Here is a 56,327-nt window from a genome sequence, read left to right as displayed (position 1 = left end):
ATTTTCGTTGGTACGGCTTCGTGCTGGCTGGCTACACCGCGGCGCTGATCGGCATTCCGACCGTGATGGAACCGAATGGCCTGTTTCTCGCCGCGTTGACGCGTGCCGCCGAAGTGGCCGTCGGCATCGTCTGTTCGGCTGCCGTCAGCGCGCTGATCGTGCCGCGCCGCTCCAGCCTCGCGCTGCAAAATGCACTGCAATCGAGGCATCTGAATTTTAGTGCCTTTGCCGTGAAAGTGCTGGATGGGGCCGTCGAGCGAGGCGCGTCGGAACGGTATTTCGCCGACCTCGTCGATGAAGTCGTCGGCTTCGAGGCGACGCGCGCTTTCGCAGCGTTCGAAGATCCGGGCATGCGCTCTCGCAGTCAGGTTCTTGCAAGGTTGAATCACGAATTCATGGACGTCTGCGCACGCCTGCATGCGCTGCATCAATTGAGAAAGCGTCTGCGTGGCAACGGCTCGACTCAGGTCGAACAAGCGACGGCGCCATACTTCATAGAGCTATCGCAATTGCTCATCGCGCACAACGAACGTCGCTTTGATTCGTCGGATGCCGCTCGTGTCGCAATCAGACTCAAGACCTTCCAGTCGACACTGCCCGCAAGAATGCGCGCGACGCGTCGCCCGCTGGAATCGGGCGAGCCGCAATGCCTGCCCGATTTCGATACGGCGGGCGAACTGCTGTACCGCTTTGTCGTCGAGTTCATTCGCTATATCGACACTTACGCGTCGCTGGAGACCAATCACAATCCGGCGCGCGAGCGGCCTGCCGTGCGTTACGTGAGCCGGACCAACGCCTTCGTGGTCGCGTGCACGTTCGCACGCACGGCGGCTGTGGTCGGCGCTGTGAGCGCGTTCTGGATCGCGACGAACTGGCCGAGCGGCGGCATGGCCGTGATCGGCGCGGCGCTCACCTGTGCGCTGACGTCAGCGGCGCCGAATCCCGTCAAGCTTGCGTTGCAGATGTCCGTTGGCGCGGCGTGCGCGACGGTCGCCGGTTATCTGTTCACGTGCTACGTGTATCCCGTCATCGACGGCTTTCCGTTGCTTTGCGCGATGCTCGCGCCCGCGCTCGCGGCGGGCACCTTCTTCGCGTCGCGTTCGAAGACAGCGGGCTACGGAGTAGGCTTCACCGTGTTCTTCTGTCTGCTCGCCGCACCCGACAACGTAGTGGTCTATGCGCCCGATCTGCTGATCAACAACGGCATCGCGATCGTCGTCTCGATGCTCGTGACGGCCGTGGGCGCCGCGATCGTTTTCCCCGTTCAGATGCCATGGCTGACCGCGCGGATCGAAGGCGACCTGCGCAGCCAGATCACGCTTGCCTGTACCGCGCCGTTGACGGGTCTCGCGCAGCGTTTTCAGTCGAGCACGCACGATCTCATGCACCAGTTGCGCATGCTGTTACCGAAACGCTCGCGGCGTCATCGTCGAGCGCTCAGGTGGATGCTGGTCACGCTCGAAGTGGGCCACGCCACCATCGACCTGCGCAGCGAAATCGACCGTGCAACCTACGCGCGCGACGTGCACGTCCGTTGGCAGCCGTCTCTCGATCGCGTCACGCACGATCTCGCCGAACTCTTCGAACGCCCGGACAAGGCGCATGCGGACAGAGCGCAGATCTCGGTGCGCGCGGCGATGCGGGTCGTGCAGCAAGTGCTGGATGCGGTCCACACGGATCGCGAAAGACGGCACGACCAGCAACGCATCCTCAGTTGCCTGCATTTCATCCGCACGGCGCTGCTCGACAAAGACGCCCCGTTCGACGCGCGCTAATGCCCGCACGCGCGCCTCGTCGAAGCTCAGAGCACGATTAACACAACAGTCTCTTGCGCCGAACCAGGCGCAAACAGCACACAGGCACATCAGCACCTGAAAGATCTTGCCGTATCCAGGAAGAATGCCTTCCAGCCGGCCCTCTTAATTCCCATCGATCACAGTCATATATTGAAACCACTGCTTACGCAGTCTTTGAAACCACTGGAGAGATTGAAATGAAAGCGCTGAAGTTGGTCCTGATGGCCTGTTCGTTGTCTGCTGCGGCTCTTGCGCATGCGCAGGCGGCGCCGGCGGACGAAAGCGCGCAACAGGTTGCCCAGGCGAACGCGGCTCGCGTCGTTCAACCCGAAGCGCAGCGTCCCGTCGCGAAACCGGCGAAGAAGGCCAATGAGTGTGTCGGTCCCGTGAGCTACTGCACGATGTATTTCGGTAGCTGATCAGAGCGACATTGCGCAGTCATCCTGAGCAATATCAAGGGATAAAGCGGAATCGAGCGACGGCCGCACGACGCACACCGACAATAAGAGGTGCACTGCGGCAGTCGCGAGCGTGACATCGGAGAGACTTTCATTCATGTACGAAGACCGGATTCGTTGTGCCGCATTGCGCGGCAAGATTACATCGGCGGCGCAGGCAGCGCTGCTGATCGACAATGGCATGCGCGTCGGCGCGAGCGGCTTTACGCGCGCGGGCGATGCGAAGGCGGTGCCCGTCGCGCTCGCTGAACGCGCGCGCGCGGAAGGCAAGCCGCTGCGCATCACGCTGATGACGGGCGCCTCGCTCGGCCATGGTGTGGATAGCCTGCTGACGGACGCCGGCGTGCTCGCGCGCCGTCTGCCTTTCCAGGTCGACAACACATTGCGCAAGGCGATCAATCGCGGCGACGTGATGTTCGTCGACCAGCACCTGTCCGAGACGGTCGAAATGCTGCGCGCGGGTCAGCTCGGCAAGCTCGACGTCGCGATCATCGAAGCCGTCGCGATCACGGAAACAGGCGGCATCGTGCCGACCACGTCCGTCGGCAATTCGGCGAGCTTCGCGATTCTCGCAGACAAAGTGATCGTCGAAATCAATCTGGCGCAGCCGCTCGCACTCGAAGGACTGCACGACATCTGGATTCCCGGCCGCCGTCCGCATCGCGAGCCGCTGCCCGTCGTGCGCCCGAGCGACCGCGTCGGTACGACGTCGATCGAGATTCCGCCCGAGAAGATCGCAGCCATCGTCATCACGGACAAGCCCGACAGCCCGTCGACCGCGCTGCCCGCCGACGAAGACACGGCATTGATCGCCGGTCATCTGATCGAGTTCCTGCAGCACGAGGTGTCGAACGGACGCATGCCTTCTCCGTTGCCGCCGTTGCAGGCGGGCATCGGCACCATTGCGAACGCCGTGCTGGCCGGTTTCGCCGACTCGCCGTTCGAACCGTTTTCGATCTACTCCGAAGTCCTTCAGGACTCGACCTTCGATCTGATGGACGCCGGCAAGGTCACGTTCGCGTCGGGCGCGTCGATCACGCTGACGGAGAAGCGTCAGGCGCAGGTGTTCGGCGATCTCGGGCGCTATCGCGACCGGCTCGTGCTGCGTCCGCAGGAAGTCAGCAACCATCCCGAAGTGATTCGCCGCCTCGGCCTGATCGCGCTGAACACGGCGCTCGAGTTCGATATCTACGGCAATGTGAACTCGACGCACGTCGGCGGCACGCACATGATGAACGGCATCGGCGGTTCGGGCGACTTCTCGCGCAATGCGTCGTGCGCGATCTTCGCGACGAAGTCAATCGCGAAAGACGGCGCGATTTCGAGCGTCGTGCCGATGGTGCCGCACGTCGACCATAACGAGCATGACGTCGATGTCGTCGTGACGGAAATCGGCCTCGCGGATCTGCGCGGACTGGCGCCGCGCGAGCGCGCGTCGCTGATCATCGAGCGCTGCGTGCATCCGTTGTATCGCGATCTGCTGCGCGACTACTACCGCGATGCGCTACGCTTCGGCGGCCAGACGCCGCACGTGCTGCGCGAAGCGTTCGCGTGGCATGCGCGCTTCCAGGAAACGGGCTCGATGCTGCCGGAGCACACGCTCATCGCGTAACGCAGCGAACTGACGCGTATCAGGCGCCGCTGCCGACCAGACGCAAACGCGTGATTTCCGACGGCGCGCCCAGACGCTTGGGCGGTCCCCAATACCCGGTGCCGCGGCTCGTATAGACCCACAGGTTATCGAGCCGCGCGAGTCCGGCCACAAAAGGCTGTTGCAGACGCACGGCGAAATTCCAGGGAAAGAACTGGCCGCCATGCGTGTGGCCGGACAGCTGCAATGTGAAGCCCGCATCGGCGGCGGCTTCCGCCGAGCGCGGCTGATGCGCGAGCAGCACCCTGATCAGCACGTCGCCGGGTGCGCCTTCCAGCGCCGCGGCGGGATCGCTCTCGTGCGCGGGATCGAAATGGCCGGCCGAATAATCGGTGACGCCCGCGATCACAGCCTGCGCGCCATCGTGCTCGACGACCACATGCTCGTTGAGCAGTACATGCAGACCGAGCCGCTGGAACTCGGCAATCCAGGCATCGGCGCCCGAATAATATTCGTGATTCCCCGTCACCAGATACGCGCCATGCCGTGCGCTCAGCCGCGACAGCGGACGCGTGTGATCGGCGAGATGCTCGACGCTGCCGTCGACGACATCCCCCGTCACAGCAATCAGATCGGGCTCGAGGCGATTGACGGCATCGACGATCGCATCGACGTAACCGCGCTTGATAGTCGGCCCCACGTGAATATCGCTGATCTGCACGATCGTGAAGCCGTTTAGTTCCTGCGGCAGATCGTCGATCGGCACGTCGATCGACACGACGCGCGCGCGGCGCCGCGCATTGAAGAAACCGATGGCGGTCGACAGCAGCGCGAGCAGCGGCACGGCGATTGCGCTGTCGGTTTGCCAGCGCGCCGGATCCAGCGTTTGCGGCGACAGCGCATGAACGATCAGCACGACGAGCAGGAACAGCTCGCGCGCGAAGGTCAGCACGAGCAACGACGAAAACAGACCCAGCGCGATCAACCCCGCCCATGCGAGCCGATCGCCGAGCGGCTGCCGCTGGATCGAGCGGGCGATCATGCCGACGGGAATCAGCAGCACGGACAGCGCGAGCCACACCGCGCACAACGCTTTCACGGCAGTATCGACGGGGAGTTCGGGAATGATCCGGATGCCGACATATGCATGCAACAGGATGCCGATGACGATGATCCGGATGAAGAACGATAGACGGCGCATAGATGGGAGCGGAGCGCGGATCGCGCGCGGAAGGTGAGTCGCGGAAAGCGCACGCCGGCAGAAGATGAGCGGCGGCCAGTCATTCTACAAGCAGTTCCGCGCGCTTGCCGAAGGCGGGCGCAGAGGGCGTGACGCGGTCTGTGCGCGGCACGTTGCAATGCAACAGGCGGCGTATCGTAAGTTGTTCGTCATGCCGATTAAATGTCTATTAAATGGCTATTGAATTGAGCGACTGAACGGACTATTCTCAAATTGAGCGCAGCTGCCGACGGCACGCGTCGCGTCCTGTTCCCGGCAAGCGCGGGCGCTTGATCACCATACCGGTCTGCGGTTTGGGGGGAGACGAACGATGAAAACGACAAAACTCGCGCATCGCGAGCATCACATCGGCCATGAAGGCAGCCATGTGATGCTGCCTATGGTCGTGCTGTCGCTGATGGCGCTCGGCGTCTACTACGGCGTGCGGACCATCGACTTTTCCGAGTTGGGCCGCACGGCGCTGTTCTATGTGGTGATGGTGTTCGTCGCCCTCGGCGTGGCGGGCCTGTTCGGCGTCGTCGCCGCCTGGCTGCGCTCGCGCGGCGACGAAGCGGAAGAGGGCTTTTGCTTCATCGGCGCGTTGATCGGCGCAATCGTGTTCTACGTCGCGCTGCTGACGAGCTGAGCTTACCCGCGGCGAATGAAAGCGCAAGCTGCGCGGGTGACGCGCAGCCACAGTGCGTTCGATAATATCCGCTGTTTTCCTCCGAAAGAGAGTGTCGCGAGCGCATTCCGTTCGCGACCGCAAGCCGATGTCCGCCGATCTGTTCGACGATGTGCCGACGCCCGACGTCGCGTGGTTCCCCGACTGGCTCACCGCCGATGCCGCCGCGCAACTGCTGGCGCGTGTCGTCGCGGAAGTGTCCTGGCAGCAGGATTCGATGTTCACGCCCGCGGGGAAAGTGCCGCTACCGCGGCTCACTGCGTGGCAAGGCGAGCCCGATGCCGTCTATGTGTACTCGGGCATCCGCAATGTGCCTGCGGCGTGGACGCCCGCCGTCGCGGAACTGAGGGCTGCCGTCGAAGCGACCAGCCACGCGCCGTTCAACAGCGTTCTGCTCAACCGATATCGCAGCGGCGCGGACAGCATGGGCTGGCACGCAGACCGAGAACCCGAACTCGGCAGGGAACCCGTGATAGCGTCGGTGAGCCTCGGTTCGACGCGCCGCTTCGATCTGCAGCACAACAAGACGCGCGTCGTGGAGTCGTATCAGCTGAAGGGTGGCAGCCTGCTCGTGATGCGCGGACGTACGCAGGCCGAATGGCGGCATCGCGTGCCGAAAGAGCCGAACGTGCAGGGCGAACGCGTGAACCTGACGTTCCGCTTCGTGACGCCGCGCTGAAGCGCGCATGAATTTGCTACACGCGCATTAAAAGTTTAAAAAATTTATGCGCATAAGGAATCGGTTTCAAACCGCCGATTCGATGCGTCGCTGGACGGTCGGCGCGAGCCGTTCGAACGGCATCGTGCTCGCCGCGATCGCGGCCGTGTCGGGATACTGCTCGCGAACGATATCGGTGAGCACCTGGCCGGGCGGCGCTTCGACGAACACCGTCGCGCCCATTTCGACCATCACGGTCAGCGCGTCGAACCAGCGAACCGTATAGCGCATGTTGGTGGCGAGATCGTCGCGTACGGCGTCGGCCGTATGGAGCGCGCGGCCGCCGCGATTGCCGATGTAACCGCTCGACGGCGCGCGAAACGGCACGCCGCGCGCGTAGTCGATCAGCGAGTCGGCGGCTGCGGCGAGCAGTGCGCAATGCGACGGCACGCTGACGGCGAGCCGTGTCGCCTTGCGCGCGCCGGCTGCGAGTGCGCGTGCGTTGAACGCATCGAGCGCGGCATCCGAGCCTGCAACGACGATCTGGCGTGGCGCATTCACATTGCCGATGTAGACGCGTTCGTGTGTGGCTTGGGCTTGCGCGTCGGCGAGCCGCTCGACTTCGTGTTCGGTCAGCCCGGCAATCGCGGCAAGGCCGTAGCCCTGCGGGTACGCGTTCTCCATCAGTTCGGCGCGCTTGCGCACCATGCGCAGTGCGTCGGCGAACGCGATCGCGCCACAGCTCACGGCGGCCGCGTATGCGCCGACCGACAGGCCGGCGCTCAGTTCGGGCGTCAATCCTTCTGCAGCGAGTGCGCGCTGCATCGCGACGCCTGCGATCAGCAGGCCTGTCTGCACGGCGACAGTCGACTCGAGCGCGGCGCGCGTGTCGAGCGTGAGCACGTCGACGCCGAGTACGTCGGACGCTTCGGCGAGCGTCGCCTGAATGACGGCGTGTGTGCCGAGGCGTTGCAGGAAGCCTTCGGATTGCGCGCCCTGACCGGGGAAAAGATAAGCGAGCATCACAGACACGCTTGCGCGGAAGCGCGCGCCCAGGGATCGGCGACGAGTTGCGGGCCGCTTGCCTGCCGCGCCATCACGCGGGACTTGCGGGACGCGTATTCGGCGAGCGCGACGCCGCCGGCCGGCGTTTCGAGTTGTGCGTCGATGCGCACACCGGCTTGCGCTGCGTGCGCGTCGAGCCAGGCCTGAATTCGCGAGGCGTCGTCGTGAGTCAAACGATTCGGCATCCGTATCAACAGATCGAGGTCGCTGGTTGAAGTGACGGCCGGTGTGCCTGTCGCGAGTTCGAAGCCGGTGCTTCCGGTTGGACCCCAGGTGAATGAGGCCAGGCATGATGTATCGCGACGCAGCGCATCCAGCGCGACGAAGGCGGGCAACACCGGACGATCCGAACGAAGCGACAGCAACGCTTCGGGCCTGAAAACAGCGTCGATATCCTCGATTCGCGTCCACGTCCCATAACGCTCGTTGCGCGCCGTACCGCGCACGCCGACCGCGACGAAGCCCGCAGCAGCCTGCGCCCGCCGTACGACGACGAACGGCGCGCGCGCGAACGCATCGCGGACCCACGCCGGCTCCTCGTCGAATGCTTCGAGCCGGCGCACGCGCAGAATGTCATGCGCCTGCCAGCGCGGATCGCCGGCGGCAAGCCCATCGACGGGCGCAAACGGCGCGGCGGCGCACACCCGCATCACGCAGCGTCCCACTGTTCGGCGAGCCGCCGCCGCACTTCGATCGACGCAGCACGTGTCTTTTTCGCCGTCTCCGATTCGAGCCGCCGCGACAGTCCGCGTGTCGTATCCGAGCGCGCGCCACGCACGGCTTCGGCGAGCACACCGCGCACGCGTTCGATCTGCGCGTCCGTCGGCGCATCGGCATCGACGTTTTCGATCAACGTGTCGAGCAAGCCGAGCTTCGCGAACGACGCCAGCGTGTACGACATCGGCGTGATCGTTTCGCCGAGCTTGTCGAGTTCATCGACGGTGCGGCGCGTGACGCGCGCGGCTGCTTCCTTGCCCATCGCGTGCACCATCGTGCCGGGCGCGTCGAGCGCGACGATCCGGTTCGCCTGATAGCCGTGCGCGAGAAACGCCCCCGACATCGCCGGACCGACGATCAGCGCAACGACGGGATGCCCGGCGTCGCGCGCGCTCGCATACGCGTCGACGGCGGCGGCGCACGCCAGATGAATGCCGAGCGTTTCTTCGCGATAGCCGTACGCCTGGCTCTTCACGTCGACGATCACGACGATCGGGCGTTTGCGTTCCGACGACGCATCGCGCGCCACCGCTTCACGCACGGCCTGCGCCAGCTTCCAGCCCTGTTCGAGGCCGACGACGTTGTCGCGTGCGCGTGGAAACCGGTTGTCCGCATCGGGCACCACGGAGAAAAAGCTCGCCGTTTCGCCACCGAGCGATGCTTCGCCGGACCAGACGGGCGCGCCCGTCGACGTATCGCCTGCCAGCGCGCTGAACCAGCGCATGCCGCGCGTGCCTGCCGTGCCGTTCATGATTGCTCCTTGCGCGGCGCGGCCGCTTCGTTTGCATTGAATACGCCGCGCATCGTTTCCGGCGTGACGTCGGCGGGATCGATACGCGCGAGCCGCGCCAGATACGCGTCCACCTGTTGCGTGCGGTGCGCGGCCGGCACGCCGCGCGCGAACGCATCGCGCACGGCAGTGCGCACGGCGTGCGCGTCGTCGTCGACGAGCGCGTCGGCAAGTTCTGTCGCCACGCGCTGTTCGCCGCCGATCATCTGCCACACGCGGCGGCGGTCGCTCGCATCGAGTTCTTCGATGCCCGCTTCCTGCTCGATCACTTCGGGGCCGTTCATGCCGAGCCGTCCCTGCTTCGTCGCGATCAGATACGAACACAGCCCGGCCGCGAGCGACATTCCGCCGAAGCACCCGACCATGCCCGCGATCACGCCGACCACGGGCACATGACGCCGCAACGCGACGATGGCCGCCTGCATCTCCGCGATCACGGCCAGCCCGAGATTCGCTTCCTGCAAGCGCACGCCGCCCGTTTCGAACAGCACGACGGGTCGCACGATCTTGCCGCGCTCGCAGTCGCGCAGCGCGAGTTCGAGCGCCGCCGCGATCTTGCTGCCCGACACCTCGCCGATGCTGCCGCCCTGGAACGCCGATTCGATCGCGGCGATCACGGCCGGCTGGCCGTCGATGGTGCCGCGCGCGATCACCGCGCCGTCGTCGGCCTGGCAGACGATGCCCTGCAGCGGCAGCCACGGCGATTCGATGCGGTCGAACGGACCGAGCAGCTCGCGGAACGAGCCTTCGTCGAGCAGCGCGCGGGCGCGCTCGCGTGCCGTCAGTTCGATGAAGCTGTCGCGCAGCGTCGGCGCGTGGTGGCGTGTTGCCGTGCTCATGCGCCTGCTCCCTGGTCTGCCGCTTCGACGGCTTCCGCGAGCCGCAGCGCCACGACGCCGGGCGTCGCGCCGAAGTCGTTGATTTCGATCTGCGCCGCGCCGTCGTAGCGCGTGAAGAAGCGGTCCAGCACGCTCTTCCAGATGTGCCCGTAGCCGTCGACGCTGGTGCGCACGGTCACGGTCGCCTTCATCGCGCCGGCGGGCGCCAGCAGCACTTCGAGGTCGCCGGATCCGACAACGCCCACATGCGCGCGCGTCGTGATCGCGCGTTGCGCCGGATAGTCGAATGTCATCTGTTCCATCAGTTTCAGCTCCCGCTGGCCGCGTGGTGCGCCAGCTTGTCGATGAAGAGGGTGGCGGCGAGCAGATCGGCTGCGCCGCCGGGCGAAGCGTTGAGCGAAAGTAGGGCGGTTTCGAGCGCATCGAGTGCGGCGCGTCCCGCCGCCGTCGATGCGCCGCCTGCCGCGAGCACGGCGCGCGCGCCGCGTTGGCCCGCACGCAGACCGTCGAGACCCGCGCGATGCAGCAGGCAGGTGTCGTCGAGCGAAGCCATGATCGAGAGCAGCGTGTCGACACGCGCCGCGTTTTCGCCGATCCCTTGCGCGCGCGCCGCGTGCAGCGCGGGCAGGCCGATGCCGATCACGTGCGGGAAGCCGTCCTGCGCTTCCTGCCTTGCGCCGCCGACGTTGAACCGCTGGCGCACGCGCTCGCCGTGGCTGTCGGCGGGTGCGGCGAAGCGATCGGGAAAACAGGCGATCTGCGCGCCGAGTTCGCACACGCGCGAGACGTGCGATTGCGGATGCGAAGGCAGCACGGGCGGCGTGCTCGACAGACTGTCATCGAACACGATCGATGCGCCCGCGACCAGCAGGCCGACGATCCAGATCGCGCCGCGATGCGCATTGCTGCCGTCCGTCGCGCACATCATGTCCTGCTCGCCCGTGCGGCCGATCTGCGCGAGTTCCGCACGCAGCGTCGCCGACGGCAGGCGGCCGCGCGCTGCACGCGCGAGCGCCGCAAACGTCGGTTCGAGCGCACGCGCCGAACGCAGCATCAGCGGCAGGTTCAGATCGCGATGTGCGCCGCTGCCGCGCGCGTCGACGAGTGCGGGCTTCGGTGTGAGTTGCGCTTCTTCGATCAGCGATTCGACGGCGAAGCGGGCGAGTGTTGCATGGGGCAAACGCGCGTCGTTCGCGCGATACAAGCCGCGACCTTGGGCACGCTGAAACGGGCCCGCTTCGAGCGGGATGGCATGGTGCAAGGCCATCGCATCACCAGCTGCGGAAACGTGCCGGCGGCACATAGAGACCGCCCGACCACGTGACGAGATCGTCGATGCTGCGCGCCGCGAGCAGCGAGCGCTTCGCTTCGCCGCGCCGGATGCCGAGATCTTCCGGATACGCGACGATGCCGCGCCGGCGCAATTCCGCCGTCTTCTCCGGCTTCGCGCGCAGGCCGATCGGCGTCACGCCTGCAACGGCGGCAATCGCCGCGCGGCGCTCGTCGATGCCTTCGGCCTTGTGCAGATGCGCGATGCCTTCTTCCGTCACGACATGGCTGACGTCGTCGCCGTAGATCATCACGGGCGCGATGGGCATGCCGCTCTTTGCGCCGACGGCGACGGCGTCGAGTTCATCGACGAAAGTCGGTTCGCCGCCTTTCTTGTACGTTTCGGCCATCTGCACGACGAGCTTCTTGCCGCGCGACACAGGGCCCTGATCTTTCAGCAACTTGAGCCACGCTTCGCTCGAATGACGCCGGCCGCGCGGATCGTGGCCCATGTTCGGCGCACCGCCGAAGCCCGCGAGACGTCCGCGCGTCACCGTCGACGAATTGGCGTCGCCGTCGATCTGCAGCGTCGAGCCGATGAACAGATCGACGCCGTATTGCCCGGCCAGCTGGCACAGCACGCGGTTCGAGCGCAGCGTGCCGTCGTTGCCCGTGAAGAACACGTCGGGGCGCGCCTCGATATACGCCTCCATGCCGACTTCGCTGCCGAAGCAATGCACGCTGTCGACCCAGCCGGATTCGATCGCGGGAATCAGTGTGGGATGCGGATTGAGCGTCCAGTTGCGGCAGATCTTGCCCTTGAGTCCGAGCGATTCGCCGTAAGTCGGCAGCAGCAGTTCGATCGCGGCCGTGTCGAACCCGATGCCGTGATTCAGCGACGTCACGCCATACGGCGCGTAGATGCCCTTGATGACCATCATCGCGGTGAGCACCTGCAGATCGCCGATATGGCGCGGATCGCGCGTGAACAGCGGCTCGACGGCGAACGGGCGGTCGGCCTGCACGACGACGTCGACCCACGACGCGGGAATATCGACGCGCGGCAGTTCATCGACGATCTCGTTGACCTGCACGATCACGATGCCATGCCGGAACGCGGCGGCTTCGGCGATGGTCGGCGTGTCTTCCGTATTCGGTCCGGTGTAGAGATTGCCGTGCCGGTCGGCCTTTTCCGCGCACAGCAGCGCGACGTTCGGCGTCAGGTCGACGAACATGCGCGCATACAGTTCGACGTACGTATAAATTGCGCCGATTTCGAGCCGGCCGTCTTCGAGCAGTTGCGCGACGCGCAGACTCTGCGGACCGGCGAACGAAAAATCGACCTTGTGCGCGATGTTCTTTTCGAACAGCGTCAGATGTTCGGGGCGGCTGATGCTTGAAATCAGCAGATGCACGTCGTGCACTTTCTGCGGATCGACCTTTGCGAACGAGCGCGACAGGAAGTCCGCCTGCTTCTGGTTGTCGCCTTCGAGCGCGACGCGATCGCCGGGGCAAATCAGCGTTTCGAGGGCGTCGACGATCCGGTTCGTGGGCAGGACGCCGTCTTCGAGCCAGGGTTCGATGGCGGCGAGCCTGCGCCGCTTCTCATCGCGTTTGGTGGTCCAGGAGCGCGCGGCGGGCGTGCCTGCTGACTGCGCCAATTCGAAATTGGCTGACTCGACTCGCTGATTCATCGGTGCTTCAACTCCCGATAGTGGTTGGAGTGCGCGCCGGACGTCCGCGCTTTCTGCGCGGCGCGGCCGCGGCGGCTTCCGCCTGCGCGCGTTCCGTCAAGAAACGAAAGACCAGTTCGCCCGTGCCCAGCAGGTGAGCCGAGATGAGCGACTGCGCGACGGCGATGTCCTTGCGCTCGACGGCGGCAAGGATAGCCAGGTGTTCGGCGTCGGACTCGCCCTTGTAGGCGGGCAAGCCGAATTTCAGTCTCAGGTAGCGCTCGCCGCGCCGGTGCAGCGCCGCGATCATCTCCGCGAGCTGCGGGCGGTTGGCGGGCGCGTACAGGCAGGTGTGGAACGCCTCGTTGCGCGCCACGTAGAGGGCAGGGTCCGGCTCGCTTTCGGCGGCTTCGCACAGTGCGGCCGCCTCGCGCAGCGAGTCGGGCGTGTGATTCGGAATGGCCAGCGCAATCGCGAGGCTTTCGAGCGCCGAGCGGATCTCGTAGATTTCGCGCGCTTCGGCCGGCGTGAGCCGCGCGACGGTCGCGCCCTTGTTCAGCTCGACCTTCACCCAGCCTTCGCTTTCCAGCTGCCGCAGCGCTTCGCGCACGGGAATCGCGCTGACCGAGAAGTGGCGCGCGATCGCGTCCTGGCGCAGGGGCGCGCCGGGCTCGAGCGCGCCCTCGACGATCGCCGCGCGCAGCGCCTCCGCGATGACACGCGAAGTGCTGGGCCGCGGCTCGTGCGCCGTGGGCAGCAAGGGCGCGCCAGGGGCGCCGGCCAGGGGAAAACCATCGGTTGCGTTGTCCATAAGATCAAATATTATATATAAAAATGAACAATTTCTAGCGGGACAAACCCGGGGATTTCGTAAAGGCACGGCGCCGACGCGCCACCTCCTCTCGCCATGCGGCTGGCCGCATGCAAGGGGCGCGGCCGTGTCTGACGTTCACCCCTACAACCGTAGCACCTGGAGGAGTAGAGGAATGTTGAATTCATCGATATCGGACAGTGCGGGCATCGCGCGGCGCAAGACGCCGCTGAACCGGTCGCAGATTGCCGGCTTCTGGGGCGCATGGGCGGGCTGGACGCTGGACGGCATGGACTCGTTCATTTACGCGCTGGTGCTGACGCCGGCGCTCACCGAGTTGCTGCCGCGCTCGGGTTACGCGGCGACGCCTGCGAACGTCGGGCTGGCCGGTTCGATCTTGTTCGCGCTGTTCCTCGTGGGTTGGGGGTTGTCGTTCATCTGGGGGCCGCTTGCGGACCGCTTCGGCCGCACGCGCGTGCTGGCGGGCACGATCTTCACGTTCGCGATTTTCACGGGCCTGTCGGCGACGGCGCATAACGTGTGGGAACTGGGTATTTATCGTTTCATTGCCGGCGTCGGTATCGGCGGAGAGTGGGCGTTGGCGGGCACTTATGTCGCGGAAGCGTGGCCCGAGGATCGCCGCAAGATGGGCGCGGGTTATCTGCAGACGGGGTACTACGCGGGTTTCTTCCTGGCGGCCGCGCTGAACTATACGGTCGGCGTGCATTTCGGTTGGCGCGCGATGTTCCTGACGGGCGCGGTGCCGGTGTTCGTCGCGATCATGATCCTGACGCGCGTGAAGGAATCGGAGAAATGGCAGCGGGCGGAGGCGCGCGACGTGGTGCACGTGAAGCCGATGCGCGAGATTTTCGGGCCGACGTATCGCCGTCGCACGTGGGTGATGTGCGTGCTGCTGACGATTGCGATCATTGGTTTGTGGGCGGGCGCCGTGTACGAGCCGTCGGCGGTGATCCAGCTGGCGACGCGGGCGGGGATGGCGAAGCCTGAAGCGATGAAGATGGCGTCGGTGGCGACGGGGCTGTTGTCGATCGGGACGATACTTGGTTGTCTCGCGTTGCCGCCGCTCGCTGAGCGGATTGGGCGCAAGAAGACGCTTGCGGTTTATTACGCCGGGATGGCGGTGGCGATTGTTGGTGCGTTCGGTTGGGCGTTTTATTTGCCGAATGGGCTTGCGCCTTTTATTGCCTGGTTGTTTGTGCTTGGGTTCTTTGGTGGCAACTTTGCTCTCTTTAGCCTTTGGTTGCCGGAGCTGTTCGAGACGCGCGTGCGGGCGACTGCTTTTGCGTTTTGTACCTCGTTTGGGCGGTTTGTCGGGGCCGGGGTTAACTTTTTGCTCGGCGCGGCTGTGTTGAGTATGCATACACTCGGGGTGCCTGTTGCGCTGACCGCGCTGGCTTTTGTTGTTGGGTTGCTTGTTATTCCTTTTGCAAAGGAAACCAAAGGAGAGGTCTTGCCGCAATGATCTTCGAGGTGCGGGCTTTGCCGGTTTTGTTTATGTCTGGCTCCGCTTCGCACTTTCGCTGGCATCCGCGGTCTCGGCTTTGCGCTGGCATCCGCGTGATGTTGTCTTGCTTCGTGCGTTGCCCCTGTGCGGGGCGGCACCTACTTTTCTTTGCCGCGGCAAAGAAAAGTAGGCAAAAGAAAGCCGCTCACACCGCCAGCCCGTGTTCTTGCCTGCGGGTCCCCAACAGTTCCTATGCTTCACGCGGCAACGCGCTATTTCATGCGCGTTGCCAGCGTGCTAACTGCACGCATCACCCACGTCAAACTCCCGCGTCACGAACTGCGTTACCAGACGTCCACGGCCGCCCAGGTGGCAAACTGTGTGCAGGCCATCGCGACGGAAGTGCACCACTCCGGACGGAAAATCGGGATCGGTGTCGTAGGGTCGCTAACGCATACGGTGCGACAACCTACACACAGTTTGCCACCTGGGCGGCGAAAACGAGTCGCTGCCGCTGGCCGTGCTATGGGTGACTGGAGCGGGTGATGCGCCTGTTCGAGGCGCTGGCAACGGGCGGGAAACGATGTGTTGCCGTGTGAAGTGCGGGACCCGTTGGGGGCCCGCAGGCAAGAACACGGGCTGGCGGTGTGAGCCCGCTTTCTTTGCTTACTTTCTTTGCGGCGGCAAAGAAAGTAAGTGCCGCCCCGCACAGGGGCAACGCCAGCAAACCAGAAACATAGCGCGGATGCCAGCGCTGGAAATCGCGGATGCCAGCGAAAACAAGGCGCTCGCCAGCAAATAAACCAGAACGGCGACTGCGTCGCAGACAGAAAAAAACCTCACCGCCTGGCAGGCCGAACCCGCAGCACAGACACCAAAGGCCACCCAAGATTAACCCCAAGACTAGCAACAACAATAAGCACCATTCCAAACATCTGCGCGCCGCCAAGAGCGCGCCCATACACGATGGCATCGACGGCAATCGCAGTCAGCGGATAGACAAAAAGCAGCACGGCAATCACAGGCGTCGTGAGCTTCGGCAGTGCGCCGTAGATCAGTACATAGGAAAGCCCCGTGTGCAGCACGCCCATACCAACAAGCCAGAACCACTGGCTAGCCGCGATATGCTCCGCGCCAAGCGGCGCAATAAAAGGCAAGCACACGACCCCAACGGCACACTGCGCAAGCGTCAGCAGATGAGGCCGCAAATCCCCAAGACTCTTCGCAATCAACGTAACGCTCGCATACAGCACGGACCCCACAAGTGCTTCGCCAATCCCGATCAGATAGCTCGCATGCCCCTGCAGCGAACCCGCCGCCGCGACCCCCGACGCGAGCACTAACCCCACGAACGCCGTCGCGATCCAGCCGAGCCGGTCGGCGCCGAGCCGCTCGTTGAACAGCGCCGCGCCAATCAGCACCACCCAGAACGGCTGCACATGAAACACGACGGTCGCCACCGCGATACTCGTGCGATGAATCGCATCGAAGAAACCGACCCACTGCGTGACCATCAGCACGCCCGAAATCGCAGCCAGCAACACCGTGCGACGCGTGAAATGACGGCGCGCGAAATAACCCTTCCACGCGCAATACGCAGCCAGCGAAAGAAACCCGAACAGGCAGCGGAAAAACACCAGCGTCAACGCGCCAAGCCGCGCTTCCTCGACGAACACGCCAATCGTGCCCATCAGCAAGCCGCCGCTCGCGAGCGTGAGCGCGCCTTGCTGGTTTCGGCTGAGCGATAGAGACGACAAAGACATGGCAGAACTTCCTCAAACGACATTACGTGCATCCAAGTATCGAGGCGTTGCCTTTGCATCGCAAACGAATAAAATTGAGAAATTCCATAAGCGCGATTGATGAATCATGCACCCCGAGTTCGATGTCGATTTGCTGCGCACCTTCGTCGCCGTCGTCGAGGCGGGCAGCTTCACGAAGGCGGCCATCACCGTGCATCGTTCGCAGGCCGCCGTCAGCATGCAGATCAAGCGGCTCGAACGGATGCTCGGCACGACGCTTTTTGCCCGCGATACGCGCAATCTCTCGCTGACGCGACCGGGCAACACGCTGCTCGAATATGCGCGGCGCGTGATCGATCTGCACGAGGAAGCGTGGTCCGCGATCGTGCGGCCCGAGGTCACGGGACGTGTCGTGCTGGGCGCGCCGGACGACTACGTGTCGTCGCTGCTGTCGCCGGTGTTGCGGCGCTTTTCGAACCTGTATCCGCATGTGGAGATCGAGATCGTGTGCGCGCAGAGCACCGCACTCGCGCCGATGCTCGCGGACAACAAGATCGACCTCGCATTCGTTACGCGCGACCGCAAGCTGCGCGGCGAATTCGTGCGCAGCGAACCGATGGTGTGGGCGGGCGCATCGACGGACACGCCCGTGCTGAATGTATCGCCGTTGCCCGTCGGGCTGTACGAGCCGGGCTGCGTTGCGCGCACCAACACGCTCGCCGCGCTCGACCGCGCGCGCATCCGCTATCGCGCCGCATACAGCAGCGCGAGTTTGAGCGGGCTGGTCGCGACCGTCGACGCTGGGCTCTCCGTGATCGCGCTGACGCGCTGCAGCGTTCCATCGCGTCTCGCGATTCTCGGCGCGGAGCAGGGGCTGCCCGTGATCGAGCCGCTCGATATCGTCGTCGCGCGCAGTGCGAAATCGGACCGTCCCACCTGCGACTATCTCGCCGCGCAGATGGTGCAGGATCTGTCGGTGCGTGCGTCTGCACGCGAGCCGCGCGTCAGGGCGTGAGCGATTGCATGCGGCGCTTACGCCATACCTCCACCAGGGCGATCGACATGCGCAACGGGTGAGGCTTTCAAGGAGCAGGCCCGCGTTTTGCCGGGCGAGAACGCGTCTGACGAAAGCGCGAACGTGATCCGCAAGCGCGTGTCGAAGCGACACGAGCCGGACTCGTCCCTGCGGGGCGCGTTCCGGACACGTCGAGACGAGCGTCGAGACACAAGCAGACGCAAACGCTCAAGGCACATGACAGGAGGGCCAGCCATGAAGACACGCATTCTTTCCGCCGCGCTACTCGCCAGCGGCTTCATCGTGAGCAGCGCGAGCGTCGCGCAACTGAACCTGCAACAGTTCGGCATCGGCGGCGGCAATTCGTCGGGCAACGCGGGCGCCGCGGCTTCCTCGGGCGGGATCGGGCAACTGCTGCAAAGCTACGTCGGCGCGAACCAGCAGGTGTTGAGCGGGCAGTCGAGCCTCGCATCGGCGATGGGGCTTTCCGGTGCGGCGAGTCAGGCGCAGCAGGCGTCGGGACTGTTGAGCGGCGGCACGCCTTCCGTGAACCAGTTGTCGCAGGTGGGCAGCACGCAGCAGTCGTTGTCGCAGACCTTGACGCAGGCTTTCGCGAGCCATGCGTCCGATTCGTCGACGCCCGTCGACAAGCAGGCGTTCACCAGCGGCCTCACGTCGCTGGGCCAGGGCGTGAGCCAGTATTCGAGCCTGCAATCGAGCCTCGGCAGCGTCGGGCAGATGAGTCCGTCGTCGCTGCTGCAATCGGGCATGAATCCGCAGTCTGCGCAGGCCGCGTCGTATATCGCGCAGTCCGCGCCGGGCCAGTTGCAGTCGCTGGCATCGACGTTGAGCGCGGCCGTGCAGTTCGCGACGAGCCACGGCATCAGTGTGCCGTCCATCGCGACTTCGGCGCTCAAAGGCCTCTGACACATATCGGTCATACCGCACGTGCGGCTCGCTCCATTGCCGCGCCTTGCAGGCATTCCTGCGACGCATCGCGCGATGCGATGATCGCGCGCCCATCTCGACACGGACGAATGGGCTTGCGCGCACGGGGGCATCGCGCACGGCGCCCGTCAATGACGGTACGCTGTCGCTGCGAGGCCTGCATTGCGCATACAACCACATGACCGACGGGCAACACGACCCGCGATAACAGGAGCACCGGATGTCCAGCACTCTCGATCTCGACCGCTATTTCAAGCGTATCGGCTATACGGGCCCGCAGAGCGCGACGCTCGACGTGCTGCGCGACCTGCAACGCCTGCATCCGCTCTCCATTCCGTTCGAAAACCTGGATCCGCTGACGGGCCGCCGCGTTCATCTCGAACTGCCCGCGATCGTCGACAAGCTGATCGAGCGGCGGCGCGGCGGCTATTGCTTCGAGCACAACGGACTGTTCGCGCATGTGCTGATGCAGCTCGGTTTCGACGTGACGCCGATGATCGCGCGCGTGCTGTGGGGCCGCGAGCCCGACGCGATCACGCCGCGCACGCATATGCTGCTGCGCGTGACCGTCGACGATCAGCCGTGGATCGCCGACGTCGGCTTCGGCGCCGTCACGCTGACGTCGCCGCTGCGTCTGCAGGCGGGCGTCGTGCAGCCGACCACGCACGAGCCGTTCCGTCTGGTCGATGCACCGAACGGCGCATTCGATCTCGAAGTGCAATCCGGCGAGACGTGGCTCAAGACTTATCGCTTCGATCTGCAGCGCGCGGAATGGGTCGATTACGAACTGTCGAACTGGTTCACGTCGATGCATCCGACGTCGTTCTTCACGACGAGCCTCGTTGCGTGCCGCGTGACGCCCGAAGGGCGGCTCACGATGTTCAACGACATGCTCACTGCGCGCTCGAAAGACGGCGAAGCGATCGAGCGGCGGATCGAGAGCGCGCACGAACTCGAAACCTGTTTGCGCGACACATTCCTGATCAATCTCGGCGACATCGACGTCGCGGATATTTACCGGCGCGTGTCGACGGAAGGCGTGCCGTCATAGGTTCATCGTCATGATTGTGCGGCTGATCGTCCAGACGGTGCTGTGGCTTGCGGGCATGGGCGCCGTGCTGTTCGGCGCGGCGGGCACGCTCGCCTGGCCTGGCGCGTGGTGCTACCTGTTCGAAATGGGCGCGTTGGGGCTGTGGGTTGGCGTGTGGCTCGCCGGCTACGATCCAGCGTTGCTGGCGGAGCGGCTCGGTTCTTTTGTGCAGCGTGGACAGAGCACGTGGGACAAGTTCTTCATGGCGTGTGTCGCCGTCGCGTGGTGTGCGTGGCTCGTTCTGATGGGGCTGGACGCGCGACGGTTCCACTGGTCGTCGATGCACCCATCACTGCAAGTTGGCGGCGTGCTTGCTATTCTCGTCAGCATGGTCGCCATGCGGGCGGTGTTTCGTGCGAATAGCTATGCGGCGCCTGTTGTGAAGATTCAGTCTGAGCGCGGTCATAAGGTGAGTGACAGCGGTCCGTATGCTTATGTGCGGCATCCCATGTATGCCTGGGCGATTCTCTTTCTTGTGGGTACGCCGTTGGTGCTGGGTTCGTGGTTTGGTTTTTTTTGCGTGCCGCTGCTGGTTGTTGGGTTGGCTTATCGCGCTGTGCTCGAGGAGAGGATGCTCTGCGAGCAGCTCTCTGGGTACGCTGAGTACGCTGCGCGTGTGCGGTATCGGTTTGTGCCTTATTTGTGGTGATTTTTTTGTCTGCGACGTAGTCGCCATTCTGGTTTTTTTGCTGGCGAGCGCTGTATTTTTGCTGGCATCCGCGATTTCACGTCGGTGTTCGTGCGTTGCCCCTGTGCGGGGCGGCACCTACTTTTCTTTGCAGCGGCAAAGAAAAGTAGGCAAAAGAAAGCCGCTCACACCGCCAATGCTAGTTATTGCCCAGGGGCTCTCAACGGCCCCGTCCTTCACGCGGCAACCCGCTATTTTCCGCCCGTTGCCAACTTGCTAACTGTACGCATCACCCGCTTCACATACCCGCGTCAAGGGCTGCGTTACCTGAAGTCCACCGCCGCCCAGGTGGCAAACTCTGTGTAGGCCGTCGCGATGGAAATGCACCACTCCGGACTGAAAAGCACGATCGGTGTCGTAAAAGCGCGAATGCGTACGGTGCGACAACCTACACACAGTTTGCCACCTGGGCGGCACGGACGAGTCGCTGCCGCTGGCTGCGCTACGGGTGACTGGAGTGGGTGATGCGACTGTTAAGGCGTTGGCAACGGGCGCAAAACAAAGTGTTGCCGCGTGGAGTGCGGGACCCGTTGGGGGCCCGCAGGCAAAAACAATGGCTGGCGGTGTGAGCCCGCTTTCTTTGCTTACTTTCTTTGCGGCGGCAAAGAAAGTAAGTGCCGCCCCGCACAGGGGCAACGCCTGACGCACGAAGGCAAAACGCGGATGCCAGCGAAAGCACAGAGCCGAAACCCCAAAGGCGAAGCCCGCGCCGAGAAGACCAGAACGGCGACTGCGTCGCAGACAAAAAAACCCCTTATTTCGAGGACCCTCATGGCAAAGCCCACCATTGCAGACTACCTTGCGAAAACCCTGGCCGCCGCAGGCGTAAAAAGAATCTGGGGCGTCACCGGCGACAGCCTCAACGGCCTGGCGTTCAGCCTCGATCAGGTCGGCTCGATCCGCTGGATGCACACCCGCCACGAAGAGGCGGCTGCCTTCGCGGCAGGCGCAGACGCCGCTTCGAGCGGCCAGCTCGCCATCTGCGCGGGCAGCTGCGGCCCAGGCAACCTGCACCTCATCAACGGCCTCTACGACTGTCATCGTAACCAGCAACCCGTGCTGGCCATCGCGGCCCATATTCCGTCGACGGAAATCGGTCTCGGCTACTTCCAGGAAACGCATCCCACCGAAGTCTTCAAGGAATGCAGCCACTTCGCCGAACTGGTCGTCAACGCATCGCAGTTTCCGCGCGTGCTCGAACGCGCGATGCGCACCGCAATCGAGCAGCGCGGCGTCGCTGTGATCGTGCTGCCCGGCGATATCGCGCTCGGCGAAGGGCCGTCGCACGCGCCCGTATGGAATCCCACCATGCCGTCCGCGATCCTGCCGCCCGACAGCGAACTCGCGAAACTTGCGACCATGCTCAACGACTGCGAAGCCGTCACGATCATGTGCGGCAGCGGCGTCGCGGGCGCGCACGACGAAGTGGTCAAGCTCGCCGACACGCTCGGCGCGCCCGTCGTGCATGCGCTGCGCGGCAAGCAGTTCATCGAGTACGACAATCCGTTCGACGTCGGCATGACAGGGCTGATCGGCTTCAGCTCCGGCTATCACGCGATGATGTCGTGCGACGTGCTGCTGCTGCTCGGTTGCGACTTTCCCTACCGGCCGTTCTATCCGCCCGAAGCGAAAGTCGTGCAGATCGACTGGAAGGGCTCGCAACTGGGGCGCCGTGCGCCGCTCGCGATGGGCCTCGTCGGCACGGTAAAGGAAACCGTCGCGGCGCTGCTGCCGAAGCTCAAGCGCAAGGACGATCGCACGTTCGTCGATATGGCCACGGCGCACTACGAAGAAGCGCGCCGCGATCTCGACGAACTGGCGACGCCATCGGACCCCGGCGCGCCGATTCATCCGCAGTACCTGACGCGGATGATCGACGAATCCGCCACCGACGATGCGGTCTTCACGGCCGACGTCGGCACGCCGACGCTATGGGCCGCACGCTATCTGACGATGAATGGCAAGCGTCAGCTGCACGGCTCGTTCAATCACGGCTCGATGGCCAACGCGATGCCGCAGGCGCTCGGCGCGCAGGCGGCGCATCCGAAGCGGCAGGTCGTGTCGCTGTCGGGCGACGGCGGGCTGTCGATGCTGCTCGGCGATCTGCTCACCGCGCGTCAGCTCAATCTGCCCATCAAGGTCGTCGTGTTCAACAACAGCCTGCTCGGTTTCGTATCGATGGAGCTGAAAGCGGGCGGTTATCTCGACACCAACGTCGACTTGAGCAAGACCGATTTTGCGCAGATCGCGAAAGGTGCCGGCATTTTCTCGATTCGCGTCGAGCAATCGGAAGAACTGGAAGGCGCGCTGAAACAGGCGTTCGCGCATCAGGGGCCCGCGCTCGTCGACGTCGTCACGGCGAAGCACGAACTCGCCATGCCGCCGACCATCGAGATGTCGCAGGCCAAGGGTTTCAGCCTCTACATGCTGCGCGCGATTCTCAACGGACGCGGCGACGAAATCGTCGAACTGGTGAAAACCAATTTGCGCTGAGCGGCGCAACACCGGCCGAACGACGACGTGGCGCGCCTCCACAGCCGATGCGCGCCGCATTGCAATGCGGCAACGGGTCATTGCAGTCTCGTCGCAAAGGTCTATAACAGAAGCAGCAGTGCGGACCTTCTTTGCGCAGCCGATAGTCGAACCATCATAAACGGCGTTGTTCGCGCCGTGCTGCGCCGCCCGACAGACTCGGGCGCGGTGAGAGCCAATCAATCGCATGCACAATAAGGGCACGCTGCAGCGCGGGTGGCTGCTGCGCGCGATGTCGCGCTTGCGGATATCGGTCGAAACGATGCAGATGACGCAGGCGCTGATGGGCGTCCGGCGAATCGCCATGCCAGGCGTAGCGATTCGTCTGCATGGAAGGAGTTCGACATGAAGTTCCTGACGGCGTTACCCGTGGTGGGCGCATTGCTGATGGCCATGCCTGCCGCGACGTGGGCGGACGATGTGGCGCAAAGCAGCGAACCATCGAAGGCCACGATGCAGAACAACGCAAACGCATCGGCGCAAGCGACGACGGATATGTCGTACGGCGGCGCGATGGATACGCGCACCTCATCAGGCCTGCCGATGCAGCACTCGCGCAAATGCGCGACGGGGCCGGAGTGCAACATCTACTTCGGTAACTGATCTGATCATTTGCAACAAGCACACGGCGCGCCTTTTGGGCGCGCCGTGTCGCATCTGCTGCCGGTACGCGTGTGACCCGTTATTGCTGCGCGTGCTTCGCGGCGTCCTCGATCACAGCCGCCACCTGCTGCGGACGCGACTCGTAGACCGAATGGCTCGCGCCTGGAATGACCGTCGTGTGGCTATGCGCGCGTTCGTAATACCAGCGTTCCAGGTCGGGATTGATGATCTCGTCCGAACCCGCGACGATGCCCCAGCTCGGCTTGCTCGTCCAGGCCGCAGCCGTCAGCGGTTGCGAGAACACCTTCGCGGCCGTCGGCATCTGCGCATGCGCTTCGAATTGCGCCTCCTTCAGCGGCAGATCAGCAGCGAAGTCTTTCGGGAACGCGGACGGATTCAGAAACGTGTAGCCGTCGTCCGTCTTTTCGATCGCGCCCGGCTGCTTCGACGTGAAACTGGGTTTGCCCTTGCCGAGCGTGGCTTCGTCTTCGCCGACATCGGGCGCATGCGCCGCGACGTACACGAGCCCCACCACATGTGAATCGACGCCTGCCTCCGTGATCACGGAGCCGCCATAGCTGTGTCCCACCAGGATGGCCGGGCCGTCTTGCCGGTCGAGCACGCGTCGGGTTGCGGCGACGTCGTCGTCGAGCGAGGTCAGCGGTTCCTGCACGACGCTGACGTGATAACCGTCTTTGGCGAGGATGTCGTAGACGGGCTTCCAGCCCGAACCGTCGACCCATGCGCCATGAACGAGAACGATATTCCTGACGGGCGCGTGCGTGGTCCCGGTGTCCTGCGCCATCGCGCCCGAAGAGGCGAGAAGGCCGGTCGACAATGCAAGCGCTGCGGCGATGTACAACGAACTCTTCACAAGAAACTCCGTCAATCAGATACAGGAAACAAGACCCGATGCGAGATGGGCGCGACCTTGCGCTTGACAGCGGCGGCGCAAGGTCGGGCGCGCGCCATTTAGCTGCCGAAGAAGATGTTGCAATAGCTGACGGGGCCGACGCACGCGTTGCCGTTCATCGCGGTGCGGGCCGGCTTGCCCGATGACGTACGCGTGAGCGCGACGCCGCCGACCGCGTCGTTCGTCAGCGTGTGGTTGTCCTGCGCGGCGATCTTCGCTTCCGCTGCCTGGATATCGGCGGGGTAGTTGAGATCTTCGCCGACGCCCGGCCGATAGCCGGCCTGTTCGACGCGAACCAGATCGGCGCGAACTTCGGCGCGCGTAACGGGGCCGTTCGATTGCGCGAAGCTCAGCGCGGGCGCGGCGAATGCACCGGCGGCGACTGCGAGGCAAACAAAGATCTTCTTCATGATGTCACTCCTGATCAGTGTGTTCAGACTTCCGGTCCGTTCGAGAAAGGAGCCGATGTATAAGGTTCGGTATCCTTATCGAATTGAGTTCAATTCGAACGAGCGGCTTGGTTAAGAAACGTCGTTAAATCTGCTGCATCAACTGCTGTCGTGCTGCTGTCTGGTCTTGCCCTGCTTGTGAATCCTGTTTCGATTTCGCCTGCTTCATTGAGGCAAACACGGCGACTTCGAATTTCATTCCCGGCTAGCCAAACTTTTTTCTGCTTGCGTCGATGGGCCTTGTCGAATCGGCCCACACCGGGCCAGAGCCCTTTGTGCCTGCCATCAGATCCATCACATCGCTGGCAGTGCATTCAATGTAGTGCGGCGACGGTCGGCCCTCCAGCCGTACATCCGCACGAGCGATGACCTACTATCGTTGCATCGCCTGAACCTTCGGATGACGCCGCCGCGGCGCCGTCATGCCGCTGTCTGATGCCACGCCTCCGTGTGGATGAGGCACTCACGCCAAAGGGTCGCGCACGCCATACCAACGTATGACCCGACGGTCAGGCAACAGATGGCTTTCATCGTTGCAAGGATGACCCGCCGTGGACGGGTTCGCGCCGGCGCGGTGCATGAATTGGTACGCAAATCGCCAACATGTCTAGTCAGCTGCACCAGCGTGGCGCAGTGCCGCCGTCTTCCAAAGACGCACGAAACGCCGTTGAAAAGCCCTTGGCATAAGGGCATACCCGAACAATTCAATTATTTTCGGGAAATTCAGTTGCGATCATTTTTGACCTCATGCAGACTTGTCTATACATGTCCGGCGCAACGAGCGAAGGGACCCGTTCAGACGAAAAGGAGATTCGACGTGAAGGTGAAGAAGGCAGACCGCACTATGTTGTCGAAGGTAATGATGGGCGTGGTCCTGACGGCCACGGCACTCGCCGGCGCGCCCGCTCAGGCGAAGGAATGGAAGTCCGTGACGATCGCGCTGGAAGGCGGCTACGCACCGTGGAATCTCACGTTGCCGGGCGGCAAGCTGGGCGGCTTCGAACCGGAACTGGTGGCGAACCTGTGTCAGCGCATCAAGCTGCAGTGCAACCTGGTTGCACAAGACTGGGACGGCATGATCCCCGGTCTGCAGGCAGGCAAGTTCGACGTGCTGATGGACGCGATCTCCATCACGCCGGAGCGCGAAAAGATCATTGCGTTCTCGCGGCCTTACGCGGCGACGCCCGCGACGTTCGCCGTCTCCGATACGAAGATTCTGCCGAAGGCGACGCCCAGCACACCCGTCGTCAAGCTGACGGGCGACATGAAGGCCGATCAGCCGACAGTGGACGCATTGCGCAAGCAGTTGAAGGGCAAGACGATCGGCATCCAGTCGGGCACGGTCTACACGAAGTTCATCAACGACGGCTTCAAGGACATCGCGACGATCCGCGTGTACAAGACCTCGCCGGAACGTGACCTCGATCTGGCGAACGGCCGCATCGACGCATCGTTCGACGACGTGACCTACTACGCCGCCAACGCGGACAAGAAGGAAGCGGCGCAGATCTCGATGGCGGGACCGAAGATCGGCGGCCCGATCTGGGGGCCGGGCGAAGGCCTGGCGTTCCGCAAGCAGGACGCCGATCTGAAGGCCAAATTCGACACGGCCATCGCCGACGCGCTCAAGGACGGCACCGTGAAGAAGCTCTCCGACAAGTGGTTCAAGACCGACGTCACGCCTTGATCAATTGCCGTATGCGCGCGCTGCTATTGCGCGCGCCTGTTCGAACGACCTGTTGCGATGCTGCATCGGAACAGGTCATCAGCGAAAGCAGGGATGAGGAGTAGGTCATGGCACTGATCGAGACGCTCGGCTTCGGGCAAGAAGGCTGGGGCGGCGTATTGCTGCTCGCGGCATTGATGACCGTCGCGTTGACGCTCGCGGCGCTGGCAGTGGGTGCCGTGTTCGGCGCGATCGTCGCGGCGGCGAAGCTGTCGCGCTTTCGCACCGCGCGCGTGCTCGGCGATCTGTACACGACGGTGTTTCGCGGCGTGCCCGAACTGCTCGTCATCTATCTGTTTTATTTCGGCGGCTCGACGCTCGTGACGACGGTGGGCCAATGGTTCGGCGCCGAAGGGTTCGTCGGCGTGCCGCCCTTCGTGATCGGCGCGCTCGCGGTCGGCATGATTTCGGGCGCGTATCAGGCCGAGGTGTATCGATCGGCGGTGCTGGCGGTGTCGAAAGGCGAACTCGAAGCAGCGCGTTCCATCGGCATGCCGACCATGACGATGGCCCGCCGCATTCTGATTCCGCAAGTGCTGCGTTTCGCGCTGCCCGGCATCGGCAACGTGTGGCAGCTGAGCCTGAAAGATTCGGCGCTGATCTCGGTGACGGGCCTCGCGGAACTGCTGCGCGCCAGTCAGATCGCAGCCGGTTCGACGCATCAGTACTTCCTCTTCTTTGTCGTCGGCGGTGCGCTGTATCTGGTGATGACGGGCATTTCGAACCGCGTCTTCAACCACGCAGAAGCACGCGTGGGCCGATCCTTCCGGCGCAACTTCGCGCGCAACTGACGACGGGGCGCCATCATGTCTTTCGATTTCGACTTTCTCTTCGACACGCTGCGCCAGTTGCTCGGCGCCGTGCCGACCACGTTGGGCCTGTTCTTTTCATCGCTGGTGCTGGGCGGCCTGCTGTCGCTCGTGATCGTCACGATGCGCGTGTCGCCGAACTGGCTGCCCAATCGCTTTGCACGTGCGTACATTCTCGTGTTTCGCGGCTCGCCGCTGCTGATCCAGATGTTTCTCGTCTACTACGGGCTCGGCCAGTTCGGCGTGATCCGCGAGAGCTTTCTCTGGCCGGTGCTGCGCGAGCCTTATGTGTGCGCGGTGCTCTCGCTTGCACTGTGCACGGCAGGCTATACGGCGGAAATCATTCGCGGCGGTCTGATGGCCGTGCCGGTCGGGCAAATCGAAGCCGGTTATTCGATCGGCCTGTCGGGTTTCTCGCTCCTGCGCCGCATCATCGGTCCGATTGCGTTGCGCCAGTGTCTGCCCGCGTATTCGACGGAGGCCGTGCTGCTCGTCAAGTCGACAGCGCTCGCGAGCCTCGTCACCGTGTGGGAAGTGACAGGCGTCGCGCAGCAGATCATCCAGCAGACGTATCGCACGACAGAGGTGTTCATCTGCGCCGCGCTGATCTATCTGTTCCTGAACTTTGTCGTCGTGCGTCTGCTCGGCCTGCTCGAACGGCGTCTGTCGCGGCATCTGCGCGCGATGCCCGTGAACGCCGCGCCCCGCGCGATTCCGCCCGCCACCGAAGCACGTCGTGCCGCACCCTGACGGCCCATTCCGGAGAATCCCATGAACGCTACGGCACCCGTTGCATTGTCGGTCAAGAACATCCACAAGTCGTTCGGCGACCATCACGTCCTGAAGGGCATTTCGCTCGACGCGCATGAAGGCGATGTCATTTCGATTCTCGGCGCGAGCGGCTCGGGCAAGAGCACGTTCCTGCGCTGCCTGAACCTGCTCGAAACGCCGGACGACGGCAGCGTCGCACTCGCAGGCGAGACGCTGAAGATGAAGCGCCGCAAGGACGGCAAGTTTCAGCCGGACGATCGCAAACAGGTCGATCGCATCCGCTCGCAGCTCGGCATGGTGTTTCAGAACTTCAATCTGTGGTCGCATATGACCGTGCTCGAGAACCTGATCGAAGGGCCGATGCGCGTGCAAAAGCGCAGCCGCGCGGAAGCCGTCGAAGAGGCGGAAGCGCTGCTCGCGAAGGTCGGCCTTGCTGAAAAACGCGGGCACTATCCCGCGCATCTGTCGGGCGGCCAGCAGCAGCGTGTTGCGATTGCCCGCGCGCTGGCGATGCATCCGAAAGTGATGCTGTTCGACGAACCGACTTCCGCACTCGATCCCGAACTCGTCGGCGAAGTGCTGCGCGTGATGCGCTCGCTTGCCGAAGAAGGCCGAACGATGCTCGTCGTCACGCACGAAATGGGCTTTGCGCGGCACGTGTCGAATCGCGTGATGTTCCTGCATCAAGGGCAGACGGAATGCGACGGTACGCCGGACGAAGTATTCGGCGAACTCAAATCCGAGCGCTTCAAGCAGTTCGTATCGAGCCATCATTCGCGCACGACGAACTGAAGCAACCGACCAAAGCAGTACATGTGACGATAAAGGCAACATCATGGCTGTCATCCGAACCGAGCGTCCTTTGAACTGGCGCGAACTGGCCGCGGTTGCGGCTGGCGAGCCGCTCGTATTGTCCGAAGCAGCGCGTGCGCGTATCGCGGCGGCGCGCGTGCTCGTCGAGCAGATCGTCGAGCGGGGCATTCGCGCCTATGGCGTGAACACGGGTGTGGGTGCGCTGTGCGATGTGATCGTGTCGCCGTCGGAGCAGCGCGCGCTGTCGCGCAACATTCTGATGAGCCATGCAGTGGGCGTCGGTGCGCCGCTCGGCGTCGCGGAGACGCGCGCGATCATGGCGGCCGCGATCAACAACTTCGCGCATGGTCACTCGGGCGTGCGGCTCGACATCACGGATCAGCTCGTCGCGTTGCTCGATGCGGGCTATATCCCTGAAGTGCCCGCGTTCGGCTCGGTCGGTTATCTGAGCCATATGGCGCATATCGCGCTGGTGTGCATCGGCGAAGGCCATGTGCGTCACGGCAGCGAAAGGGTCAGCGGACGCGACGCGCTCAGGCGGCTCGGGCGCGAGCCGCTCGTGCTCGAAGCGAAAGAAGGCCTGAGCCTCATCAACGGCACGCCCTGCGTGACGGGCCTCGCGGCGCTCGCGTTGGCGCGTGCCGAACGCGTGCTCGACTGGACCGATGTGATCGCCGCGATGAGCTTCGAAAATCTGCGCGGGCAACTCGCGGCATTCGATGCCGATTCGCTCGCGCTGCGCGTGTCGCCCGGTTTGAATCTGGTTGGCGAGCGCATGCGCAATGCGCTTGCCGAGAGCGGCATTCTTGCATCCGTTGTGGGGCAGCGCACGCAGGATCCGTTGTCGATGCGCACGATCCCGCACGTGCATGGCGCCGCGCGCGACGTGCTCGATGCAACGGCCGAAGTCGTGAATCGCGAACTGGCGTCGATCACCGACAACCCGATCGTCGCGGGCACGCCGGATGCGCCGCGTGTGTATTCGCAGGCGCATGCGGTGGGCGCATCGATCGCGCTTGCAATGGACAGTCTCGCGACGGCCATCGCGCAGGTGGCGGCAATGGCCGAGCGGCGTCTCGACCGGCTCGTGAATCCGCTCGTGAGCGGCTTGCCCGCGTTTCTCGCGGAGCCGGGCGGGACGTGTTCGGGCTTCATGATCGCGCAGTACACGGCGGCTTCGCTCGTCGCGCAGAACCGGCGGCTGGCCGCGCCCGCGAGTCTCGATGGCGGCATCACGTCGGGCTTGCAGGAGGATCATCTGTGTCACGCGACGCCTGCCGCGCTGAAGGCATTGGAGATCGTCGACAACACCGGCCGCATCGTTGCAATCGAATTGCTGGCCGCTGCGCAGGCCTACGATCTGCAACCCGTCGACGCGCCCCGCGCGCCGCACACGGATGCGTTGTGGCGCCGCGTGCGCGCGATCGTGCCGACCTATCGCGACGATCGTCCGCTGGCGGACGACATGGCCGTCGCCTTCCGGATGATCGGCGAAGCGGCGCCGCCGTTGCCGCCGGCTTCGGGCGATGTGCCTTCGACGACGGCACGCGCCGATCATGCGGGCTTCGCCGCGCATGCCGCAAACGATCCAACGGGCGCCGCGCAGCAGGCGCCGCAATCGGCTGCATAAGGGATAGGCTCAATCCACGAGGTCGACGACAACATGACGATAAACGGGCACCAGGAGACAGCCGAACATCAATCCGCCGTCGCACGCGCGACGCCCGGCAAGGCGATGCCGGCCTATGAGCAGATCAAGCGCTATGTGATCGCGCGCATCGAAGAGGGCGTATGGAAGCCGGGCGGGCTGATTCCATCGGAAGCGGAGCTGGTGAAGGAATTCGGCGTGGCGCGCATGACGGTGTCGCGCGCACTGCGCGAACTGACGACGGAACGCGTGCTCACACGCGTACAAGGTTCGGGCACCTATGTCGCGCCGCGACGCTATGAATCGACGGTCCTCGAAATCCGCAATATCGCCGATGAAATCGCCGCGCGCGGTCATCGGCATTCGGCGCGCGTGTTGACGCTCGAATCGAGCGACGATCCGCTCGCGCTCGATGCGCTGGCGCTCGTCAAAGGGCCCGTGTTCCATTCGCGCATCGTGCACAACGAAGAGAACGAGCCGATCCAGTACGAAGACCGCTATGTGAATCCGCGCGTGTTTCCCGACTATCTGAATCAGGATTTCACGGTCGAAACGCCGAATCATTACATGGTGCGCCTCGCGCCCATCCAGCGCGCGGAGTTTCGCATCTACGCGCAAAAGCCGAACGCGCATGTGCGCCGTCATCTGATGATGGAGATCGGCGAACCGTGCCTGATGCTGCAACGCCGGACATGGGTCGGCGAGCATGTCGCGACGTCGGTGCAGTTGTGGCACCCGGCCTCGCGCTTTCATCTGGCGGGGAACGTCTAGCGTATGCTTCGCTAGCCTTGGCGTTGCGATGTATCCGGCGCGAATCGGCAGCCGAGCCGATAGCGCGTGCCAGGATGCACGAAGCGCGCGAACGTCACTGCGACGCCGCTCGTCCACGTGCGGCGCATCAGCGTGAGACATGGCTCCTCTGGTGCGATCTGCAGGAGTTCGGCTTCGGCGCGGCCCGGCAGGCCGGCGTCGACCACATGCTCGACATCGTGTGCGGGCACGACGCTGAACAGATATTCCGAAGGACGTATCGTCGAAAAGTCCTGGTCGATGAAATCCGGCGCGATGGCCGGATTCACGTAACGGTCTTCGAGCTGCACGGGCAAGCCGTTCTCGCGATGCACGCAGATCACATGAAACACCGACGCGCCCGGTGGCAGTCCTAATGCATTCGACACATTGACGGGCGCGACCTCGCGCTGCAACAGCACCGCCTGATAGCTGTATTCATGGCCGCGCGAGCGAATCTCGTCGCCGATATGCGCGATCATCAGCAACGTGGACTGCGGCTTGGTTTCGGCGACGAACGTGCCGACACCCGATACGCGCGTCAACAGCCCTTCGTTCGTGAGTTCGCGCAATGCGCGGTTCACTGTCATCCGCGATACGCCGAGCGATTCGACCAGATCGAGTTCCGAGGGAATGCGATCGCCTGCGCGTCGTTCGCCCGATTCGATCGTGTTGCGGATGTATTGTTTGACTTGCTCGTAGCGTGCGGCGGGTGGTTGCGGATCGGACGCGTCAGTGGTCGTCTGGCGCACATTCGGCCCGCGCGGCTTGCGCGTTTTCGCAAGCGCTCGCGTGCGTGGCTTGTCGCGGATGACGGGGGCGGGCATCGGCGCGCGGCGTCAGTCGAGGCGGGCGCTCATACTGGGTCCGCGCTGTCCGCGCCGCGCGACCAGAACGCGTTGCGGTCGAAGTAGTTTTGCAGGAACTGGCGCAGACGCGGCTGGTTGGCGTCGTGAAAGACGTCGTGCGGCTTGCCTTGCACAGCGATGCGTCCCTGATCGATGAACACCACTTTGTCCGCGACCTGCGCAGCGAAACCCATTTCATGCGTGACCACGGCCATCGTCATGCCGTCGCGCGCAAGCTGCTTCATCACTTGCAGCACTTCGCCGACGAGTTCGGGGTCGAGCGCGGAGGTCGGCTCGTCGAACAGCATGATGTGCGGCTCCATCGCGAGCGCGCGTGCAATCGCGACGCGCTGCTGCTGACCGCCCGAGAGTTTGGCCGGATACGCATCGCCCTTGTGCGCGAGACCGACCGTTTCGAGCATCGCGTTGGCGCGCTGCTTCGCTTCGTCGCGCGACAGATTCCGCACGCGCAGCAGCGCTTCCATCACGTTGCCGAGCGCCGTCATATGCGGCCAAAGGTTGAACTGCTGAAACACCATGCCGACGTTGCGGCGCACGCGGTTGATCTCGCCCTGCGACGCGCGCACGCGTGTGCCGTTGCGCTCCGTATAGCCGAGCAGTTCGCCTTCGATGCGCACGTCGCCCTGATCGTAGGTCTCCAGCGCGGCGAGGCAGCGCAGCAGTGTGCTCTTGCCCGAGCCCGACGGTCCGATGATGCAGACCACTTCCGAGCGGTCGATGTCGAGATCGACGCCGCGCAGCACGTCGACGTCGCCGAAGCGCTTGCGCAGATCGCGCACTTCGATCAGCGGTGTGCGGCCGGATTGCATCGAGCCGAGAGTAGAAGAGGCGGGCATGTCGACGGGTGCATTCATGATGATTTCCGGTCACGCTTGCGGTTGACGTTCGACCCTCAGGCCATGAAGCGGGCGATGCGCGCTTCCGCCCACATGCCGGCGCGCGACGTGAGTTCGACGAGCGCGAGATAGCACACGCACAGCACCAGCAGCGTTTCGACGAACGCGAAGGTGGCCGAGCCGATGCCCGTCAGGACGAAGGTCAGTTCGGGCACGGTGACGATCGACAGCACCGCGGTTTCCTTGCTGAGCACGATGATCAGGTTCGTGAGGGCAGGCACGATCAGCACCAGCATCTGCGGCACCTGGATGCGCAGCACCGCTTGCCAGCGCGTGAGGCCAAGGCACGATGCCGCTTCGAGATGGCCGCGCGGGATCGATTGAAAGCCGGAGCGGAATGCTTCCGCGAAGTAGGCGCTGCCGTACAGACCGAGGCCGAGCACGCCTGCCGTCAGCGGTTCGAGGGTGAGGCCGATGGACGGGCCGCCGTAGTAGAGCAAGAAGAGCTGCACGAGAAATGGCGTGCCGCGAAACAGTTCGATATACACGCGCAGGATGCCGCGCACCCAGCGCCCGCAAAAGAGTTGCAGCACGGCGATCAGGAAGCCGATCAGAAGGCCGATTGCGACGCCGGCGACCCACGTGCCGAGCGTGGTCGCGAGACCGGCTGCGATCGGTTGCAGGTTGTGCGTGATGACGGTGGGATCGAGTTGTTGCATCGTGCCGTCCTCAGGTATGCATCAACCGATGCTCGGCGGCATGCGCAACGAGTGCGAGCGTGCCGCAGATCACGAAGTAGATCAGACCCGCCGCGAGATACGCTTCGAGCGGCCGATAGGTGCTGGCCGCGATGTTCTGTGCCGTGCGCGTGATCTCGGCCACGCCGACTACCGAAATCAGCGACGACGCCTTGATCAGCAACACCATTTCGTTGACGAGCGACGGCAGCGTCATCCGGAACGCTTGCGGCACCTGGATGCGCCGCAGCATGTCGAGGGGAGACAGGCCGAGCATGCGGGCCGCCTCCATCTGTCCCGGCGGGATGTTCATAAAGCCGCCGCGCAGAATCTCCGCGATATACGACGCGGAGCACAGCGATACCGCGCTGATCGCGGCGACGATGGGCGACACGTTGATGCCGACGAACGGCAGCAGGTAATAGACCAGCAGCAGTTGCACGAGCATCGGCACGCCGCGAAAGAAGAACACATAGGCGCCGCCGAAGCGTTGCGCAATCGCATTCGACGACAGCCGCGCCGAGCACACGCCGATGCCGACGAAGAAGCCGATCACGAGCCCCGTCAGCGAAATGCCGATGGTCGCGAGCGCGGCTTGCAGCAGCAGCGGAAAACCTTGAGCGAAAACGTGGGCGCTGAACATGGCCTGTTGCCTGCAAAAGAGGACATGTAGACGGCGCGCTACGCAAACGAAATTTGCGCAGCCGCCGCACGATTCAGGGCATCAGTAGTTGGGTGTCGGCATCGTGGTGGGCGCGTCCATCGCCACGCCGAACCATTTCTTCTGCAAGGCCGCGAGACGGCCGTCGCTGTGCATTTTCACGAGAGCGGCATTGAATGCGTCGGCGAGCGGCTTGCTGTCGGCGTCCTTGCGCAGGCAGTACGCGAAGTACACCTTCGCGCCGAACGGCGGCGTGACGACGGCGAACGTTTCGGGACGCTGCTTCGCGACATACGCGATGTTCGTCATCGAGTTGGCGACGGCAGCGATGCGGCCCGCCGCGAGGTCCGCATACGCCTGGTTGTTGTCGACGTATTCGCGCACTTCGGGCTGCTTCGGCAGCGTCGCGATGTAGGCTTTCAGCTGGTCGAGCTGTGCGGAGCCCTTGCCCGCGCCCACCGTCTTGCCGACGATATCCGACGACTGCTTGATGGAGGTATCGTTCGCGCGCTTGAGCAGCGCGTCGGTGGCATCGGCGACGGGCAGTGTGTACGTATAGCGCTCCATGCGCGCCTTCGTCACCGTGAGCGGACCGCCCACCATGTCGAACTTGCCCGCTTCGAGGCCGGGCAGTACGCTTGGCCAGGGCAAATCGATGAAGCGCACCTTCACGCCGAGTTCTTTGCCGACTTCGGCAAACAGGTCTTTATTGAAGCCTGCCTGCTGGCCGTTCTCGAGAAAGTCGAACGGCGCAAACTGCATCTCCGTGCCGACGACGAGTTCGCCCGCTTTCTTGACCTTCGCGAGTTGGTCTTCCGCGTGTGCGCTGACGCTGGCAACCGAAGCGGCGGCACAGAACGCCACCATCGCGAGACGACACTTCCAGCCTGCAAAGATACCCATTGAGATTCTCCCGTTGGCAAAGCGGTGTCGCGCTCGACATGGCGGGGGCGCGAGTCATGCGAGGCAGTATATACCGCTGCTTTTGCGCGAAAAAAATAATCGCATGCTGTCAAACCCTAATGTTGCGGGCGTTCCTTCCGCAGAAGAATGATCTCGAGTGCGCGCAACTTGCGATTGCGCTTTTGGCGGTATATACAACGTGAAACTCTCGTTTGTTCGCGTGCGCCGCAGTGCGCGTGCATGGAATCATCAGGTCAATCGTTCGCCATGAAGGAGTCTCGCGATGTCGGCACTGAGTGCAGCAACCACGCGCATACCTGTCATTGATCTTGCGGGCGTACGCAGCGGCGACCGCGATGCGCTCGCGCGGGCGGGCCGCGAGATACGCGACGCCTGCACGACCATCGGCTTCTTCTACATCGTCAATCATGGCGTGCCGCAAGCGGCGATCGATCGTGCGGAACAGGCGGCGCGGAAGTTCTTTGCTTTTCCCGTCGAGACGAAACGGCGTGCGGCTGTGAATCAGCGGCATCGCGGCTTCAATGCACTGGGCGACGCGACGATGTATCAGGCAAAGCGTCCCGACTACAAGGAGTTCTACAGCATCGGCCTCGAATTGCCCGAGAACGATCCCGATGTGCTGGCAGGGCAGGCGCTGCGCGGGCCGAACAACTGGCCCGATTTCATGCCCGAATTGCAGCCCGCGCTGTACGGCTATTACGAGGAAGTGGGCGCGTGCGGCGCGGATCTGTTGCGCGCAGTGGCGACGGGCCTCGGCGTGAGCGAGGATTTTTTCGCGTCGCGCTACACGAAGCGCATGCAGCGCACGCAGATGGTCTACTATCCGCCGCAGCCGCCGCAATCCGATGAAGAGCAGTTTGGCGTTGCCCCGCATACCGACTACGGCTGCATCACGCTGTTGTGGCAGGATCGCGTGGGCGGCCTGCAGGTGCGCGAGATCGCGAACGATACATGGATCGAGGCGCCGCCCATCGAAGGCAGCTTCGTCGTGAATGTCGGCGACCTGCTGGCGCGCTGGACCAATGATCGCTTCCGTTCGACGCTGCATCGCGTGATCAACGCATCGGGCCGCGAGCGCTATTCGATCGCGACGTTCTACGATCCGACGTACACATCCGCCGTCGATCCGCGCGATCTGGGCACGGCGGATGCCGACTGCAAGTACGAACCCGTCGCGGCGGGCGACTATATCCTGGGCCGCATCAACAGTTCGATGGGTTACCGGAAGAAGCTCGCGGCGGCGCAAGGCACGACATAAGGAACCGCATGACAGTGAACCAAGGGGCAACGCTTGCGTCGACATTGGCCGCGTTGCGCGAAGCATTGGGCGACGACGCCGTGCGTGTCGGCGATGAAATCGGCGAACGCTCGATGACGGACTGGACACGCCACGAGCCGACGCGTCCCGCCGCATTGCTGCTGCCGCGCACGACCGAGCAGGTCGCACGCGCCCTGATGATCTGCAACGACGCTCGCCAGAGCGTGGTGCCGCAAGGCGGCATGACGGGGCTCGCGGGCGGTTCGATCCCGCGCGCGACGGATATCGCGTTGTCGCTGGACCGTCTTGCAGGCGTCGAGGAAATCGACAGCGCTGCGGCGACCATCACGGTGCGCGCCGGCACGACGTTGCAGGCCGCGCAGGAAGCGGCGGCGCAAGCGGGCTTCGAACTCGCGCTCGATCTCGGCGCGCGCGGCTCATGCCAGATCGGCGGCAATCTCGCGACGAATGCTGGCGGCAATCGCGTGATTCAATCGGGCACGGCGCGCGATCAGGTGCTCGGTCTCGAAGTCGTGCTGGCGAATGGCGCCGTGCTGAGTTCGCTGAACAAGATGGTGAAGAACAACACCGGCTACGACCTCAAGCACTGGTTCATCGGTTCGGAGGGGACGCTCGGCGTGATCACGCGCGCCGTGCTGAAGTTGCAGCCGCAGCGTGCATCGCGGCATACGGCGCTGGTGGCGCTGGGCGATTACGAGCAGGCCGTGAATCTGCTGCGCAGGCTGTCGACGCGCTTCGGCAACGACATCGGCGCGTTCGAAATCATGTGGCCTGACTTCTTCGATTTCGGCGTGATGCTGACGGGCGCGCGTTCGCCGTTCGGCGAAGCGCATCCGTTGTACGCGTTGATCGAACATGCGAGCTTCGATGCCGATGACAACGGCTCGCGCTTTTCTGGCGTGCTCACCGAAGCACTCGACGAGACCGCGATCCGCGATGCCGTGATCGCGCAGTCGGTTGCCGATACGCGCGCACTGTGGGCGATCCGCGAATGTACGGCGGAGTTCCCCGTCAAGCTCGATCCGATCAATTTCGACGTCAGCTTGCCGATCGGCGAGATCGGTGCGTTCGTGGATCGTTGCCGCGCGGCGCTCGATCGCAGATGGCCGGGTAACGAGTCGTACTTCTTCGGCCATATCGGCGATTCGAATCTGCACGTGACCACTGACGGGCATTCCGTCCCCGGCGTCGATCATCACGACGTGTATGCGCTCGTCTACGAATTGCTCGCGCCGTTGCGCGGTTCGGTCTCGGCGGAACATGGCATCGGCTCGCTCAAGCGCGAGTTCCTGCCCGTGTCGCGCTCGCCGGAAGAACTGGCGGTCATGAAGGCGATCAAGCATGCGCTCGATCCGAACGGCATCCTGAATCCGGGCAAATTGTTCTAGTTGTCGTGTACCTGAGTTCGTCATGAATGCCGCAGCATTCATGACGAACTGTCACTGCATTCAGTGCGCGTCCAGATGCCTGACGATGGTCGGAAATACATCGAGTGCCGCGCGCTTGCCGAACACGCAATCGATGTGTCCGTAGCCTTTGATCAGATGCCGCTCGTAGTTGTCGGCCCCAAAGCGTTCGACGAGCAGGTCGTAAGTCATTTCCGTGCTGGTCGGCAGATAGCAGAGATTTTCCGTCCCGTGAATGAATGCAATGGGCAGCTTCATGCCGTCGAGGTTCGGCAAATAGACATCGTCGCCATTCGCATCCACCACATGCCCCGCGCGCACCATCGCCGCGAGCTGATTGAACAGCTCGACATCGTGAATGCCGAATAGCTCCTGCAAATTCGCGTGCAGTTGTTCGTCGAGCTGCGCGTGCTCATACAGCAGCCCATACAGGAACGTCGCGCGATGACACACCGGGCTGCTGCACGATTCGTCGTGCCCGACGGGGAAGTACTTCAGCGCTTCGTCGAGCAGATTGTGCGGCCACTTTTCGTGCTGCGTATAAGCGGTCATGTCCTTGATGCCGAGATGCTGGAGTATCTGCGGCGTGTGCAATCCCGCCTTGATCCGCTGCAACAGTCCCGGCACGGGATGCGCGGAGACTTGCGACAGCACGGCGGAGCGCACGCCCTTGAGCCCCGACATCAGCGACATGCTGAACGCCAGCGCGCCCAGGCAATGGCCGAATACCTGGATCTGATCGGCGCCCGTCAGTTCGCGCACTTTCGCGACGGCGGCGGGAATGTCGTAGCGCGCGATGTCGTCGGCCGTGGTGCGCTCGGTGGCGCTCGGCAGTTCGATGCTTACGCGTAGATCGACGAGCCACACGTCGTAGTGCGCGGCGCACAGGAACTCGACGAGATTCGTGCCGATGAGGTCCGTCGAAAAGATGCGGCTCGACACGCCCGAGCCGTGAATCAGCAACAACGGCCCTTTGTCGCCGCCGTGATAGCGCGCCAGCCGCAGCGTCTTGCCGTCCTCGGTTTCGAAGTAGGTGATCTGCGGCACGGGCGCGCGCAGCGTGCGGCGCACGCGCGGCGGCGCATCGGGGTCGAAGTATTGCAATGGTGCCGCGACACCGCCGTATTCCGTGTAGAGCACGCCCGCAAAGAAGCGGCCGAACTTCAGCGTGTACGCAAGGCGCGTTTCGAGGTCGGGCGCGTTCGTGACTTCGAGCGTGCGTTGCTGCTTGAGGAAGTTCTCCGGCGTGATGATCAGCGTCGCGTGGCCGATCACGGGCGCGTCATCGGCGGCGGACTCGCGCACCTTTGCGTAAAGCGTATTGGTCTGCGTCCATAACTCCGTCAGCGACGTGTGCGTGATGATCTTCTGACCCGTCAGATAGAAGTGCTTGCCGTCGACGGTATCGAGTGTCATCCGGTAGTTCATGTTGCGCCGGTCGACATTCGTTTCGTCGACGACGAACAGGTTGAAGATGCCGTCGTTCACGGTCATCGGCTGGGGCGACAGCGCGGTGCACGTCAGCGTGCCGATCATATGCGCCTGATGCTCGCGGTTCGCGAGCATGTCGTCGAGATCGTCGGACACGACGGTCACGGTGAAGCTGATGGGCGTGCCTTCCGCGCGGTCGTCCTGCTGGCCTTCGGGCTTGACGTCGCCCGCGTAGTACGTGCCGATCATCGTCTCGGTGAAGCGCAGACCGATCTTCGGCGCGGGCGGCGGTGCCGTGTTGCCCAACGAGTCATAGTCGATCTGCCAGCCGCGCAACTGCGCAAGCTGCGCGCAGTTGCGCTCGGCGAGCGCCGAGATCGTCAGCAGCGGATTCACGCCGAGCGAGAGCGGCACCACGGCGCCGTCCATCACGTACAGCCCCTCGTGCACCGCATTGCCGTCCACACCGGAAAACACACGGCCCGCCTGATCGACGACGCCGTGTGCCGCATCGTCCGACATCCCGCAGCCGCCCAGCGGATGCACGGTGACGGTGCGGTTCTGGAACATGTCGCTGGAAATGGGATTGCGCACGTACGAGCCGCCCAGCGCACTGGTGGCTTCGATCAAGGTCTTTTCGACGGTTTCGTAGATCGGCTGCTTGCCCGCATTCGGCCAGCTTACGCGCGGCCGGCCGCTTTCGACCGTGATCTGGCCGCTTTCGTCGTCGTGCGCCATCACGAGCCATGTCTGCGTGTTGCGCATCGCGCCGTGATACGGTCCGCGCAGGATGCTTTCGGCGATGCGCGCTTCGTCCGCGAGCGGCGGATCGCCGTCGGGGTCCGGCATCTCGACGCCTTCGGCGGGCGCCGCGACGCCGAGCACGCCCATCAGGCCGAGGCCGATCGGCGAGGCGATCGAGCCTTCTTCGATCACGAAGCCGTCTTTCACATTCGGCGTGTCGCGATGGTCGATGATGCCCGCGATGCACGGTCCGACGGGCGGAATGTCGCCCGGCGGATGCGTGCCCCAGCCGACGCCGTTGATCACCTTGTCGGTGTTGAACGCGAAGGCGAGCACGTCGCCGTTGCCCGTGAAGTGCTGGCCGAGTTGCTTTGACACGGGCAAGCCGGCTTCCGCGGAGCGCAGCAGGATCGCCGTCGAGCCGAGCGTGCCCGCCGAGAGAATCACGATATCGGCCGTCACGAACATTTCCGGTGCGTCGTAGAGTTCGCGCTTCAGGTCGGCGGGCTGATAGCGCACGCACCAGACGCCTTGCTTCTCGTCGCGCACCACCGAATGCACGGCCGCACCCGTGAAGATCTGCGCGCCATGCGCGGCGGCATCGGGCAGATAGTTCATGTGCGTCGAGTTTTTCGCGCCGTGATTGCAGCCCGAGTTGCAGTCGCCGCAGCCGGTGCAGCGGTTCTGGTCGACGCCCGCCGCATTCTTGCCGTCCTTGAACGTCACGGTGATGGGCGGACGGTAGAAGCGGTTGCTCATGTCGAGCCGTTTCGCGGACAGCGCGAGCGCGTCGAGTTTCGGCAGATCCGGATAGTCGTCGGGGACGGGCGTCGCGCCGAGCATCTTCGTGGCGCGTGCATAGCACACGTCGAGAGTCGCCTGGTCCGCGCGTACGGCGGCGGGCCAGCGCGGGTCGTCCCACAGGCGTGGGTCGGGCTTGAGCGCGACGTTCGCATTGATCAGCGAGGTGCCGCCGAGTCCGCAGCCGACCACGACGTTCACGTCCGGGTTCACATGCACTTCGAGCAGCGCGAGCGGCGAGCCGATCTGCGCGACGCCCGTGTTGTACTGCACCTGCGCGACGCCTTCGAGTTGCGTGGCGGGGAAGTCGCCCGCCATGAATTCGCGGCCGCGTTCCAGCAGGCACACGCTGCGTTTCGCACGCGCCATGCGGCTCGCGGCAATCGCGCCGCCATAGCCGGAACCCACCACCACCACCTCGTAATGGTCCTTCATCGCCGCAAGGGCGCTGGACAAGCGGTTCATTCGACCACCTCTCTTATAGGGGATGTGCGCCAGGCGGGGGGCATCCCGGCGACGAAGACGGCTCACTGCGCGCAGCCTATTTATCCTGGACGCCGCGCAGCGAAATGCAAAGGGAAAACGCGCGTTTAGCCGCGTGATTCAAAAAGTGCCGCGAAGGCCGGCGCGAAAGCGCCCGTGCGGACGGGCGATTGTCGCGCGGAACGATGAAATGCAGAGGGCTTGCAGGCAGACTCGTTCAAGACGCCGAACGAGTCTGCCGGATTGTCAAATGTCAAATGTCAAACAGCGGAGATCAAGGATGAACTCAGGCGGCTGCTTCGATCAGCTCTTCGTTATCGGGCGAGGTGGCCGCTTCTGTCGCTTCTGCTGCGAGCAGGTTGAAGATCACGAGAATCGCGTCGCGATTTTCGGCGTCGATTTCAATGCCCAGGTCGTCGCGCAGCCATTGACCGATCTTCGTGTTGGAAAACTGCGCGGCGTCGTCCGTCTTCTTCATGGTGACACCGAGTTTGACGGCGCGATAGTGATAGGAGGGCACCCGATGCTGCGCGGCCACCGCCGACAGACCGCCTTTCGCTTCCGAGCACCAGCCGAGGCTGCCCGCCAGCACGATACGCTCGGGCGAATCGAGCGAAGCAATGAAGTCGCGCGCGGCCTGGCGCACACGGCGCTCGCTCAGGCCGTATTGCAGCAGCACGCTTTCGACGGGATCTTCGAGCGCCTGCGCCCGCAGATCGATTTCCTGCATCATGCCTTCGTGTTCCATCGACACGTTGCGCTGATGGCTCGCGCTGCGCAGGCAGTCGATCAGATAACGGCGGAAGTAGGCACAGATCGCGTAGCTGTTGGACGGCGCGCTTTCCGGCGTCGCCTTCGATTCGACGTGTCCGGGCGCAAGGCGCAGCACCTTCGTATAGATGAACTGATGCACGAGCTCTTCCTTGTCTTCGCCGAGCGCGTGCAATTCGAGCGGGTGGTAGGTGCGCAACGCGCGCTTCACGAGGTCGTACATCGACATCATTTCGTCGTCCGTGAGCTGCGTGCGGCGGCGCCACAACTCGGGAAGAACGGCGTCATCGAGAGTGCGTGCGAAATCCTGGCTCGGAACTGCGCCCATGAAGGCCTCCATCGGTAAGGGGCAAGGCGCGCGGTAGGGGCGGGGGAATCCGCCAATGGAGCCTCGACAAACAGGCGTAAATGAAGTCTTGAAACTGAACCTTCAGAGGCTGTCGGCCGCGCTTGATCGTTGAATCGTCGAATCGTTGAAACCAGTATGCTTTTTGCACGCGGCGCCGCCTATATGGATTAAGTCATAGCTGAAGGGTAAACCGTCGGCAGGACGGGTAAACTATCTTTAGACTGTACCGGTGCCGGTGTATGACGGACGGCGAACGGGTTTTATTCCCCAAGCCGGTGCTATCCGTGGCGGTTTAACAAAAAACGAAGCGAATCTCGCTACAGTGCCAACTCAGGCCGACACAAGGAGACCGCACGATGCGGGCCGATCCCATCCAGCGCGCCATCGACGAAGACCTCGTGCGCGTGCTGTACGCGCAGGACCCGATTGCCTTCTTTACGCACTGGTTCTCGATTGCCGTGCTGGTGGCGATCTACTGGAATAACATCCCGCATCCGCATCTTTTCGCGGCCTGCTTCATCTTCTATGGCTTCGCCAATTGCGCGAGCCTCGCGCTGTGGATGTGCAACCGGCGCTGGCCCGAAGCCGTGTCGCCGCGCACCTGGATCAACCTGCACGCGGCGCGCGGCGCGCTGCTCTACAGCGCGCCGGGGCTCGCCATCTGGTTCGCGTTCCAGAGCCCGCACACCGATCTCCCCATCCTGCACACGGTGATGCTCGTCACGCTGGCGGCGGGCGTGTTCATGTCGAACGGCTTCGACGTCGCCAACTTCGTGACGGCGATCCCGTTCCTGCTGCTGCCCGCGATCGTGCTGCACTTCGGCACGCATACGTTCGACCGCACGATTCTCGCGATCGTCCTCGCGTTCTTCTTCTGCGCGATCAACGTGTACGCGCTCAGCTACCGCAAGCTGTTCCAGCGCGTCGTGCAGGCGCGCGTCGATCAGCAGGCGCTGGCCGAGTCGCTGGCGGCGCAGAAGCTGGTCGCCGAAGAGGCGAGCCTCGCGAAGACGCGCTTCTTCGCCGCCGCCAGCCACGATCTGCGCCAGCCGCTGCACGCGATCGGGCTGCTCGCGGCATCGCTGAATGATTCGTCGGCGACGCCCGTGCAGCACGCGAAGACGGCCAGCAACATCGCGAACAACGTCGAGGCGCTGAACCAGCTGTTCAACCAGGTGCTCGATCTGGCGCGGCTGGAAAGCGGCGTCACCCAGGTCATCAGGCTGCATTTCCGACTCTCGGAACTGTTCGACCGCGTCGGCAACCAGTACTGGCCGCAGGCGGCCGCGAAAGGGCTCGCGCTGCGCATCGCGCCGACGGACGCCGTGATCCACGACGATCCCGTGCTGCTGGAGCGGATCCTGAGCAACCTGCTGTCGAACGCGGTGCGCTACACGGAAGGCGGCGCGATCTGGATGGGCTACCGGCGCGCGGGGCAGCGCGAGGGCGGCTATATCGAGGTGCGCGATTCGGGCATCGGCATTCCCAAGGCCGAGCAGGAGCGCATCTTCGAGGAGTTCTATCAGGTCGCCAACCGGCAGCGCGACGCGCGCCAGGGGCATGGCCTCGGACTGCCGACCGTCAAGCGGCTGGTCGAGATGCTCGGCGGCCAGTTGCAATTGCGCTCGACGCCGGGGCGCGGCTCCGTGTTCCGCTTTCCGGTGCGAGCAGGCGATCCGCTGAGGATCGTCGCCGGGCTCAACGACTCGGCCGTGAGCGGCGCGGCAGCGCTCGGGCGCCACGTGCTCTGCATCGACGACGAGCCGGCCATCCTGGAAGGCATCCAGAGCCTGCTCGGGCGCTGGGGCTGCGTGGTGCGCGGCGTGCCCGACGAGCGTCACGCGCTGCAGGCCATCGACGAAGGCTTCATGCCCGACGCCGTGCTGTGCGACTACCAGCTCGCCAACCACCGGACGGGCGCGCAGGCGCTCGGCGCGGTGCGCGACGCGCTGCGGGGGCGCGGTCGCGAGCGCGTCGTGACGCTGCTGATTACGGGCGATATGGCGTCGGTGGAACTGGAAGCGCTGGCGTTGCAGGGCATTCCCGTGCTGCACAAGCCGGTAACGCCCGCGCGGCTGCGCCGCACGCTCGAGATGCTGTGGCAGCAGCCGGGTGCCGTCGCGGATGCGCCCGGCGACCGCGCGCAACGCGTAGCGGTGGAGCAGCCTGCGACGACGCGCGGCTGACTTCGCACGGCGCTGAAAAGCGTACGGGGCGTTGCAATCATATGTTGACTTCCTGCGCTGCACGCAACGCAGCGCTGATCGTTGCGCCGTCGTCGGCGCATCTCTATCGACGCACCTCATCTTCTTCCCAGCCCATTCGCACGCTTTTTTGAGAAGTGTCTGATCGACGGGCGCCATGCCTGGCTGCTGAAATAAGCCCATTCGCGATAACGGCGGTGCCGCATGACCGCCGCGAATGCTTCCGGCAACCATCGCGTCCGGCACGTCGGCCGACGCGGCAATCGAATCAATGAGGTGTAGAAGTGGACGGACATCCTTCCGACAGGCTCGTCGCTGGCGTGCTGGCGGGCGCACTGCTGACGACCGTGTTCGTGGTCGGCATGTTGTACATCGGCATTCCAGCCGAGCATCACGCGAACATGGCGTTGCGCCTGGCACTGCCCGTGGCGCTGTCGTGTGCGTTGCTGTTTCCGATGCCGCTGCTGCATCGCACGGTGCTGCGCGAGCGCCGCAGCGAATTCCTCCTCGACGAGGATCTGAACGCGATGCTGCTGGGCCGCGCAATCGGCGTGATCGGCGGCGTGGCGCTGGGCGTCACGCTCGCGACGGAAATGCTCTGACGCGCGCGCTTCAGGCGCGACATCGAGCGCGGCTGCTCAGGCCGCGTTTTGCCGAAGGCGACGTTCTGCCGCCTTCTTTCTCTCTCTAAAGCGTCTTGCCGGCTTCGAGCCAGCCGTTGATCACGGCAATGGCCGTCGCGCGGTTGTGCACGCCGAGCGCACGGAAAATCACGGACAGATGGACCTTGATCGTGCCTTCGGCGACGCCGAGATCGCGCGCGATCATCTTGTTGGTCCAGCCGCGATGCACGAGCCGCATGATTTCCTGCTGACGCGGCGACAGATTTTCCAGCAGATGCTGTTGATGCGGCTGCAACGCCTCGACCCGGACGATGGGCGCCGCATCCGGCGGCGCGGCCGTCGTCGCTTGCGCGGCGAGGGCGGTGGCGCCCGCCGTCGAAGCGGCTTCCGCCGCGGTTGCCGTGGCCGTAGCCGCGTCGCGCGAGCCGAGCAGGCTGAGCGCTTCCATCGGCACATACGCGCCGCCCGAGAGCACCAGCTCGATCGCCTTGAGCATCACGCTCGCCGGCTGGCGCTTCGGCACGAAGCCCAGCGCGCCTGCCGCGAGCACGGCGCGCATCTCGTCCGGCGATTCTTCGGCCGACAGCACCACGACGGGCAGCGCCGGATTTTCTTTCAGCAGCACTTGCAGCGAGGAGGCGCCCGTCATGCCCGGCATGTGCAGATCGACGATCGCGAGATCGTGGTCCGCGTCGGGCCTTGCGGCGGCCGCCAGCGTTTCCCAACTGTCGGCTTCGTCGAATGTGGCGTCGGGATCGAGTCCGCGTAGCAGACCCTTGACGCCCTGGCGGATCAGTTCATGATCGTCGGCTACAAGAAACTTCATGATGTCTCCGCTTTTGCCCTGCCGGTGTTGTGCCCATGTTGTCGGTCGGGACGGGAGCGGACGGCGCGCTCCCCGTTGCGCGCGCCGTCCGTCCGCAAGGCTGCGCCGCGCCGGGCTCACGCCCGCTGCGCATCGCAACCCGCTGCACTCCCTGCGGCCCGACCAGCGGTGGGCCGTCCATGCAGCAACAGCTTGTTGTGTTTCCCAAGCCGCGATCATATGCCTGATCGTCAGACGGGGGATACCTGTCGCGGCTGCGCTGCGCCCGCCTTGCGGCAGGTGCGTGCGTCCGCTGTCCTTTGTGATTCGCGCTTCATTGTTCGCGCCGGCCGCCCGGAATGCAACGGCATCGGCGTGACTTTATCAGTGTGGTCTGGTCTCGCTCGCGCTGCCGTGACGGCATGGCCGTCCCGGTTGCGCGTGTGGTTTTCCCTGGTTTGTGCGGCACTGCATCGGAAGCCGCAGGCTTGTTGCTTGCATTGCTCTCGCGGCCTGCTACGTAGACGAGTTTCGCGGAAGGATTTTGAAGGCGGACGGGTGGCCTCGACGGGCCGCCCGGCGGTTTATGCGCAGTGGATATGAGCGGGTCGCGCCTGGCTCAGCGGATTGCCCGGCGCGTTGCCCGGATCGCGCTCCAGGTAAGCTCAAAGCAGCTCAGGTGATCGCGAACAGCGTCACGTTCATCAGCGCCTTGAACGCATAGCCGACGATCATCGCGCCGCCCACGCCGCCGCACCACAGCGCGATGAACCAGACCCAGCCGGGCAGCCGGGAGCGAGCGGGTTTAGTGATAGTGGACATCGCCATGACGCACCTTGCCGCGGAACACCCAGTAGCCCATCGTCGTATAGCCGATGATGATGGGGATGATGACGGCCGCGCCGACCAGCGTGAACATCTGACTCGAACGCGGGGCGGCCGCTTCCCAGAGCGTGAGGCTCGACGGAATCGCGTACGGCCACAGGCTCACGAGCAGGCCGACGTAGCCGAGCAGCACGAGCCCGAGCGCCATCATGAACGGCGTGTTGTGATGCCGGTCGCGCACCGCGCGGCGCATGAAGAACGTGCAGATCGCGACGAGGAACGGCACGGGCAGCAGGCGCCAGAAGATGCCGGCATCGAACCAGCGCTGCGCGATTTGGGGTTCCTGCAGCGGCGTCCACAGACTCACGACGACGATGAAGCCGAGCAGCACGATCGTCAGCGGCCACACGACGCGATGCAGCCGCCGCTGCAGATCGCCTTCCGTCTTCGCGACGAGCCAGCCGCAGCCGAGCAGCGCGTAGGTGACGACGAGTCCGAGGCCCGTCAGCAGCGAGAACGGCGTGAGCCAGCCGAACGCGTCGCCGGCGAAGCGGCCGTCGGCGACGGGAATGCCTTGCAGGAACGCGCCGAGCGCGATGCCCTGGAAGAATGCCGCGCCCGTCGAGCCGCCGATGAACGCGAGATCCCACAGATGTTTCGTGCGATTCGCCTTCGCGCGGATCTCGAACGACACGCCGCGGAAAATCAGGCAAGCGAGCATGAACACGAGGGGCAGATAGAGCGCCGACAGCACCGTCGAGTAGACGACCGGGAATGCGGCGAACAGACCCGCACCGCCGAGCACGAGCCAGGTCTCGTTGCCGTCCCAGACGGGCGCGACGGTGTTCATCATCAGATCGCGTTCCTTCTCGTCGGGGAAGAACGGAAATACGATGCCGATGCCGAGATCGAATCCGTCCAGCACGACGTATATGAACAGGCCCAGTGCGATGATCGCGGCCCAGACTACGGTCACATCCATTTTTCTCTCACGGGTATGGAAGGGTTGGGATCAGGCGTCGATCATGTGATCGAGCGGATGGCGTGCAGTGCGCTCGGGACCGGCGGGCACGCCGTCCGGCGTGTTACCCGGCAGCCCGGGGCCCGAGCGCATCAGCTTGAACATGTAGTAGATGCCCGTGCCGAACACGAGGAAGTAGATGACGACGAACGCCATCAGCGAAATGCCGACCTGTTGTGCGGAAAGGGGCGATACGGCTTCGACGGTGCGCTTCACGCCGTACACGACCCATGGCTGACGGCCGACTTCCGTCGTGATCCAGCCCGCGAGCAGCGACAGGAAGCCCGTCGGTCCCATTGCGAGCGCGATGCGCTGGAACCACTTCGCGTCGTACAGCTTGCCGCGCCGGCGCAGCGCCCACGCGGCAAGCGCGAAGGCGATCATCGCGACGCCGAGGCCCGCCATTACGCGGAAGCTCCAGAACACGACCGTGGAATTCGGCCGGTCTTCTTTCGGGAAGCTTTTCAGCCCGCGGATTTCGCCGTCCCAGCTATGCGTGAGGATCAGGCTGCCGAGGTGCGGAATCGACACCGCGTACTTCGTGGTTTCGGCTTGCATGTCGGGGATGCCGAACAGGTTCAGGGCGGTGCCGCCTGTTTCGGTGTCCCACAGACCTTCGATCGCCGCGATCTTCGCGGGCTGGTATTCGCGCGTGTTCAGACCATGCGCATCGCCGACGAAGGCCTGCACGGGCGCGAGCACCAGCAGCATCCACAGCGCCATCGAGAACATCTTTTTCACGGCGTTGTCGCGCCGGCCCTTCAGCAGATGCCACGCGCCGACGGCGGAGACGACGAGCGCCGTGACGATGAACGCGGCGATCGCCATGTGCGCGAGACGGTACGGGAAGGACGGGTTGAAGATGATCTTGAACCAGTCGACGGGGACGACGTGGTTGTCGACGATATCGAAGCCTTGCGGCGTTTGCATCCAGCTGTTGGACGCGAGGATCCAGAAGGTGGAGATCAGCGTGCCGATCGCGACCATCAGTGTCGCGCCGAAATGCGCGCGCGGGCTGACGCGTTGCCAGCCGAACAGCATGATGCCGAGGAAGCCGGCTTCGAGGAAGAACGCCGTCATCACTTCGTACATCAGCAGCGGGCCGGTGACGGGACCGGCGAACGAGGAGAAGCCCGACCAGTTGGTGCCGAACTCGTAGCTCATGACGACGCCCGACACGACGCCCATGCCGAAGGCCACGGCGAAGATCTTCGACCAGAACAGGCAAAGATCTTTGTAGTAGGCCTTACCGGTTTTCAGCCAGCGCCATTCGAGGACGGCGATGAAACTGGCGAGGCCGATGCTGAGGGCCGGGAAGATGATGTGAAACGAGACCGTGAACGCGAACTGCATGCGGGCGAGGTCGAAGGCGGAGATTGCGGTGTTCATGTGTCCGAATCCGGTAGCAGGCATGACCGCAAGCGTAGGGGATCGGAGTTGGTTTTGCTGCGGCGCGCGGTGTGGCGATATGGCGCATACGCGCGGTGATTTTTGGATTGTCTATATTTGTAAATCGTTGATCTGGATCAGGTTTTTGTGTTTGCCTTCGGCGCGGCTCTCTGGCTTGTTTTCTTCTTGCGTGCGGCAATCGACCGCGTCGCAGCATGGCCCCGCGTTGGGCGCGGGATACGGAGGGGTGTGGTGGGGTGTCGCGGTTGGGGTTGGGGTTTGGGTTTGCGGTTTTGCTGGCATCCGCGTTTTGCCTTCGTGCTTCATGCGTTGCCCCTGTGCGGGGCGGCACCTACTTTTCTTTGCAGCGGCAAAGAAAAGTAGGCAAAAGAAAGCCGCTCACACCGCTAGCTTTTGTACTTGCCTGCGGGCCCCCAACGGGTCCCGCACTCCACACGGCAACACTTTGTGTTGCGCCCGTTGCCAGTGCCTTGAACAGGTGCATCAACCACTTCAATCACCCGTAAAGTTGCTGGCGACAGCGAATCGTCTGCGCCGCCCAGGTGGCAAACTGTGTGTAGCTTGTCGCGCCATGCGCGTTGCCGATCCTACGACACCGATCCGCTTTTCAGTCCGGAGTGGTGCACTTCGATCGCGATGGCCTACACACCGTTTGCCACCTGGGCGGCCGTCGAATTCTGGTAACGCGGGCTATGACGTGGGAGTGTGAAGCGGGTGAGGCGTGCAGTTAGCACGTTGGCAACGGGCGCAAACAAGCGCGTTGCCGCGTGGAGTGCAAGAACTGGCGGGAGCCCGCAGGCAACAAGTAGCACTGGCGGTGTGAGCCCGCTTTCTTTGCTTACTTTCTTTGCGGCGGCAAAGAAAGTAAGTGCCGCCCCGCACAGGGGCAACGCCAGCAAACCAGAAGCAAAACGCGGATGCCAGCGAAAGAAGAACCCCAAAACCAAACCGGCAAAAGCCGCGCCGCAGGTGCTAAGCCTCAGACCAAAGCTTTCCCCCCGTCGCCCAGTTTTCCTTCTTCACATCGACAAGAATAATATCCACCGAACCAGGTTCGACATTCAGCGACTCACACGTCGCCTTCGTGATGGCTTCAACAAACTCGCGCTTCTGTTCAACGGTACGGCCTTCAAAAAGTTCGATACGAAAAGTCGGCATGATCCACGTCCCTTAAGCAAACCAAAGTTTGAAAAGCAAAAAAACTAGTCGCGATACGACGCATCTACTCTATCGAGTTTCCTCAACAACGCAGGCCACTCGATACCACCTTCAACGGCGCCGCCGTCATCAAGCTGTTCCGCGGTGCGCTCAGCTACCGCCTCGGGCGGCAACACGAGCTCGCCGCCGCCCGCCTGCGCGAGCAGCTGAATCTCACATGCCTTGATGAGCGTCGCCATCAGCACATACGCCTCCGCAACCGTGCGGCCCGTCGTCAGCGTGCCGTGATTGCGCAGCAGCATCGCAGGCTTGTCGGCGAGATCGGCTACGAGGCGCTCGCCTTCGGCCGGTGTGAAGGCAAGACCCTCGTAGTCGTGGTACGCAAGATAGCCATGAAAACGCAGCGCGTGCTGCGAGCCCGGCAACAGGCCGTTCTTTTGCAGCGATACGGCAACGCCCGCCGTGTTGTGCAGATGCATCACGCAGAATGCGTCGGCCCGGGCGGCATGCACGGCAGCATGCAACGCAAAACCCGTCGCATTCACCGGATGCTCGCTCGCGCCGACGATGTTGCCCTCGATGTCGATCTTCACCAGATTCGACGCGCACACTTCGTCGAATGACAGGCCAAACGGATTGATCAGGAAATGACCGGGCTCGTCGGGCACGCTCGCGGAAATATGCGTGTAGACGAGATCGTCCCAACCGTTCAAGGCCGCAAGCCGGTATGCAGCCGCGAGGTCGACGCGCGTGCGCCGTTCCCCCTCCGACATGGGCTTCGACTGCGCAACGCGGCCCGCAGGCGTATGAGCGAACGACGACATGATGTCTCCAGTGAGTTTGCTTCAGCGCTCCGGTAGAACTGCGCGGCTTGCCTGTTTCCGATGCGCGACGGCAACGCCGCTGTCCGGCGAAGGTTCCGCGCTGTTCATGCTGGTGCGGCGAGTATCGCGCATGATGCGCCGCATCGTCCAGGTCGCGACGACGAACGGCGCCGTCAATGCCGGCACGCCATAGAACACAGCCGTCTGTTGCAGCACGACCGATACGCCCACGCCAGCCAGCGCGGCCAGCACGCCGCAATCGGCGACAGCGAGCGCCGTGAGCGCACCGTTGAATCCTAACAGGCCCGCATCGAACGAAGCGCTGTCGGCACCGAACAGCCAGTGCACGGCGGTGGCCAGCGCCGCGCCTGCGAGCGCGAACGACGCCGCGCGCATCGACGCAAGCGCAATGCCGGCGAGTATCAGCGCTCCTGCAACCGCGCTGCACGCAAAAGAGGTCTGAGCAAGGCCCGCCAGCAAGCCGTGCAGCGGATCGACCCGCAAAGCCATTTCACTTGCGGCAGGATGCGCGGGCATCGGACGCGCGAACGGCAGCCACGCCCACGTCACGAGCAGACACGGGCTCGAATAGAAACCCAGTCGGCACGAACGCAACAGCCGTTCCAACGGACCGAGCAACCACGCGGCCGCTGTCGCCGCGAGTATCGCGACGGCCATCGCCGTAGCGTCGTCGGAAATGAAGGTGAACGCAGCGAGCCCCGCCAGCGCGCCGTTGAAGCCGTGCAGGCCGTCGCGCGTGTCGGTGCAATCGTAGCCGCGCAGCACCGCGCCCACGTTCGCCGCAATCGCGCCCGTCAACGCCGCGCATGCCAGCCGCGCATCGCTGACGAGCCATGCCGCGAGTACGCACGCACCCGTCGCCGCATCCCGTTGCAGGACGATCTGGCCGAAGCTGCGCAGCAGCGTGCGCAAGGCATCGAGCGGTTCTTCATGAGGCGCGGCGGACATGACGGTTCAACTGATGTGACGAGGACGTGACAAAGCCGCGTGAGGCGGAACTCGCGCGGCCGTTGTGATTCGAAGCAGACGAACCGCGAGCATAGGGCACACGGCGAGCAAACGGCATGCGCGCGCGTTGATAGCGGTTATTTGGGCGCGCCTGATATCGGGGCGATCGAAGGCCTGTCACGCACGCGCCGACGATCGCGCTACGATGTCATCAAGGGCGGCTCCCAACTTTCACCTACAGGAGACGGATTCATGCGTGAAGTGCGATGGACCCCGCAAGAGGGCGAAGGCGTCGAGCATCTCGCGTTCGACGCGCGCGCCGATGGTTTTTACGTCGAGAGCGTGCTGGTCGGCGAGCGCGATGGCCGCGCATACGGCCTCGTGTACCGCGTGAAATGCGACCTGCAATGGCGCACGCTGCATGCTTCGCTGAAGCTGGTCGGCGGCGCGGAACTCGAGTTGCATGGCGACGGCGAAGGCAACTGGCACGACGGGCATGGGCTCGTGCTCGCCTCGCTGGCAGGCTGCATCGATATCGACATTTCGGCCACGCCGTTCACGAACACGCTGCCCATCCGCCGCCTGCAACTCGCGAAGGGTGCGCGCGAGCCGATCGCCGTCGCGTTCATTTCGGTCCCGGATTTGCAGGTTTCTCGCGTCGAGCAGGCTTATACGTGCATCGAGCCGGGCAGCGAATATCGTTACGAAGGCATCGACACCGGCTTTGCGGCAGAGCTGAAAGTGGACGAGGACGGACTCGTCATCGACTATCCGACGATGTTCACGCGCACCTTGCCGCTTGTCTGAAGCGACGCTTCGCGCGCGGCGACGAACCCGTCGATGCTGCCCGCGACGCGCGCCGGATCGCGCAGCACGAGCCAATGGCCCGCATCGATTTCATCGCGTGAATACGAGGGGCGGCGTGGTAGCCGCCGGTGCTGATTTGGGCGATCGGGGCATGCGGTGATTCTGGCGCGACGAACTGCTGCGAACGTTTCGTCGCATGCCGTTGCCGAGCTAGTCGCTTTCCGTGTGCGCGCCAGCGGGCAACGCCTCGCTGCCGTGTCCGAGCGCGCGCTGCATCAGCGTCGAGTCGAGCCAGCGGCCCTGTTTGAAGCCGACCGCCTTCAACGTGCCGACCAGTTCGAACCCCGCGCTACGGTGCAGCGACAGCGAGCCGCCGCGTCCGCCGTCCGCGATGACGGCGACCATCTGGCGCCACGGCCCCTGTTCGCAACGCTCGATCAGCGCTGCGAGCAAAGCGCGCCCGACGCCGCGGCCACGAAAGGCGTCGTCCATATAGATCGAATCCTCGATCGTGTAGCGATATGCGACACGCGGACGGTAGAGCGTCGCGTAAGCGTAGCCCGCAACCTTGCCGTCGACGACGGCCACGATATACGGCAGACCATGTGCGAGTACGGCGGCACGGCGTTGCTGCAAATCCTCGGCGGTTGGGGGCGTCTCTTCGAACGAAGCTACGCCTGTCAGCACGTGATGCGCGTAGATGGCCTGGATGGCGTGGAAGTCGGCTTCGGTGGCGTCGCGGATCACGGGCGCGGCGGCCGGGGAGGTCTCGCTCATTGTGTCGGGTTGCGTGTCGAGGCTGGAAACCTCTCACTATGCCTGCGGCTCGCAAGGAAATGAAGCGCTTCAAAAATGGCGCGGCGTGCGGTCGCGGTGAGCCGATCCAGGAGGGTGAGGAAATCCAGGAGGTGAGGAAATCCAGGAGAGGAAGCCGGCTCGCTCGCCGTCGGGTTTTTCATCGAGGGATCGGTACAATTCGATCCACGCACGCCCCAGGCAGCGCCCGCTGCCATGCAGGAGCCATCATGTCGTCCGCTTCGTATGCTCACAAGCCGCTCACGCCGTTTCGCCGCGCGCTCGCGCGCTTCTCGCTTTCGGAAAACGCCAAGTACGTCAAGCTCGCGCTCGGGCTGTGGATCGGCTTTTCGATTCCCTACAACCTCGGTTACCCCGAAGCGGCCGTTGCGCTCGCAAGTTCGACGATGCTGACGCTCGCGCTCGGCAGTTCGATCTCCGCCGCGCGCGGCTACTTCTATCGACGCGTGATGTCGAACGTCGTCGCAATGCCGATCGCCACGCTGGTGATCTGGCTGACGGCGCCGCATCTGTGGCTCGGTGCGTTGCTCCTGCCGCCCGTGATCTTCGCAATCGTGCGTCTGAAGCCGTCGTTGTTCCAGATGACGAGCATCACGATCCCGATGACGCTCGTGCTCTATACGGGCGAGCATATTCCGCTGCTGGAGCAGCGTCTGATCGGCGTGGTGCTCGGCATGCTGCTCGGCTTCATCCTCCAGCAGGTCGCGTTTCCGCCCGATCACGGCTACTGGGCGAACCGGCTCGTGAACGACGGCAACGAACAGGCGTCGGAAGCGCTCGCGCAGTTGGCGGCGGGCCAGTTCGACCGGGCGCAGCTGAAAGCGACGGCCGACAGGCTGAGAAAGTCGAGCACCGATCTGAAGGAAGCACACGGCCTGCTCAAGCTCGATCTGCAACAGGCATGGGTGTCGGCGCATCTCCAACGCAATCGCGTACGGCTGCCGCTTTTCTGGTGTTATCACGAACTGTTCGACTCGCTCGTCAACTTTCTGGAAACGGTCGATACGTTCCATGAGCAGTTCGTCGCGCTCGACCCGCGCTGGCGCGAAGCGTTTCTGGCCGGCCTCGCGAAACTGGTCGATGCGCACGCGAAGCTCGCGCTGGTTGCGGATCTGCGCGTCGAGCGCGCGCCGCTCGACGAGAAGCCGCTGCAACTGGACGCGTTGCGCGAGATCGTCGATACGCTGCCCGCACCCGGCGTGTTCACGAGCGTCTATCTCGGCCACCTGTCGGGCTACGGCATTTTGCTGTGCAGACTGAGCGACATGCACACGGAACACCTCGCGGGACAGGCTACGGCGGCGGCATGAAGCGCCCGATACGAAGAGATGCTCTATACCAATGGCCGTTGCCGTATCGCACGGTCGATTAACATGCGGGCTCCTGTGCCGGCCTCACTGTCGCCGGCGTCGCCACGAAGAGCCCTGTCATGAACCTGTTGTTGCGCCTGTTCCTTACGCTCATGCTGAGTCCGCGTCGCGGGCGGCTGCATGTGCTCGACAAATGCGTCACGCCGTTTCGCGTGTGGCTGAACGATCTCGACGTGCTGCGTCATATGACGAACGGCCGCTACTTCACGATCCTCGATCTGGCGCGCATCGATCTGATGGTGCGTTCGCGCATGTGGCCGCAGATCAAGAAGCGTGGCTGGTATCCCGTCGTTACGCTGGAGACGATGCGCTTTCACCGCTCGCTGGAGCTATTCGACCGCTACGAAGTGGCGACGCGCGTGATCGGCTGGGACGACAAGCATGTATTTCTCGAACAGGGCTTTGTCCGCGACGGCGTTCAGGTCGCGCTGGGCGTCGTGCGGGCGCGCTTCCTGAAGCGCAGCGGCGGCACGGTGCCGACGAGCGAACTGCTCGCGCTGGCGGGCGTGATGCACGCTTCGCCTGCGATGCCCGACTGGGTCATGCAGTGGAGCGCGGCGGAAGGCGGCATGGCGCCGCACGCCGCGCCGCGCGAGATGGCTGCGCAAAGTTGACCGCCACGCGCCGCCCGA

52 protein-coding genes and 1 pseudogene (1 of these 53 running past the window's edge) are annotated in these 56,327 nt (G+C 64.0%); 25 read left to right on the top strand and 28 right to left on the bottom strand.

The window, feature by feature from the left end; translation table 11 throughout:
• The 3 genes and pseudogenes from G3N95_RS37005 to G3N95_RS36995 all read left to right on the top strand — a co-directional run.
• Positions 1–1,875, top strand: a pseudogene (locus G3N95_RS37005) (FUSC family protein); it begins 403 nt to the left of the window's first position.
• Between the two features lie 118 nt (positions 1,876–1,993).
• The gene (locus tag G3N95_RS37000) at positions 1,994–2,215 is read left to right on the top strand and encodes a hypothetical protein (protein ID WP_205975029.1); all 222 of its coding nucleotides are present in this window, start codon (positions 1,994–1,996) and stop codon (positions 2,213–2,215) included.
• Between the two features lie 136 nt (positions 2,216–2,351).
• Complete coding sequence (locus tag G3N95_RS36995) at positions 2,352–3,866, top strand: acetyl-CoA hydrolase/transferase family protein (protein ID WP_205975028.1); 1,515 nt, start codon at positions 2,352–2,354, stop codon at positions 3,864–3,866.
• Between the two features lie 19 nt (positions 3,867–3,885).
• Here G3N95_RS36995 and G3N95_RS36990 read toward each other — a convergent pair whose 3' ends face one another.
• A complete protein-coding gene (locus tag G3N95_RS36990; protein ID WP_205975027.1) occupies positions 3,886–5,046 on the bottom strand; it encodes a metallophosphoesterase in 1,161 nt (386 codons plus the stop codon).
• A 349-nt stretch (positions 5,047–5,395) separates the two neighbouring features.
• Between G3N95_RS36990 and G3N95_RS36985 the strand changes: the two genes are divergently transcribed.
• Both G3N95_RS36985 and G3N95_RS36980 read left to right on the top strand, forming a co-directional pair.
• Entirely contained in the window at positions 5,396–5,710 is a 315-nt protein-coding gene (locus G3N95_RS36985) for a hypothetical protein (protein WP_205975026.1), read from the top strand.
• Between the two features lie 127 nt (positions 5,711–5,837).
• Positions 5,838–6,428, top strand: a complete 591-nt coding sequence (locus tag G3N95_RS36980; protein ID WP_205975025.1) for an alpha-ketoglutarate-dependent dioxygenase AlkB — start codon at positions 5,838–5,840, stop codon at positions 6,426–6,428.
• A gap of 66 nt (positions 6,429–6,494) precedes the next feature.
• On the opposite strand, the gene mdcH is transcribed toward G3N95_RS36980, so the two are convergent.
• The 8 genes from mdcH to G3N95_RS36940 are packed head-to-tail and all read right to left on the bottom strand — an operon-like array spanning position 6,495 to position 13,571.
• On the bottom strand, positions 6,495–7,430 hold the full coding sequence (gene mdcH / locus G3N95_RS36975) for a malonate decarboxylase subunit epsilon (RefSeq protein WP_205975024.1): 936 nt from the start codon (positions 7,428–7,430) through the stop codon (positions 6,495–6,497).
• Positions 7,430–8,122 carry a malonate decarboxylase holo-ACP synthase gene (locus G3N95_RS36970; protein ID WP_205975023.1) on the bottom strand — a complete coding sequence of 231 codons (693 nt, stop codon included), beginning with the start codon at positions 8,120–8,122 and terminating at the stop codon, positions 7,430–7,432. Before G3N95_RS36970 ends, mdcH begins: the two co-directional genes overlap by 1 nt.
• Entirely contained in the window at positions 8,122–8,940 is an 819-nt protein-coding gene (gene mdcE / locus G3N95_RS36965; protein ID WP_205975022.1) for a biotin-independent malonate decarboxylase subunit gamma, read from the bottom strand. Before mdcE ends, G3N95_RS36970 begins: the two co-directional genes overlap by 1 nt.
• Positions 8,937–9,818 (bottom strand): biotin-independent malonate decarboxylase subunit beta, encoded by an 882-nt coding sequence (locus tag G3N95_RS36960; RefSeq protein ID WP_205975021.1) that lies wholly within the window; start codon positions 9,816–9,818, stop codon positions 8,937–8,939. The genes mdcE and G3N95_RS36960 overlap by 4 nt, the downstream gene beginning before the upstream one ends.
• Positions 9,815–10,120 (bottom strand): malonate decarboxylase subunit delta, encoded by a 306-nt coding sequence (locus tag G3N95_RS36955; protein WP_205975020.1) that lies wholly within the window; start codon positions 10,118–10,120, stop codon positions 9,815–9,817. The genes G3N95_RS36960 and G3N95_RS36955 overlap by 4 nt, the downstream gene beginning before the upstream one ends.
• 5 nt (positions 10,121–10,125) lie before the next feature.
• On the bottom strand, positions 10,126–11,085 hold the full coding sequence (locus tag G3N95_RS36950) for a triphosphoribosyl-dephospho-CoA synthase (protein ID WP_205975019.1): 960 nt from the start codon (positions 11,083–11,085) through the stop codon (positions 10,126–10,128).
• Positions 11,086–11,089: 4 nt separating this feature from the next.
• Positions 11,090–12,781, bottom strand: a complete 1,692-nt coding sequence (gene mdcA / locus G3N95_RS36945) for a malonate decarboxylase subunit alpha (protein ID WP_205975018.1) — start codon at positions 12,779–12,781, stop codon at positions 11,090–11,092.
• A 7-nt stretch (positions 12,782–12,788) separates the two neighbouring features.
• Entirely contained in the window at positions 12,789–13,571 is a 783-nt protein-coding gene (locus G3N95_RS36940; RefSeq protein WP_205975017.1) for a GntR family transcriptional regulator, read from the bottom strand.
• Between the two features lie 175 nt (positions 13,572–13,746).
• Here G3N95_RS36940 and G3N95_RS36935 point away from each other — a divergent pair, with 175 nt between their 5' ends.
• Positions 13,747–15,054, top strand: coding sequence for an MFS transporter (locus G3N95_RS36935; protein WP_205975035.1), 1,308 nt, complete (start codon positions 13,747–13,749; stop codon positions 15,052–15,054).
• A gap of 821 nt (positions 15,055–15,875) precedes the next feature.
• On the opposite strand, the gene G3N95_RS36930 is transcribed toward G3N95_RS36935, so the two are convergent.
• Positions 15,876–16,799, bottom strand: coding sequence for a DMT family transporter (locus G3N95_RS36930; protein WP_205975016.1), 924 nt, complete (start codon positions 16,797–16,799; stop codon positions 15,876–15,878).
• A 106-nt stretch (positions 16,800–16,905) separates the two neighbouring features.
• On the opposite strand from G3N95_RS36930, the gene G3N95_RS36925 reads away from it, so the two are divergent.
• The 6 genes from G3N95_RS36925 (at position 16,906) to G3N95_RS36900 (ending at position 23,654) form a co-directional block, all read left to right on the top strand.
• A complete protein-coding gene (locus tag G3N95_RS36925) occupies positions 16,906–17,793 on the top strand; it encodes a LysR family transcriptional regulator (protein WP_205975015.1) in 888 nt (295 codons plus the stop codon).
• 255 nt (positions 17,794–18,048) lie between these two features.
• The gene (locus G3N95_RS36920; RefSeq protein ID WP_205975014.1) at positions 18,049–18,720 is read left to right on the top strand and encodes a hypothetical protein; all 672 of its coding nucleotides are present in this window, start codon (positions 18,049–18,051) and stop codon (positions 18,718–18,720) included.
• Positions 18,721–18,961: 241 nt separating this feature from the next.
• Positions 18,962–19,792 carry an arylamine N-acetyltransferase gene (locus G3N95_RS36915; protein ID WP_205975013.1) on the top strand — a complete coding sequence of 277 codons (831 nt, stop codon included), beginning with the start codon at positions 18,962–18,964 and terminating at the stop codon, positions 19,790–19,792.
• A gap of 10 nt (positions 19,793–19,802) precedes the next feature.
• Complete coding sequence (locus G3N95_RS36910; protein ID WP_205975012.1) at positions 19,803–20,480, top strand: isoprenylcysteine carboxylmethyltransferase family protein; 678 nt, start codon at positions 19,803–19,805, stop codon at positions 20,478–20,480.
• 810 nt (positions 20,481–21,290) lie between these two features.
• Positions 21,291–23,012 (top strand): ubiquinone-dependent pyruvate dehydrogenase, encoded by a 1,722-nt coding sequence (poxB, locus tag G3N95_RS36905; protein WP_205975011.1) that lies wholly within the window; start codon positions 21,291–21,293, stop codon positions 23,010–23,012.
• 384 nt (positions 23,013–23,396) lie between these two features.
• Complete coding sequence (locus G3N95_RS36900; protein ID WP_205975010.1) at positions 23,397–23,654, top strand: hypothetical protein; 258 nt, start codon at positions 23,397–23,399, stop codon at positions 23,652–23,654.
• Between the two features lie 79 nt (positions 23,655–23,733).
• Here the strand turns inward: G3N95_RS36900 and G3N95_RS36895 are convergent, their stop codons facing one another.
• Entirely contained in the window at positions 23,734–24,528 is a 795-nt protein-coding gene (locus tag G3N95_RS36895; RefSeq protein WP_205975009.1) for an alpha/beta hydrolase, read from the bottom strand.
• A 98-nt stretch (positions 24,529–24,626) separates the two neighbouring features.
• Complete coding sequence (locus G3N95_RS36890; protein WP_205975008.1) at positions 24,627–24,977, bottom strand: DUF4148 domain-containing protein; 351 nt, start codon at positions 24,975–24,977, stop codon at positions 24,627–24,629.
• 883 nt (positions 24,978–25,860) lie between these two features.
• Between G3N95_RS36890 and G3N95_RS36885 the strand changes: the two genes are divergently transcribed.
• From G3N95_RS36885 to hutC (G3N95_RS36860), 6 genes are all read left to right on the top strand, one after another.
• On the top strand, positions 25,861–26,703 hold the full coding sequence (locus G3N95_RS36885; RefSeq protein WP_205975034.1) for a transporter substrate-binding domain-containing protein: 843 nt from the start codon (positions 25,861–25,863) through the stop codon (positions 26,701–26,703).
• 107 nt (positions 26,704–26,810) lie between these two features.
• Positions 26,811–27,533, top strand: a complete 723-nt coding sequence (locus G3N95_RS36880) for an ABC transporter permease subunit (RefSeq protein WP_205975007.1) — start codon at positions 26,811–26,813, stop codon at positions 27,531–27,533.
• Positions 27,534–27,548: 15 nt separating this feature from the next.
• Positions 27,549–28,301 carry an ABC transporter permease subunit gene (locus G3N95_RS36875; RefSeq protein ID WP_205975006.1) on the top strand — a complete coding sequence of 251 codons (753 nt, stop codon included), beginning with the start codon at positions 27,549–27,551 and terminating at the stop codon, positions 28,299–28,301.
• A gap of 21 nt (positions 28,302–28,322) precedes the next feature.
• Positions 28,323–29,114, top strand: a complete 792-nt coding sequence (locus G3N95_RS36870) for an ATP-binding cassette domain-containing protein (RefSeq protein ID WP_012404354.1) — start codon at positions 28,323–28,325, stop codon at positions 29,112–29,114.
• 43 nt (positions 29,115–29,157) lie between these two features.
• Positions 29,158–30,765 carry a histidine ammonia-lyase gene (gene hutH, locus G3N95_RS36865; protein WP_205975005.1) on the top strand — a complete coding sequence of 536 codons (1,608 nt, stop codon included), beginning with the start codon at positions 29,158–29,160 and terminating at the stop codon, positions 30,763–30,765.
• 33 nt (positions 30,766–30,798) lie between these two features.
• Positions 30,799–31,554 (top strand): histidine utilization repressor, encoded by a 756-nt coding sequence (hutC, locus tag G3N95_RS36860; protein ID WP_205975004.1) that lies wholly within the window; start codon positions 30,799–30,801, stop codon positions 31,552–31,554.
• Positions 31,555–31,565: 11 nt separating this feature from the next.
• On the opposite strand, the gene hutC (G3N95_RS36855) is transcribed toward hutC (G3N95_RS36860), so the two are convergent.
• The 5 genes from hutC (G3N95_RS36855) to G3N95_RS36835 form a co-directional block, all read right to left on the bottom strand.
• On the bottom strand, positions 31,566–32,399 hold the full coding sequence (gene hutC / locus G3N95_RS36855; protein WP_241019161.1) for a histidine utilization repressor: 834 nt from the start codon (positions 32,397–32,399) through the stop codon (positions 31,566–31,568).
• A 29-nt stretch (positions 32,400–32,428) separates the two neighbouring features.
• Positions 32,429–33,295, bottom strand: a complete 867-nt coding sequence (locus tag G3N95_RS36850) for an amino acid ABC transporter ATP-binding protein (RefSeq protein ID WP_277398063.1) — start codon at positions 33,293–33,295, stop codon at positions 32,429–32,431.
• Between the two features lie 38 nt (positions 33,296–33,333).
• Entirely contained in the window at positions 33,334–33,996 is a 663-nt protein-coding gene (locus G3N95_RS36845) for an amino acid ABC transporter permease (RefSeq protein WP_205975003.1), read from the bottom strand.
• A 10-nt stretch (positions 33,997–34,006) separates the two neighbouring features.
• A complete protein-coding gene (locus G3N95_RS36840) occupies positions 34,007–34,657 on the bottom strand; it encodes an amino acid ABC transporter permease (protein ID WP_205975002.1) in 651 nt (216 codons plus the stop codon).
• Positions 34,658–34,738: 81 nt separating this feature from the next.
• Complete coding sequence (locus G3N95_RS36835; protein WP_205975001.1) at positions 34,739–35,578, bottom strand: transporter substrate-binding domain-containing protein; 840 nt, start codon at positions 35,576–35,578, stop codon at positions 34,739–34,741.
• 283 nt (positions 35,579–35,861) lie between these two features.
• Between G3N95_RS36835 and G3N95_RS36830 the strand changes: the two genes are divergently transcribed.
• Positions 35,862–36,857, top strand: coding sequence for an isopenicillin N synthase family oxygenase (locus tag G3N95_RS36830; RefSeq protein WP_205975000.1), 996 nt, complete (start codon positions 35,862–35,864; stop codon positions 36,855–36,857).
• An 8-nt stretch (positions 36,858–36,865) separates the two neighbouring features.
• Positions 36,866–38,266, top strand: a complete 1,401-nt coding sequence (locus tag G3N95_RS36825; RefSeq protein WP_205974999.1) for an FAD-binding oxidoreductase — start codon at positions 36,866–36,868, stop codon at positions 38,264–38,266.
• A 60-nt stretch (positions 38,267–38,326) separates the two neighbouring features.
• Here G3N95_RS36825 and G3N95_RS36820 read toward each other — a convergent pair whose 3' ends face one another.
• Together G3N95_RS36820 and G3N95_RS36815 are read right to left on the bottom strand one after the other, a co-directional pair.
• Positions 38,327–41,725 (bottom strand): alpha/beta fold hydrolase, encoded by a 3,399-nt coding sequence (locus G3N95_RS36820; protein ID WP_205974998.1) that lies wholly within the window; start codon positions 41,723–41,725, stop codon positions 38,327–38,329.
• A gap of 304 nt (positions 41,726–42,029) precedes the next feature.
• Positions 42,030–42,842 carry a hypothetical protein gene (locus tag G3N95_RS36815; protein ID WP_205974997.1) on the bottom strand — a complete coding sequence of 271 codons (813 nt, stop codon included), beginning with the start codon at positions 42,840–42,842 and terminating at the stop codon, positions 42,030–42,032.
• 377 nt (positions 42,843–43,219) lie between these two features.
• Here G3N95_RS36815 and G3N95_RS36810 point away from each other — a divergent pair, with 377 nt between their 5' ends.
• Positions 43,220–45,049, top strand: coding sequence for a hybrid sensor histidine kinase/response regulator (locus G3N95_RS36810; protein ID WP_205974996.1), 1,830 nt, complete (start codon positions 43,220–43,222; stop codon positions 45,047–45,049).
• 302 nt (positions 45,050–45,351) lie between these two features.
• Positions 45,352–45,669 carry a hypothetical protein gene (locus G3N95_RS36805; protein ID WP_205974995.1) on the top strand — a complete coding sequence of 106 codons (318 nt, stop codon included), beginning with the start codon at positions 45,352–45,354 and terminating at the stop codon, positions 45,667–45,669.
• Positions 45,670–45,754: 85 nt separating this feature from the next.
• Here G3N95_RS36805 and G3N95_RS36800 read toward each other — a convergent pair whose 3' ends face one another.
• The 8 genes from G3N95_RS36800 to G3N95_RS36765 form a co-directional block, all read right to left on the bottom strand.
• On the bottom strand, positions 45,755–46,516 hold the full coding sequence (locus G3N95_RS36800) for a response regulator transcription factor (RefSeq protein ID WP_205974994.1): 762 nt from the start codon (positions 46,514–46,516) through the stop codon (positions 45,755–45,757).
• Between the two features lie 654 nt (positions 46,517–47,170).
• Positions 47,171–47,317 (bottom strand): hypothetical protein, encoded by a 147-nt coding sequence (locus G3N95_RS36795; RefSeq protein ID WP_205975036.1) that lies wholly within the window; start codon positions 47,315–47,317, stop codon positions 47,171–47,173.
• Positions 47,301–48,302, bottom strand: a complete 1,002-nt coding sequence (cydB, locus tag G3N95_RS36790) for a cytochrome d ubiquinol oxidase subunit II (RefSeq protein WP_205974993.1) — start codon at positions 48,300–48,302, stop codon at positions 47,301–47,303. Before cydB ends, G3N95_RS36795 begins: the two co-directional genes overlap by 17 nt.
• 30 nt (positions 48,303–48,332) lie before the next feature.
• Positions 48,333–49,730 carry a cytochrome ubiquinol oxidase subunit I gene (locus G3N95_RS36785; RefSeq protein WP_205974992.1) on the bottom strand — a complete coding sequence of 466 codons (1,398 nt, stop codon included), beginning with the start codon at positions 49,728–49,730 and terminating at the stop codon, positions 48,333–48,335.
• Between the two features lie 111 nt (positions 49,731–49,841).
• Positions 49,842–50,057 carry a hypothetical protein gene (locus G3N95_RS36780; protein ID WP_205974991.1) on the bottom strand — a complete coding sequence of 72 codons (216 nt, stop codon included), beginning with the start codon at positions 50,055–50,057 and terminating at the stop codon, positions 49,842–49,844.
• A 666-nt stretch (positions 50,058–50,723) separates the two neighbouring features.
• Positions 50,724–50,909, bottom strand: coding sequence for a 4-oxalocrotonate tautomerase (locus tag G3N95_RS36775; RefSeq protein ID WP_205974990.1), 186 nt, complete (start codon positions 50,907–50,909; stop codon positions 50,724–50,726).
• A 44-nt stretch (positions 50,910–50,953) separates the two neighbouring features.
• On the bottom strand, positions 50,954–51,733 hold the full coding sequence (locus G3N95_RS36770) for a class II aldolase/adducin family protein (protein WP_205974989.1): 780 nt from the start codon (positions 51,731–51,733) through the stop codon (positions 50,954–50,956).
• Between the two features lie 21 nt (positions 51,734–51,754).
• Positions 51,755–52,702, bottom strand: coding sequence for an urea transporter (locus G3N95_RS36765; RefSeq protein WP_205974988.1), 948 nt, complete (start codon positions 52,700–52,702; stop codon positions 51,755–51,757).
• Between the two features lie 252 nt (positions 52,703–52,954).
• Between G3N95_RS36765 and G3N95_RS36760 the strand changes: the two genes are divergently transcribed.
• Entirely contained in the window at positions 52,955–53,509 is a 555-nt protein-coding gene (locus G3N95_RS36760; protein ID WP_205974987.1) for a putative glycolipid-binding domain-containing protein, read from the top strand.
• Between the two features lie 210 nt (positions 53,510–53,719).
• Here G3N95_RS36760 and G3N95_RS36755 read toward each other — a convergent pair whose 3' ends face one another.
• Positions 53,720–54,286: a GNAT family N-acetyltransferase gene (locus G3N95_RS36755; RefSeq protein WP_205974986.1), complete on the bottom strand. Its 567-nt coding sequence runs from the start codon at positions 54,284–54,286 to the stop codon at positions 53,720–53,722.
• A gap of 248 nt (positions 54,287–54,534) precedes the next feature.
• Here G3N95_RS36755 and G3N95_RS36750 point away from each other — a divergent pair, with 248 nt between their 5' ends.
• On the top strand, positions 54,535–55,635 hold the full coding sequence (locus tag G3N95_RS36750) for an aromatic acid exporter family protein (RefSeq protein WP_205974985.1): 1,101 nt from the start codon (positions 54,535–54,537) through the stop codon (positions 55,633–55,635).
• Between the two features lie 119 nt (positions 55,636–55,754).
• Positions 55,755–56,309, top strand: a complete 555-nt coding sequence (locus G3N95_RS36745; protein WP_205974984.1) for a thioesterase family protein — start codon at positions 55,755–55,757, stop codon at positions 56,307–56,309.
• The last annotated feature ends 18 nt before the right edge of the window (positions 56,310–56,327 follow it).

Origin of the sequence: Paraburkholderia sp. Tr-20389 (genome assembly GCF_017104565.1) — a bacterium.
In the GTDB taxonomy this organism is placed as follows: Bacteria; Pseudomonadota; Gammaproteobacteria; order Burkholderiales; family Burkholderiaceae; genus Paraburkholderia.
The sequence above is the reverse complement of the archived record's forward strand: the minus strand, read 5'-3'. Positions and strand labels throughout refer to the sequence as shown.

Excerpts from the sequence above, each read along its gene's own strand:
- G3N95_RS37000 (WP_205975029.1), top strand. The coding sequence starts at position 1,994 with ATGAAAGCGCTGAAGTTGGTCCTGATGGCCTGTTCGTTGTCTGCTGCG.
- G3N95_RS36995 (WP_205975028.1), top strand. The coding sequence starts at position 2,352 with ATGTACGAAGACCGGATTCGTTGTGCCGCATTGCGCGGCAAGATTACA.
- G3N95_RS36990 (WP_205975027.1), bottom strand. The coding sequence starts at position 5,046 with ATGCGCCGTCTATCGTTCTTCATCCGGATCATCGTCATCGGCATCCTG.
- G3N95_RS36985 (WP_205975026.1), top strand. The coding sequence starts at position 5,396 with ATGAAAACGACAAAACTCGCGCATCGCGAGCATCACATCGGCCATGAA.
- G3N95_RS36980 (WP_205975025.1), top strand. The coding sequence starts at position 5,838 with ATGTCCGCCGATCTGTTCGACGATGTGCCGACGCCCGACGTCGCGTGG.
- mdcH (WP_205975024.1), bottom strand. The coding sequence starts at position 7,430 with ATGCTCGCTTATCTTTTCCCCGGTCAGGGCGCGCAATCCGAAGGCTTC.
- G3N95_RS36970 (WP_205975023.1), bottom strand. The coding sequence starts at position 8,122 with ATGCGGGTGTGCGCCGCCGCGCCGTTTGCGCCCGTCGATGGGCTTGCC.
- mdcE (WP_205975022.1), bottom strand. The coding sequence starts at position 8,940 with ATGAACGGCACGGCAGGCACGCGCGGCATGCGCTGGTTCAGCGCGCTG.
- G3N95_RS36960 (WP_205975021.1), bottom strand. The coding sequence starts at position 9,818 with ATGAGCACGGCAACACGCCACCACGCGCCGACGCTGCGCGACAGCTTC.
- G3N95_RS36955 (WP_205975020.1), bottom strand. The coding sequence starts at position 10,120 with ATGGAACAGATGACATTCGACTATCCGGCGCAACGCGCGATCACGACG.
- G3N95_RS36950 (WP_205975019.1), bottom strand. The coding sequence starts at position 11,085 with ATGGCCTTGCACCATGCCATCCCGCTCGAAGCGGGCCCGTTTCAGCGT.
- mdcA (WP_205975018.1), bottom strand. The coding sequence starts at position 12,781 with ATGAATCAGCGAGTCGAGTCAGCCAATTTCGAATTGGCGCAGTCAGCA.
- G3N95_RS36940 (WP_205975017.1), bottom strand. The coding sequence starts at position 13,571 with ATGGACAACGCAACCGATGGTTTTCCCCTGGCCGGCGCCCCTGGCGCG.
- G3N95_RS36935 (WP_205975035.1), top strand. The coding sequence starts at position 13,747 with ATGTTGAATTCATCGATATCGGACAGTGCGGGCATCGCGCGGCGCAAG.
- G3N95_RS36930 (WP_205975016.1), bottom strand. The coding sequence starts at position 16,799 with ATGTCTTTGTCGTCTCTATCGCTCAGCCGAAACCAGCAAGGCGCGCTC.
- G3N95_RS36925 (WP_205975015.1), top strand. The coding sequence starts at position 16,906 with ATGCACCCCGAGTTCGATGTCGATTTGCTGCGCACCTTCGTCGCCGTC.
- G3N95_RS36920 (WP_205975014.1), top strand. The coding sequence starts at position 18,049 with ATGAAGACACGCATTCTTTCCGCCGCGCTACTCGCCAGCGGCTTCATC.
- G3N95_RS36915 (WP_205975013.1), top strand. The coding sequence starts at position 18,962 with ATGTCCAGCACTCTCGATCTCGACCGCTATTTCAAGCGTATCGGCTAT.
- G3N95_RS36910 (WP_205975012.1), top strand. The coding sequence starts at position 19,803 with ATGATTGTGCGGCTGATCGTCCAGACGGTGCTGTGGCTTGCGGGCATG.
- poxB (WP_205975011.1), top strand. The coding sequence starts at position 21,291 with ATGGCAAAGCCCACCATTGCAGACTACCTTGCGAAAACCCTGGCCGCC.
- G3N95_RS36900 (WP_205975010.1), top strand. The coding sequence starts at position 23,397 with ATGAAGTTCCTGACGGCGTTACCCGTGGTGGGCGCATTGCTGATGGCC.
- G3N95_RS36890 (WP_205975008.1), bottom strand. The coding sequence starts at position 24,977 with ATGAAGAAGATCTTTGTTTGCCTCGCAGTCGCCGCCGGTGCATTCGCC.
- G3N95_RS36885 (WP_205975034.1), top strand. The coding sequence starts at position 25,861 with ATGTTGTCGAAGGTAATGATGGGCGTGGTCCTGACGGCCACGGCACTC.
- G3N95_RS36880 (WP_205975007.1), top strand. The coding sequence starts at position 26,811 with ATGGCACTGATCGAGACGCTCGGCTTCGGGCAAGAAGGCTGGGGCGGC.
- G3N95_RS36875 (WP_205975006.1), top strand. The coding sequence starts at position 27,549 with ATGTCTTTCGATTTCGACTTTCTCTTCGACACGCTGCGCCAGTTGCTC.
- G3N95_RS36870 (WP_012404354.1), top strand. The coding sequence starts at position 28,323 with ATGAACGCTACGGCACCCGTTGCATTGTCGGTCAAGAACATCCACAAG.
- hutH (WP_205975005.1), top strand. The coding sequence starts at position 29,158 with ATGGCTGTCATCCGAACCGAGCGTCCTTTGAACTGGCGCGAACTGGCC.
- hutC (WP_205975004.1), top strand. The coding sequence starts at position 30,799 with ATGACGATAAACGGGCACCAGGAGACAGCCGAACATCAATCCGCCGTC.
- hutC (WP_241019161.1), bottom strand. The coding sequence starts at position 32,399 with ATGCCCGCCCCCGTCATCCGCGACAAGCCACGCACGCGAGCGCTTGCG.
- G3N95_RS36850 (WP_277398063.1), bottom strand. The coding sequence starts at position 33,295 with ATGAATGCACCCGTCGACATGCCCGCCTCTTCTACTCTCGGCTCGATG.
- G3N95_RS36845 (WP_205975003.1), bottom strand. The coding sequence starts at position 33,996 with ATGCAACAACTCGATCCCACCGTCATCACGCACAACCTGCAACCGATC.
- G3N95_RS36840 (WP_205975002.1), bottom strand. The coding sequence starts at position 34,657 with ATGTTCAGCGCCCACGTTTTCGCTCAAGGTTTTCCGCTGCTGCTGCAA.
- G3N95_RS36835 (WP_205975001.1), bottom strand. The coding sequence starts at position 35,578 with ATGGGTATCTTTGCAGGCTGGAAGTGTCGTCTCGCGATGGTGGCGTTC.
- G3N95_RS36830 (WP_205975000.1), top strand. The coding sequence starts at position 35,862 with ATGTCGGCACTGAGTGCAGCAACCACGCGCATACCTGTCATTGATCTT.
- G3N95_RS36825 (WP_205974999.1), top strand. The coding sequence starts at position 36,866 with ATGACAGTGAACCAAGGGGCAACGCTTGCGTCGACATTGGCCGCGTTG.
- G3N95_RS36820 (WP_205974998.1), bottom strand. The coding sequence starts at position 41,725 with ATGAACCGCTTGTCCAGCGCCCTTGCGGCGATGAAGGACCATTACGAG.
- G3N95_RS36815 (WP_205974997.1), bottom strand. The coding sequence starts at position 42,842 with ATGGGCGCAGTTCCGAGCCAGGATTTCGCACGCACTCTCGATGACGCC.
- G3N95_RS36810 (WP_205974996.1), top strand. The coding sequence starts at position 43,220 with ATGCGGGCCGATCCCATCCAGCGCGCCATCGACGAAGACCTCGTGCGC.
- G3N95_RS36800 (WP_205974994.1), bottom strand. The coding sequence starts at position 46,516 with ATGAAGTTTCTTGTAGCCGACGATCATGAACTGATCCGCCAGGGCGTC.
- G3N95_RS36795 (WP_205975036.1), bottom strand. The coding sequence starts at position 47,317 with ATGTCCACTATCACTAAACCCGCTCGCTCCCGGCTGCCCGGCTGGGTC.
- cydB (WP_205974993.1), bottom strand. The coding sequence starts at position 48,302 with ATGGATGTGACCGTAGTCTGGGCCGCGATCATCGCACTGGGCCTGTTC.
- G3N95_RS36785 (WP_205974992.1), bottom strand. The coding sequence starts at position 49,730 with ATGAACACCGCAATCTCCGCCTTCGACCTCGCCCGCATGCAGTTCGCG.
- G3N95_RS36780 (WP_205974991.1), bottom strand. The coding sequence starts at position 50,057 with ATGAAGCACGAAGGCAAAACGCGGATGCCAGCAAAACCGCAAACCCAA.
- G3N95_RS36775 (WP_205974990.1), bottom strand. The coding sequence starts at position 50,909 with ATGCCGACTTTTCGTATCGAACTTTTTGAAGGCCGTACCGTTGAACAG.
- G3N95_RS36770 (WP_205974989.1), bottom strand. The coding sequence starts at position 51,733 with ATGTCGTCGTTCGCTCATACGCCTGCGGGCCGCGTTGCGCAGTCGAAG.
- G3N95_RS36765 (WP_205974988.1), bottom strand. The coding sequence starts at position 52,702 with ATGTCCGCCGCGCCTCATGAAGAACCGCTCGATGCCTTGCGCACGCTG.
- G3N95_RS36760 (WP_205974987.1), top strand. The coding sequence starts at position 52,955 with ATGCGTGAAGTGCGATGGACCCCGCAAGAGGGCGAAGGCGTCGAGCAT.
- G3N95_RS36755 (WP_205974986.1), bottom strand. The coding sequence starts at position 54,286 with ATGAGCGAGACCTCCCCGGCCGCCGCGCCCGTGATCCGCGACGCCACC.
- G3N95_RS36750 (WP_205974985.1), top strand. The coding sequence starts at position 54,535 with ATGTCGTCCGCTTCGTATGCTCACAAGCCGCTCACGCCGTTTCGCCGC.
- G3N95_RS36745 (WP_205974984.1), top strand. The coding sequence starts at position 55,755 with ATGAACCTGTTGTTGCGCCTGTTCCTTACGCTCATGCTGAGTCCGCGT.